We start from the raw sequence: 55,708 nt of genomic DNA, 5'->3' as shown, positions 1-55,708 counted from the left end.
GATGGACTTCCGCTCCAGCATCTCCTCGTGGCGGGGTGCCAGGGTGCGCTCGGCGAACGTACGGACCACCTCGCGGAAGCTTTCGTGGTCCTTGTCGAAGAGGGTGCGTTTCACGGGGTCTCAGATCCTTCGCTGGTGGTCGCGCCAGAACGGGGCGCGGACGTCCTTCTTGAGGACCTTGCCGTTGGGGCTGCGCGGGAGTTGGGTGACGAACTCGACCCGTTTGGGCGTTTTGATGCCGCCGAGCCGGGGGCGGCAGTACGCGATGAGGTCCGCCTCGGTCAGCTCCTCGCCCTCGTTGAGTTCGACCACGGCGGTGACGGCCTCGCCCCAGTCCGGGTGCGGCGCCCCGACGACGGCGCAGTCCTGGACGGCCGGGTGCCGCCAGATGATCTGCTCGACCTCGCTCGGGTAGACGTTGAAGCCACCCGAGATGATCATGTCCTTCTTGCGGTCGGTGATGTGCAGGAAGCCCTCGTGGTCGAGGTGGCCGATGTCGCCGGTGTGCAGCCAGCCGTCGACGATGGTCTCGGCGGTCCTGACCGGGTCCTTGTAGTAGCCCTTCATGACGAGGTCGCCCCGCACACAGATCTCGCCCGGTTCGCCCGCGGGCAGGATCCGTCCGTCGCCGTCGAGGATCTCCACGCGGACCAGAGGCGCCGGACGGCCGGCCGCCGACAGCCGTGCGTCGTCAGCGATCCGGCCGTCGGTGAAGTGCTCCTCGGGGCGCAGGAAGGCGATTCCGGAAGGCGCCTCGGTCTGGCCGTACCCCTGGAACAGCACCGGGCCGAACACCTCGATCGCGCGGCGCAGCTTCTCCGTCGACATCGGTGCGGAGCCGTACATCAGGTACTTCAGCGAGGAGAAGTCCCGCTGTTCGATGCCGGGGATCTCCAACAGGCGGTAGATCACGGTGGGCGGCAGGAACAGCTCGGTGACGCGGTGCCGTTCGATGAGGTCCAGGAGCTTCAGCGGGTCGGGGCGGGACATCACGACGACCGTGCCGCCCCGCGCCGCGCAGGGCAGGGTGAGCAGGCCGGCAGTGTGGGTCATCGGGGCGGCGACGAGGTTCACGACGGGTTCGTCCGCCGGGTAGGGGGCGGCCAGCATCTGGTGGACGACGCTGACGCCGAGGCCCCGGTGGGTGTTCATGACGCCTTTCGGGGCGCCGGTGGTGCCGCCGGTCGGCATGATGCCCGCCACCGCGTCGGGGGCGGGTGTGTGGCCGGGGAGTTCCGCGCGTGCGTCCGCGATGAACGCATCCAGCATGGTGACGTCCGCTGCGCCGGTGGACTCGCCTATGCAGACCACGGTGCGCAGTCCGGCCAGGTCGGGGCGCAGCTTCTCGACGAGCGGCACGAACTGCTCGTGGCAGAACAGCACTTCGCAGTCGAAGCCCGCCAGCAGGCGCCGTATCTCCTCGGCCGGATTGGCCGGGTTGACCGGCACCCAGGCCAGTCCCGCCCGCCACATCCCGAGCACGCAGGCCCAGGCGAGGGGGTCGTTCGCGGCGAGTACCGCGCCCTTCGTCTCGCGTGAAACGCCCGAGTTCGCAAGGGCGTTGGCGATGCGGCAGGACAGCTCGCCGATCTCCCGGTAGGTGAAGGTCCGGTCCTCCGCGACGAAGGCGACGGCCTCGGGGGCGGACCGCCAGCCGCGGTCGAAGAAGTCAGTGATCGCCACGGCCGTCTCCTCGCTGTCGGGCGGCACCGAGCCGGCCGTCCTGGTGCAGGAGGCTCGCAAGATGTCCGAACTTCATGGTCAGCAGGTGGTTCTCGCCGTCCTCGATGCGTGCGGCGCGTGCGTCGCGGAACAGCTTCTCGGCGGGATACTCCCGGGTGAGGCCGTTGCCGCCCATGAGCTGCACCGCCTCGTCGGCGACCTGGAAGGCCAGGTCGGTGCAGAGGGACTTGGACTGGGCGGTGTAGTACGGATGCCTGGCCGGCGAGAGCGCTGTGTACTCGGTCGCGCGGCGGGACACCGCCCGCATGGCCTCCACCTGGCTGCCCATCCGGCCCAGCCGGTACTGGACCAGCTGGTGCTCGGCGAGCAGTGCCCCGCCCTGCCGGCGCTCGTGGGTGTAGGCGAGCGCCGTCTCGAAGGCGGCCCGGGCCAGGCCGGTCATCAGCTGGCCCATGGCGACCCCGGCCGAGGACCAGGTCGCGGCGTGGCCGCGCCAGTAGGCGTCCTCGGTGGACAGGGCGTGGCGCAGCGGCACCTTGACGTCGTCGAAGAAGATCTCGCCCTGGGGCAGGGCGCGTTTACCGAGTTTCTCCAGTGGTTTTCCGCGGCTGACACCCGGCAGGTCCAGGGGGACGATCACCTCGATGCCGCGCGGATGACCCTCCTCGTCGTAGAAGCCCGCGCCGTAGTCGGCCGCGATGGAGGCGAGGCCGACCTGGGCCACCGGACCGTTGGACACCCAGGCCGAGCTCTGGCCGTTGATGACGATGTCGCCGCCCCGGACCCGGGCGGTCAGGTTGCCCTTGTTGCCGTGGGGTGCGCTCGGGTGCCGCTCCTGCGGGTACAGGCTCAGTCCGTCCGAGCCCCGGTCGGGCTGGGTGCCGATCCAGCAGCCGAGGCGGCCCGCGCACAGGTCGGCGAGTTCGGGGGTTCCGGCCCGCCGGGCCATCAGCGCCGGGAAACCGCCGACGCCGAGTGAGACCGCCAACCCCGCGTCGCCCCAGCCGAGTTCTTCGACGGCGACGGCCGCCATACGGGCCAGCAGCGCCGGCGGGACATCGTCCCCGGCCTCCGGTCCGTCGCCCAGGCCGGACTTGGCGGCGACGAGGTGTACCTCCCAGAACGGTGAGTCGGGGGCGATGACCTCCTCGGCCGTCATCCGGTCCAGGGCGCGCCCGGCCGGACGCAGGACCTCTGCGGCGAAGGCGTGCACCGCCTGCTGCAGCGCGCGCTCCTCGGCGGTCAACTGCGGCTCGAAGCCGCTGAGTTCGGTGCACGGCAGCCCGGGGCGGACGTCGGCCTTGTCGCCGCGCACGGTCATCGGGCCGCCTCCGCGATCGTCGCCGGCAGGTCCCGCTCGTGCTCGACGTCCTGGAGTTCCGCCAGCTTCCTCAGGTGCTCCTGGACTGCGGGGATGCCGAGCAGGGCGCGCATGGCCTCGTTCTCGACGGCGAAGCCGGCGAACTGGGCGTCCACGGCGCCGCCGAGGACCTTGGTCAGGACCTGGTTGACGGCGGCCACGGAACCCGCGGGGCGGGCGGCGACCCGCAGAGCCAGGTCGTCGACGTAGGCCCGGATGCCGTCGGCGGGCAGAACGCGGTTGACGATGCCGTACGCGGCGGCCTCATCGCCGCTGAAGTCCCTTGCGGAGAGCAGGACTTCGCGGGCGCGGGCCGGGCCGATGTGGAGGGCGAGGCGTGTGGTGCCGCCGCCGGTGGGGAGGAAGCCGCCGCTGGTCTCGGGGAAGCAGAACCTGCTCCGTGGGGTGGCGAACCGCATGTGGGTGGCGAGCAGGAACTCCAGTCCGCCTCCGCGCACGATGCCGTCGACGAGGCCGATCGTCACCTGGGGCAGCGCCTCCCACATGGTGGTGAGTGCCTGGACGACGTTGATGTCCGGGTACTTGCTCTGCGGCACGTCCGGGTCGTTCATCGAGCGGAACAGGTCGTCGAGGTCGAAGTGGGCGATGAAGAACTCGGGGTCGGCACTGCCGAGGACGACGACTCCCGTCTCCTGGTCGAAGACCAGCTTCCCGGCGAGGTCGAAGAGTTCGCCGACCATCTGGATCGTCATCAGGTTCAGCGGGCCGTTGTTGATGTCGACGTAGAGGATCCGGCCGTCGCGGCGCAGGGAGAGGGTCTGGTAACTCATGGAGGCTCCAAGGGGGTTGTTCAGGCGCCGAGCAGGGTGATGGCGGCGACGGCTTCCTCGCCCGCGTACATGCCGCCGCCGTTCTCGGCGAGGGCGACACGGGCGTGGGGAACCTGGCGGGAGCCGCACTCGCCCCTCAACTGCCGGACGAGTTCGTGGATCTGGGCCAGGCCGGAGGCACCCATGGGGTGGCCCTTGGACTCCAGGCCGCCGGAGGGGTTGACCGGGAGCCCGCCGCCGAGGGTCGTGGCACCGGAGGCGGCGAAGTCGCCGCCGCGCCCGATCGGGCAGAAGCCCATCAGCTCGGTCTGCAGCAGTTCGCCGAAGGCTGCGGCGTCGTGCACCTCGGCCACGGAGACGTCCTCGGGGCCGATCCCGGCCTCCTCGTACGCCTGTCGGGCGGCGAGGCGGCTGACCGAGGTCTCCCAGTCAGTGACCGGGCGTACGCTGCCGGTGGCGATGACGGAGGCCAGCAGCCGTACGGGCCGCGCGGTCGCGAGGCGGCGCAGGCCGGCCTCGTTGACGACGACCGTCGCGGCGGCGCCGTCGGTGAGCGGGGCACACATGGGGACGGTGAGGGGCTCGTTGACCGTGCGGGCGACGAGGATCTCCTCGGGCGTCATTGCCTTGCGGAAGTGCGCGAGGGGGTTGTCCACGGCGTGTACGTGGTTCTTCGCGGAGATCAGCGCCAGTTGTTCCTTCGTGGTGCCGAACTCACGCATGTGGGCGCGGGCGAGGGCCGCGTAGACGTCCATGAAACGGCTGCGCGGTGTCGTCCGCTCCGGTACCTCGCCGCCCAGCTCGCGCAGGACCGCGTCGACGCCGTCCGGGTCGTGGACGTCCACGCCGCCGTCGAACAGGCCGAGCATCTTCTTCTTGTCGTCGGTGTTGGTCTTCTCCACGCCGACCGCGAGCACCACGTCGGCGGCGCCGGAACGCACGTGCAGTGCGGCCTGGTGCAGCGCGGTGGCGCCAGTGGCGCAGGCGTTCTCCACGTTGACGACGGGAATCCGCTCGAAACCCATGCTCCGCAGCGCGATCTGGCCGCCGACCACGACCTGCCCCTCCAGCACGTCCTGGCAGGTGTTGCCGAAGTACGCGGCCTGTACGTCGCCGAGCACGGCACCCGCGTCCTTGAGCGCCTCGGCGACGGCGTCCCGGGCGAGGTCCTTGACCGAGGCGTCGCGGCGCACCCCGAACGCCGTCATGCCGACCCCGACGATCCAGACCCGCTCGTGGCGGCTCACGACCGGGACTCCTCGGTGACGCGGGCGAAGCCGTAGGACTCGATGGCGCCCATCAGCTCGCGGTGGCCCAGCAGCTCGGCGGGCGAGCGGAAGCCGGTGCCGTGGTAGGTGGTGCCGAGCAGGCGCATGGCCGCGTACGCCTGGATCAGGCCGGTCATCTGGTAGCCGGTGGTGCACTGGATGACGACGCGTGTGGTGACCGTGTTGCCACGGCCGACGCACCAGTCGAGGGACCGCTGGTGTTGCCGGTTCTCACGCGGCGGGCTGTCCGCGGTCATGCCGGACGCCATCTTGTCGAGTACGGGGTAGAGGGCCTCCTCGGGCAGCCACTGCAGGGAGACCTTGAACAGGCGTTCCAGGTCGACCACCCGCCGCCAGATGTCCTGGTTGCGCATCGCCACGAACATCCGGCAGTCCCGCACCCGGCGGTCGTCCCGGAAGAAGACGGGGAGCGCGGTGCCGCCCCAGTTGGTGCCGGTGAGGACGAGACCGGAGCCGGGTACGACGACGTCCTGCACGACGACGCCGTCGTACTTCTTCAGCCGTCCGTCTTCCAGGTAGTGCGCCTCGGCCCGGATCACGTCGAAGATCGACTGGGTGGAGCCGACGGTGGGGATGGCGTTGGCGTACGAGCCCAGTTCCAGGCTGTCGACGCCGGGGGTCTCCAGGCAGATGCGGGCGGCGATGTCATGGATGGCGTACTGGACGGACATGGCGCTGGAGGCGGCCCGGCCGTTCGCCGCGAACCGCGGACCCCACTCGTCGAGGAAGCGCAGCATGTGCGTCTGCTCACCGGCCGTGTCGAGGTAGTGGATCCCGGCGGCCAGGGCCGCTTCGATGACCGGCGGGGCGTAGCGCAGGAACGGGCCGACGGTGTTGCAGACGACCTGGCGGCCCTCGAAGAGCCGGGTGAGGGACTCGACCGAGCCGTCGGTCTCGGCGATCTCGTAGTCGGCGGTCTCGATGCCCGGGACCTTGTCCATCACCTCCTGCAGGCGCGCCTTGTTGCGGCCCGCGGCGACGAACGGGATGTCGTACTCGCGGAGGTACTCGGCGACCAGGCGGCCCGTGGATCCGCTGGCCCCGTAGATCACGACCGGACGACGATCGCTCACGGCTGCTCCCTTCCGTGGTGCGCCGGGAGACGTCCGGACGTCGTTCCCGACGTCGCGGCCCCGGCTTCTGTGACGGTGAGGAGAACCGTGCGTCACGGGCGGCGTCTCCGCTTGTCCCAGAGCGCAGCCGCGTTTGGCCATTTGCGCATCCACGGCTTCGCGGGAGATCACTTCCGCGATCCGCCGGCGCAGAGCGTTGCGCGAAACCGGCTCGTCCGGTTTCACTGGGCGGCGAGGAGGTGGTCCCGGATGACCGTCGCGGACACATGGTCGAGTCAGGGGCTGCCGGCGACCGCGGTGCGGGACGCCTGGAGCCAGAAGATGTCCGAGCTGCACGTGGCCTGGACGCTCTCCTTCCCCCGGCAGGAGCACTTCGACGCCGCGGTGCGCTACCGCAGGCTCGACGAGCTCACCGTGTCGGAGTTCCGGGGCGGCGGATACGCCGGGCGGCAGCGGGCCGACGCGGGCGCGGAGCCCCGGATCGGGGTGCTGCTCAACCTCAGCGGGCGACTGGTGTGCCGCCACGGCGACCGGGAGCTGCTGGTCGGTCCGGACGAACTGCTGCTGTGGGACAGCGAGATCGCCCACGGCTTCGACGCCGTCGACCCCCACCACGAGCTGTCCCTGCTCCTGCCCCGCGAACACGTTCCGCAGGGCCTGGCCGACGCGGCGGTTCGTGGCCACGGGGCCGTCTCCGTCGCCGCGGGGTCGGGTCTGACTGCGATAGCCGCCGACCAGCTGCGCGCCATCACCCGGGAGTTGGATCATGTCGGCGAAGCCGGGCTGGCGATCGCCGCGCAGAGCTTCTTCGACACCCTCGACACGGCGCTCACGCTCACGGCTCCCCGCGCTTCCTCCCCCACCGCGCGGGAGGCACTGCTGCTGCGGGCCCGCCGTTACATCGAGGACCACCTCGACGACCCCGGCCTGTGCGCCTCCTCCGTGGCCGAGGCGTTCGACGTCTCGGTCCGCACCCTGCATCTGGCGTTCGGCGACACAGGCAGCACGGTGGGGCGCTGGATCCGCGAGCGGCGCCTGAGGATCTGCTACCGGGAACTCGCCCGGGCCGGCGGCACCACGACGGTCACCGACGTGGCCTTCCGCTGGGGCTTCAACGACATGGCGCACTTCAGCCGCGCCTTCAAGCAGGCGTACGGCGTCACACCGAGCAGCGTCGCGGCCCGGCACCGGCGGGTGACCACCGGGGAGTGAGCACAGGCGGCGCGCCACACCGGGCGGACGCGCGCGTCAGGAGCCCCGACGGGCACGAGCCGGACGGTTTCCGACCGGGCCGAGATGCCGCGCCGCTCCCGGCCAGGGTCATGAGACGCCTCCGGTTCCCGCACGGACGACACGGTCTTCGGATCGTGGTCAGGACGCCGGCCCCGGCTTGCGGCTTCCGGCTTGAGTGGCCCCGCGGCCTTCCCAGAGGTCGCGCGAGACCAGGTTTCTCACCACCGTCTTCGCCGCCCGCACGGAACCAGGCCGGCCCCGAACGAGCCGAAGCGGCCGAGTGGACACTCGGCCGCTTCGGTGCGCGCCGCACAACCGGGGAGGAGGGAAGGCGACGCTGACTCGTCCGTTCGGATGTCGGCTACGCCGCGAGACGCCCCACGAGCTCCTTGGCCCTGGCGGCCGCCTGCTCAAGGGCTTCCGCCCGGGACTTCTCGCCGAGCGGGATGAGCTCCTCCATGCCGGGCATGATCTTGGCCAGCGTCAGATCGGCCACGATGAAGTGGGGCTCCACCTCCAGGGTCGCCGTCAGGACGGCCTCCAGGTAGTTGAGGACGTACTCGTAGGGCGCCCGGGGCGTGCCGGGTGCGTACGAGCCGCCGCGGCTGGTGACCACGGTGACAGGCGTGCCCTTGACCTTCGAGCTCTCGCCCCGGGCCGTGCGGCCCAGGAGGATCACGTGGTCCAGCCACGCCTTGAGGCTGGACGGGATCGAGAAGTTGTACATGGGCGCGCCGATCACGACCGCGTCCGCGCTCTCCAACTCCTCTATGAGCTGCTCCCGCAGGGCGAAGGCGGCGACCTGCTCGGGTGTGCGTTCCGCCGGGGCGGCCATGCCGGCCAGGTAGACGTCGGCCGTGATGTGCGGCACCGGGTCCGCGGCGAGGTCGCGGTAGATCACCGTGCCGGTGGGGTGCTGCTCCTCCCATGCGGCACGGAAGGCCTCCGTCACCACGCGGGACGTGGACGCCTGCCCGGGGTAGGCCGAGGAATCGATGTGCAGCAAGGTGGCCATGGCTTTTCTCCAAATGGGGGTAAGAGGTGCTGGAGTGGGCCGTCAGCGCCCGCGGACCGGCTGGTAAGCCGGCTGACCGGGGAGCGAGACGAGGAAGAGGTCGGCAGAATCCGCGGCCTTCACGGTCATCGCGGACGCGCCGCCGAGTGAGACGGTGTCGTCGGTCGTGGCACGGGTTCCGTTGACTGTGGCCTCGCCGTCGAGGACGTACACCAGGGTGAAGCGGTGCGCGCCGACGTCCAGCTGCGCCCGGGCCCCCTGTACCAGGGCGACACGACGAATCGAGAGCCCTTCGGTGAGCGCCCGTATCGGCCCGTCGCCGCCGACCTGGTCCGTGACGAGGACATCGCCGCTCGGTCGTGCCGTGAACTGCGCGGCCGGGTGGTCTGTGTAGGACGGTTCGATTCGCAGGGCGGTGTCGAATCCCGGGTCGAACCACATCTGGAACACCCGCGCGCCCTTGGTGGCGCCTTCGCGATGCCACAGACCGGAGCCCGACCGGATGATCTGGGCGTCTCCGCCCCGAAGGTCCAGCCAGCGGTCTGTCTTGGTGTCGAAGTGGCGGGTACGCCCTTCCAGGATGAACGAGATGATTTCGAATCCCTCGTGGGGGTGCAGCCCGAAGGTGAAGTCGCTCAGGAAGCGCGTGTGGGACCAGAAGAACAGTGCGGCGGACGGCTGCCCGTCAGCGGCGTGACCGCCCGCGACCACTCGGTTGGACAGTGCGTTGACCCCGAGCGCGGGTTTGGCGCGGTCCTGCCTCGGGAGCAAGGTCGCCCGGGTTGTTTCCATGGAACCAAAGCTAGAGCACACTTAGTTTCCATGTCAACAAATGCTAGAGTGACCATCATGGAACCGAGGTGGCTGGACGAGCGGGAGGAGCGGGCCTGGCGCGGCTTCCAGGACATGCGCATCAACATGACGGCGCTCCTGGCGAGGCGGCTCACCCGCAAGTGCGGCCTGAGCGAGGCCGACTACTCGGTCCTGCTCCACGTGTCGGAAGCGCCGGGGCGACGGATCCGGTCTCGGGACCTGTGCCGGATCCTGCAATGGGACCGGAGCCGTCTCTCTCGGCAGATCACCCGCATGGAGGGCCGCGGCACCATCGCGCGCGCCTCCTGCGACGACGCCCGCGGCTTCGACGTCGTGCTCACCGAGGCGGGACTCGCCGCCGTCCGGGTCGCGTCCCGTATCCAGCTCGAAGCCGTACGCCACTGTTTCGCGGACCTGCTCACCCCCGAACAGCTCGACATGTTGGGCGACATCACCGAGCTCGTGACCAAGCACCTGGCCACGGAACACGATGAGGTCCCTGCCGACTGAGGCCACGGGCCCTCTTCGGAACCGGCGAGCGGTCAGCAACGCGGCCGGGGCGTCGGCGCACCCTCGGCGCCGTATCCGCTGGTGACCTCGGAGACGACGGCGACGGCGGAACACCTCGGCCGGGATCAAGGACGACAGGCCCGCTTGCGCGTGCCGCTCCCGTGGCGGGGATCGACGCATATCGTCCAGGACTCCGCCCGCCCCGGCTCAGGCGGCGTCCGGGTGGGCCGAGACACCTGTCCGGGCAGCGATCAGCGGGCTTTCCTCGACCGCATCAGGATCGCGCACAGCAGCGCGGCGCCCGTGAAGAAGGCCGCCATGGTCAGGAACGCCGCGCTGTAGCCGTGTACGGCCGCCGCGTCACGGGAGCCGGCGTGGGAGCTGAGATATCCGGCGGCGGCCGTGCTGGCGACGGTCGACAGCAGGGCCGTACCGACGGAACCGCCGAGTTGCTGCATTACGGAGAACATGGCGGATCCCACTCCGACGTCGCCGGGGTCGAGGCCGACCAGCGCGTTGCTCATGGCGAGTGTGGTGTTGACTCCCTGGCCTATCCCGAAGAGGAACAGGGGACCCAGCACGGCGGTCCAGTACGACGAGGAGGCCTCGAGCCTGCTGAGCCACACCAGACTGGCCGCCGTGACAACGAGGCTGGTGAGAATGACCGCCTTCGGTCTGATGCGCGCCAGCCAGGCAGCGTTTCCGAGGACGTTAGACGAGACCATGACCCCGGTGATCATCGGCAGGATGCCCACGCCCGCCAGGATCGGGGACAGATGCAGGTTCTCCTGGAGGAAGAAGGTGATGAAGAAGGTGATGCCGAAGTTGCCCGTCGAGGAGGCGAAACGATTGACGTAGGCGGCGACGCGGTCACGGTCGCGCAGTACCCGCAGCGGCAGCAACGGCGCCGGCGCGACATGCTGCCGGAGCACGAAGCCCCCCAGGAGGACCGCACCGCCGAGCAACGCCCCCAGCACGACGGGCGAGGCCCAGCCACGGATCTCCGCCTGGGCGAACCCGAGAACGACGCCCAGGAGACCCGTGCACGCCAGAACGGTACCGATCAGGTCCATCCGAGGCCGGTCATTCTTCTGCGGCATCGGCAGCAGGACCCACGCGCCGAAGGCCGCCGCGACCGCGATCACTACGTTGACATACATCGTCCATCGCCAGTTGATGTACTCGGTGAGGACACCTCCCAGGACCAGACCGATCCCCCCTCCGGCGCTGACGATCGTGCCGATGATGGCGAACGCGCGTGTCCGTGACCTTCCGTCGGGGAACGTCGTGGTGATCAGGGAAAGCACGGCCGGGGCGAGCAGGGCACCCGCCGCCCCCTGCACGGCGCGTGCCACGATCAGCATGCCGAACCCGGTGGCCGCTCCGCCGGCGGCCGAGGCGGCGGCGAAGCCGATCAGGCCCGTCGTGAACGCCCTCTTGCGTCCCATCAGGTCGGTCAGACGTCCACCCAGCAGGAGCAGGCTCCCGAAGGCCAGCGCGTAGGCGGTGACGATCCACTGCCGACCGCCGCTACCGAACCCGAGGTCCGCCTGCGCCGAAGGCAGCGCGACGTTCACGATCGTGTTGTCGAGCACGACCATCAACTGCGCCGCCCCCAGCACCGCCAGGACCCACGCTCGATGGTCGGGCACTGGTGCCGACACCTCGGTCCCCGGTGGACTGCCCACGGTTTCGCCGTAGCCCGACACCTTTCCCACCGTATTCATGTGGCGCCTTCCGAGATGTGCGGACGGCGACGGCACGTACTGGCGCAGCCCACGAATGATCCAGTTCTTCCGTCGCCCGGGCACGGAGGACGCATGCTCCCCGCCCGTCGTCCCGCGCCGGCCCTCGGTCACTCGGACACCGACGGAGAGACGGACCGTCTCCCACGACACGCGGGTGCGCACGAGGCAACCCTGCGGTCACGGTGTGATGCATGGCTCAGGCAGGTGAGAACCCCGGCCCCGCCCCGGAAACCCATCAGCACCCGATCTGATCACGTCGATGCGACCACCGCGGTTCTCGCGGATACACGAAACGCCCTTGGTCCACCCCGTGGACACAGCGTGAAGGTGAAGCATTCCCGGGAGCAGGCGTGAACCCCGGGAGACAGCCCCCTGCCCCCTCATCGGTCTGCGGCGTGACCCTCATCGACGAACCTGCCGGACAGCGTGTCGCTCCCGTGGTGGCCGGCTGGCTGCGGCCCATCCCGGACGGAATGCACACACTTTTTGTTGACATAGAACCAAAGGTAGACCAGGTTCGTTTCCATGTCAACAAATCCGGAACGACGAGTGCCGAGACGGAGGATCGCGCACCCACCCTCGGGCTTTCCCCCGAGCGCCGGCTGGCGCTCCTTCCGTCCGTCGCCAAGAACGAAGGCGCCACCGTCCACAAAGCGGCCTGGGCAGGATGGACGGATGATCGACTTCGACGACGAGGCCCGGAACCACGACGCGTCCCATAGCGGTGAACCGAGAGCCCTGGCCGCGGCAGATGAGGTGTCGTGCGTGGCGACGCCGTGCAGCTGCCCTTCGCGTCGGACGGGGTGGACGCCGTCGTGATCGTGTGGTTGCTGCATCTGCTACCGGACCCCGCACCAATGCTGGCCGAGGCGGCAGGAGTGGGCGGGCCCTGCCGGCGGATTTCCCGCTCTGGCGGACCGTCTGGGGATTCAGGGCCCGCTGGGCGGCCCGCGAGGTCATCGGCCGGATCCCGGACGCCCTCGCCGCAAGGATCCGACGGGAGATGGGTAAAGGCCCCGAGCAGTCGCAAAGATCATCGATTCGCAGTCAGTCAAAAGCAGCCTCGACCGTCGGGAAGGACTCCGCCGCCGCGAAGGAAAAAGTAGCCGCACGACCCCCGTGTCCGACGCGACCGTGTCCAGCGAGGTGTGGTCGCGGACCATCGCGGCGAGAGCGACGAAGATCGCGGCCTGGAGGGTGAGGACCTCAGCGGTGGACCAGCCCAGGTGCGTCGTCGCGGCCGCGAGGAGAGCGGCAGCGGTGTACGCCGTGGCCGCGGCTGGGCACCGGCCGCGTACAAACGTGCGCTTCACCGCCTTGCCGGCGTCTGTACGCCCTCGCCCGCGTCCTGGTCCGCCGTGCGCGCCGTATCCCGTCCGGCCCTCTGCCTAAGGGGCTGCGGCTGACCACAAAGGGCGCCACCGCCGCCCTCTGGGGTGAGCGGATCGTCGGCCCACTGCGTTCGCCCCGCCCACCGTCGTCTCGGGCCCTCTGCGGCGGGGGCTCCATGTCGGGTTGCCCAAGATCGTCCTCAACCCGCATGCCCTCCGTCGGCGCCCCGGTCTGCGCGGGGCGGCGTTCGCCCGCTGTCGCAGGGTCATCGAGATCCGGGACGGAGGTCCGGCACTGCGGCCCCGGGAAGGAGGAACCGCGCCACCCCTGCGGCCGTCGACCGTGCGGCCGTTCTGGAAGCCCACGGTGATCGCCGCTGCACTGGAGGACAAGCGGGCCGGCCGGTCTCAGGGTCGCATCCGGGAGCAGAGCCTTCCGGCACCGACGGGCTGTCTCGCGTCTGGGCCGTCCAGGCCGTCCGAACACCCTGAACCATCCGGACCCTCCCGGCCCCCAAGCCCTCCCATCCGCCCGGTCCGCAGTGCGGCCGGCGTATGACCGACCATGGCGACGGCCGGCGTCGGCGTGCGAGGGCAAGGGCTCCTGCCGCCTCACCGCCCGCTCGGCGCCAGTGCCGCGTTCGGCAAGTCGTGGCCGCCCCGGAAGTAGAGCAGCGGTCCGTCCTGCCGTTCCACGCTCAGTTCCTGCACCCGGCCCACGACGATGTCGTGGTCGCCGCCGTCGTAGACCGTCTCGATGGTGCAGCCCAGCCAGGCCAGGACGCCGTCCAGCACGACGGTCCCACCGCGCGTACGACGAGAGCCGACCGCGTTGAACTTGGCGCCGGTCGTGCTGCCGAACGCCTCGCACACCGCGCGCTGGTCCTCGGCGAGGACGTTGACCCCGAAGCGGCCGGAGCCGCGGATACGCGGCCAGCTGGTCGAGCCGTGCCCGGGGCAGAACAGGACCAGGGGCGGGTCGAGGGAGAGCGAGGAGAAGGCCTGGCAGGCCAGCCCGACCGGCTCGTCGCCGTCGAGTCCGGTGATCACGGTGACGCCGGTGGCGAACTGGCCCAGGGCGGTTCGGAACGTCCGCGCGTTCACGCTCGGGCGCATCGGAACTCCTTCGGTGAGTGGTGAGGGGTTCGGCTCAGTCGTAGACGACCTCGACGTGGTCGGACAGGGGTACCGCCTGGCAGGCCAGGACGTAGCCCTCGGCGAGGTCCTCCTCCTCCAGCACGGCGTTGCGCAGCATCTTCACCTCTCCCTCGACGACCCGGCAGGCACAGGCGCTGCACGCGCCCTCCCGGCAGGAGAACGGTGCGTCGAGGTCGCGGGCGCGCAGGAGGTCGAGCAGCGTCGTCCGGGCGGGCCACGGCAGGGTCCGTCGCTCGCCGTCGAGCCGGACGGTCACGGTGGCGGCGCCCGCCTCGTCGTCGGCAGGTGTTGCCGGCGCCCTGATCAGGCCTGCGAACGGGTCGGCCGCGAGAGAGCGGTACTCCTCGGTGAGCACCCTGGACCGGGGCATCCCCAGCCGCTCCAGCGCTTCTGCCGCCGCTCGCATGTAGGGCCCCGGCCCGCAGAGCAGGGCGGCGTCGGCGCCCGCCCAGGGCCGGGACAGCGCGGCCAGCCGGGCGGGGTCGGGCAGGCCGTGGAGCGTCTCCAGCCAGTGGACCACCCGGATCCGGTCCGGGTGTTCCTCGGTCAGGCGGCGCAGTTCGGCGGCGAAGATCACCGACCGTTCGTCGCGGTTGGCGTACACCAGCACGGCCGTACCGTCTTCGCGGGCCCGTGCCCGCAGGATCGACATCACCGGAGTGATGCCGCTGCCCGCCGCGAAGAGCAGCAGGTCGCGCCGGTCCGGCGCGGGAGTGAACCGGCCGGCCGGGGCGAGGGTGTCGACGGTGTCGCCGCGGCGGAGCCGGTCGCAGATCCAGTTCGAGGCGACGCCACCGGGCACCCGTTTGACCGTGACGGTCGGGCGGGCGTCGCCGGGGGCGCTGGACAGCGAATAGCAGCGGGCCACCCAGCCGTCCGGTGCCGGTATCCGCAGGGTGAGGAACTGCCCCGGACGGTAACGGAGTTCGTCCCCTTCCAGCACCTCGAAGGAGACGGAGACCGCTTCGTCCGTCTCCGGGGTCACCTCGGCGACACGCAGGGTGCGGAGCGGGGCGGTCACGGGTCGACCACTGTCAGCCGGCCCGTGCGTACGGCCTGTTCGATCGTCGCTCGCAGCCGGGTACAGGTGGGGATCACCGCCGTGCGCGGCGGTCCGTCCCCTGCGCGCACCTCCGCGAACTCGGCACAGCCTTCGGCTCCGTCGGGCCACTGCACGGAGGTCTGCGCCAAGCTGCTCTTGCGCACCAGCACCGTGGTGGCACAGCTTTCGCAGGACAGGACCTGCACCTGGGAGGTCCGCACCGGGTCCGCCAGCGGGACCCGCGCGTCGGCGCTCACGCGGGCCGGAGCGGCACGCCGCCCTGGCGCTTGAGGTTCTCCTCGACCTGGCCGGTCCAGAACTCCACGGCACGTTCGGTGTCGAGTTCGAACTCGAAACGGTTGGTCATCTCCGGGGTGACGTCCTCCACGTCGACGTAGAACTGCTCGTACCAGCGCCGGAGCTGGTAGACCGGGCCGTCCTCCTCGCACAGCAGCGGGTTGTCGATCCGGGTCTTGTTCTGCCAGATGGCGACGTCCTGGAGGAAGCCGGCCTCGACGCCCTTCGCGGTCGCCTGGGCGATCTGCTGCGCCACCTCGTCCGGCTGGCCGGGCTGTTTCTTGACGATGCAGCCCCACTGCAGCACGAAACTGGTCGGGCTCACCGGGTAGTGGCAGTTGATGAGGACGGTCTCGGTCTCGATGAGACCGTTGGAGCCGTACAGCCAGTCGATCATGTACGACGGTCCGAAGTAGGTCGCCTCGGAGCGGCTGACGCGCTTCTGCTCGCCCTCCGCCTTGGAGTAGGTGGTGCCGAGGTTGACGTCGTCGCGGGCGGTGGAGTTCATGTACTGGGTGGCCAGGTGGCCCTCGAACACGTTCTTGAAGTACACGGGGAACGAGTAGTGCACGTAGAAGAAGTGGGCCATGTCGACCACGTTGTCCACGATCTCACGGCAGTTGGAGCCCTCGATCAGGAGCGAGTTCCAGGTCCAGTCCGACCACTCGTCGGTGAAGGCCCCGTCGACGCGCGGGATGTCCATTTCGGGCGGTGGCGGGTTGCCCTGCGGGTCGTGGTACACGAAGAGCTGTTTGTTCTGCTCCAGGACCGGCCAGGACTTGGTGCGGGCGCGTACCGGGACGCGTTTGGAGTACGGGATGCTCGCGCAGCGGCCGTTGCCGGACCAGCGCCAGTCGTGGAAGGGGCAGGCGATCTCGTCGCCCTTGACCGTTCCCTGGGTCAGGTCGCCGCCCATGTGCGGGCAGTAGCCGTTGAGGACGCGCAGTTCGCCGCCGCTGTCGGCGAAGACCACGAGCTTGGTGCCGAACGCCTGGACCGCGTGCGGCCTGCCGTCCCGGAAGCTGTCGGCGAGGCCCAGGCAGTGCCAGCCCCGCGCGTACCGGACGGGCGGCGCTCCCACCTCGATGACGCGGACCTGCTCGCCCGACTCGGCTGTTGTCATCGGTCCTCCATGATGTGCGCGGCGACGGCGCTCGGCGCGGCGGCGCACACCTCGTCGGCTGTGCGGCGCCGCCTTCGATCGTCATCGTGCGAACCGGACCCGCACCCCCAAAGGCCCGCTCCCGCTGACCGGGATGGAGGGGGGAGACACCCACGGGCGACGCTCGTGGTGCGAGCACTCCGGACGCCGGGAGAAGGGGACGGCCGGCTCGTGCACACGGCGGTCCCGTTCAGCGGGAGACGCATGCGGGGACCGTTCCCGCCCGGGCCTAGCGTCGGGCCGACCGGGCGACGGTGCCGCGGGGAGCCGTATCCGCGGGGCCGGTTCGCGGCGAGGATCGGGAGGTTGGGATGGCGCACGAGGTGGTCCACCGGGTCGAGGAGGCCGCGACGCTGCTGGCGGCGACGGCCGAGCAGACGGAGAGCCTGGGACGGCTGTCGGACGAGAGTGTCAAACTGATCCGTCAGGCGGGCGTGATGCGGCTGTTGCAGCCGACGGACTTCGGCGGCTACGCGGCTCATCCGAGGGACTTCGCCGAGGCGGTCATGGCGGTCGCCCGGCACTGTGGTTCCACCGGCTGGGTGTGCGGCGTCGGCGGCGTCCATCCGTGGGAGATGGCCGTGATGGACCGTCGGCTGCAGGCGGAGGTGTGGGGCGAGGACCCGGACACCTGGATCGCCTCGCCGTATGCGGCCCAGGGCATCGCCACACCGGTCGACGGCGGGTACACGCTGAGGGGCCACTGGAACTTCTCCTCCGGGACCGACCACTGCGACTGGGTGTTCCTGGGCGCGCTGGTCGGCGGCCCGGACGGCAAGCCGCAGCAGCCGATGAAGATGCTGCACGTGGTCCTGCCCCGATCCGACTACACGATCGTGCCGGACTCCTGGGACGTGATCGGCCTGTGCGGCACGGGCAGCAAGGACGTCGTCGTGGACGGCGCCTTCGTGCCCGCCTACCGGACCATCGAGATGGCGGACGTCGCGGAGGGCCAGACGGCGGCGGAACGGGCGGGTCGTTCCGAGACGGTGTACCGGCTGCCGTTCTGGGCGATGTTCCCGCTGGGCATCACGGCGGCGGTGGTGGGCATCGCCGAGGGCGCGCTCGCGGCACATCTCGACTACCAGCGCGACCGAGTCACGGCGATGGGCACGAAGATCAAGGACGATCCGTACGTGCTGTCCGCGATCGCGGAGGCGGCCGCCGAGATCGGCGCGTCCCGCACCCAGCTCCTCGACGGGATCAGCCGGTTGTACGACCGGGCCGAGGCCGGGCAGCCGGTCACCTTCGAGGACCGGGCGGTCGTACGTCGCAACCAGATCCGGTGTGCCTGGCGCGCTGTCGGCGCGGTCGACGAGATCTTCGCCCGCTCCGGGGGGAACGCGGTACGCCGGCACAACGTCATGCAGCGCTTCTGGCGCGACGCGCACGTCGGCCTCCAGCACGCCATCCACACCCCCGGGGCGATCTACCACTCCGCCGCGCTCACCTCCCTGGGCGTCGAGCCGGAGGGGGCACTGCGGGCCCTCATCTGAGTACGCGCCGCACCGCACCACGAAGAGACGTCAGGCAGACAGAGAAGAAGAGGGAAACTTCATGGGCGACATCAGCTCGCTGGGCTACGTCCGGGTCCGGACCGCCGACATGGCACCGTGGCGGGCCTTCGCCTTCGAGACGGCGGGGTTCGCCGAGGGAAGCGGTCCGGAGACCGACGCGCTGTACCTGCGTGCGGACGAACGCGGCGGCCGGATCGTGATCCTGCCCGGCGGCGAGGACCGGGTCGAGGCGGTGGGCTGGGAGGTGCGTGACCATCTCGCGCTCGGCCGGGTCCAGGCCGCCGTGGAGACAGCGGGCATCGCCGCCAAGCCGCTGTCGCAGCAGGAGTGCGACCTGCGCCGGGTGGAGGCGGCCATCGCCTTCGAGGCGCCCGGCGGAACGCCCGTGGAGATCTTCCACGGGCCCGCCCTGGACCACGGCCCCCTCGCCACCCCGTACGGCAACCGCTTCGTGACCGGCAAGCTGGGAGCGGGCCATGTCGTGGTCCCCGTGGGCGATCTGGACGGCGCCTACCGCTTCTACACCGAGACGCTGGACTTCCTGCCGCGCGGCGCGTTCCGGCTGCCCGCCCCGCCCGAGTTCGGGCCGGTCAGGCTGCGCTTCCTCGGGGTCAACGCCCGCCACCACAGCCTCGCCCTGCTCCCCTCACCGGAGCTGAAGGCGCCGGCGCTGGTGCACATCATGGTCGAGTGCGAGACCCTCGATGAGGTCGGGCGGGCTCTCGACCGGGTCCTGAAGGCCGGCTACCACGTGTCGTCCACACTGGGCCGGCACACCAACGACAAGATGGTCTCCTTCTACGTGCGCACCCCCGGCGGCTGGGACCTGGAGATCGGCTGCGAGGGCCTGCTCGTCGACGAGGACTCCTACACCGCCGAGGAGATCACGGCGGACAGTTACTGGGGGCACAGCTGGGACTTCGGCGCCTGACGCCCGGTCGCGTCCACGGCACACCACGGCCCGGGAGGCCGCCGCCTCCCGGGCGGTTCCGTTGAACGGGACCTCGCCTCGCCCGCACCGGGTCCGGACTCGGAGGATCGAGCGGCACGAGGTCGACACCAGCACGGAGGTCCCGCATGACCACGACTCCCACGACTCCCGAACCCCGTCCCTCCACCGGCCGGGACTCCGCACAGCGCGGCGCCGGCGCGTGGGACGAGGAGGTCGACCTGCTCGTGGTCGGCAGTGGCGCGGCCGGTATGGTCGGGGCCATCGCCGCGCACGACGCCGGGCTGACGGCCCTCGTGGTGGAGAAGGCCGACGTGTTCGGTGGTTCGACCGCGCTGTCCGGTGGCGGTATCTGGATCCCCGACAACCCGACGCTGCGGGCGGCCGGCCGGGGGGACTCGCGTACCGAGGTGCGGCGGTACCTCCAGGCGGTGGTCGGCGACCGTGTCCCGGCAGACCGGCTCGACGTCTACGCGCGGCGCGGACCCGAGGTCCTGGAGATGCTGCACCGCGTCAGCCGCCACATGGAGTTCAGCTGGTGCCCCGGCTACTCGGACTACCACCCGGAGGAGCCGGGCGGACGGCCCCTGGGCCGGACCATCGAACCCCGCCCGATCGACGGACGGTTGCTCGGCGAGGACGAACCGCATCTCAAGGGCCTGGACGTGCCCGCACCGATGGGCCTGTGGCTCACGGGTTACGAGGCACGGGTGCTGATGATGCTCCAACGTGACTGGAGGTCCTGGCGGATGCTCCCGGTGGCCGGCTGGCGTGTGGTGTCCAACGTCTTCCGCCGCCGCCGGATGAAGACGCTCGGCGCGGCGCTGATCGCCCGGCTGCGTCTGACCATGAAGGACCTCGGCATCCCGCTGTGGCTGCGGGCGCCGGTGACACGTCTCGTCCTGGAGGACGGGCGGGTGACCGGTGCCGTGGTCGGGCGGGACGGCGGCGAGCTGCGGGTGCGCGCCCGGCACGGCGTGCTGCTCGCCACCGGCGGCTTCGACCACGACATGGAGATGCGCAAGGCGCACCTGCCCGAAGCGGGTCGCCCGGACTACAGCATGGGCGCGCCCACGAACACCGGCGACGGCCATCGTCTCGGCGAACAGGTGGAGGCCGATACCGACCTGATGGACGACGCGTGGTGGATGCCGGGCGTTGCCCTGCCGGAGGGGGGCGTCTTCCCGCTGGTCTCCGAGCGCTGCATCCCGCCGATGGTCATCGTGAACGCCGAGGGCCGCCGGTTCGCCAACGAGTCGGCTCCGTACGTGAACTTCGTGCACGCCCAGCTCGACGGCGGCCACATCCCGGCGTACGAGATCTTCGACGCGAAGGCGCGCCGCCGCTACCAGTTCGCGGGTGTGCTGCCCGGCAAGGACTTCCCGCCGGAGTGGTACCACACCGGTCTGGCCGCCAAGGCGGAGAGTCTGACCGCGCTGGCCGACGCGGTCGGGGTGCCTGCGGACGCGCTGCAGCAGACCGTGGAGCGTTTCAACACCTTCGCCCGGGAGGGGAAGGACCGCGACTTCGGCCGGGGCGACAGCTCGTACGACCACTACTACGGCGACCCGACCCTGCCCAACCCGGTCCTCGACACCATCGACTCCGGGCCCTACTACGCCATCCGGATCGAGGCCGGTGACCTGGGCACGAAGGGCGGTCTGGTCACCGACCCGGCGGGGCGGGTGCTGCGGAAGGACGGAGGAGCGGTGGAGGGGCTTTACGCCTCCGGCAACGTGTCCGCCTCGGTGATGGGAAACGACTACGCGGGCGCGGGGGCGACGATCGGGCCCGCCATGGTGTTCGCCCACCTCGCGGTGGAGCACGCGGCCGGGCGGGCGCCGCAGTCGGCAGCGGCGGACTGAGCGAAGCTGTTCCGGCGCCGACGGGTGTTCATCCCGTCGGCGCCTCTTCTGCCAGCAGCCGCCGTGCCGCCAGGGTGATCTGCTGTCGGCCTTCGCCGGGAGTGGTCCGTCCGCTGAGGCAGGACACAAGTACGCCCCACCAGCTGTACACCAGCATCCGGACGGCTGTGTCCAGCTGGGGGCCGGGCTCCTCCACGCCGAGCGTACGCAGGGTCGCCCGGTAGATGTGGGCCTCGGCCATCGGCGCGTGCGGCTCCGACGGGTCGCAGTAGTCGACAGTGGTCGCCCGCACCATCGACCCGCACAGCAGCGGCTGTTCGACGAGGCGACGGGTGAGGGCCGCGAGCCGCTCACCCACCTTCCCCACACCGTCCCCGCTCTCGGTGGACCACTCCTCCGCGACGAAGCGTGCGACCCGGTCGTTGAACAACGCGGTGAACAGCCGTGCCTTGGACGGGAAGTAGCGGTACAGGGTGCCGAGCGCCACGTCGGCGACGCGGGCGATCTCCTGCATCTGCACCTGCTCGTACGCCGTCCCGGCCCCGAGCTCGGCGGCGGCGGCCAGCATCCGGTCCCAGCGCTCGTTCTGACGCTCGGACGAGGGCGCTGCCGCTGCCTTGCGCACCTCGGCGACTCGTGGCATCGGTCCCCCTGTCTGTCGGTTCTGCGGGCGCGGCGATCGGCCTGTTCCAGGATAGGGGCCGCTCCGTCGGCGTCCCGAAGCGTGCGGTGGTCTCAGGCCTCGTCGCCGGGTCGGGTGAGGAAGGCGAGTACGGCGCTCTCCCAGGCGGCCTGCTGCTCGATCATCACCCAGTGACCGCACCGGGGCAGGACATGCAGCTCCGCGCTCGGCATGGTGCGCATGGGCAGCAGGGCCATGTCCAGCGGGCTGACCCGGTCGTCACGGCCCCAGGTGATGAGTGTGGGGGCGGTGACCTTGTGCAGCATGGCCCAGTACGGCGGCCGGTCGCTCGCCTCCGAGGCCGCGAAGCCCGCCGCGATCGCCTTGCGCCCGTACATCCGCCGGGCCGCCGCGAGGGTGTCCGGGTCGGTGGCCTGTGTCCAGCGCTCCTCCACCATCTGGTCGGTGACGACAGCCGGGTCGTACACCATCGAGTGCATCCAGCGCACCAGGGCTTCCCGGGTCGGGTTCTCGGTGAAGTCCACCAGCAGGTTGATGCCCTCGCCCGGTGCGGGGCCGAACAGGTTGCGGCCGATGCCGCCGACGGTCACGATGCGCCGGAACAGGCCGGGCCGGGCGATCGCCAGGTTCACCGCGACGATACCGCCCATGGAGTTGCCCACCACGTCGACCCGGTCCAGGCCGAGTCCGCCGAGGAAGCGCGACACGGCCTTCGGCGCGGCCGCCATCGGGTGCTCGTCGGTCGGATCGCTCACCCCGAACCCCGGGAACTCCAGGACGAGGCAGCGGAAGTGCTCGGCGAACGCGGCCAGGTTGCCCCGGTAGTTGCGCCAACCGGTCACCCCGGGGCCGGAGCCGTGCAGCAGCAGCAGGGGCGGGCCGTCGCCGACCTCGTGATAGCGCAACACCCCTTCTTCCGTCGGGAGTTCACGCAAGGTCTCGGCATAGTCGGGTGTTCGGTCCGTCACCTCGGTCATGGTCCTCGCCACCTCCGGCGTCGGCTTCGCTGTCGTCAGGGACGCTAACCAGGCGCCCGGTGAGCAGCAGCACACACATCCCGGCCAGCGGGACCCGCACCGGTCGTGGCCCCGCTCGGCCGCCGGCCGCCCCGACCGGGGAGAAGGGGCTGCGGCCCGGTCCGGGTGCGGCGGCCTGGCAGGTGCCGGCCCGGTCGGATCCGCGCCGGGAAACCGCTACCCCACAGTGGCGACGGACCGCCCGTCCGAAGCGCGAAGGGCGGACTGTGGGCCGGACCGGGAGCGGCGGGCCGGCAGGGCCGCGGACGGCATCCGGGGCAGGCCGGCGAGTTCGTCCACGATGTGGCGGGCAGCGGCGAGCGCGAGCGGCGCGAACCGTTCGAGCGGCGCGTCGGCCTCGCCGACAACGGAGAGAGCGCCCAGGGGCCCGGCGGCGCCGCGCAGGGCGACGCCCACACAGCCGACGCTGCCGAAACACTCTCCCCGCTCGTAGGCGAGGCCGTGCCGGTCCCGGACACGGCTGAGTTCCTGGTGCAGCCGGTCCCGGCTGGTGATGCTGCTGCCCGTGCGGGCCGGGACGCCTTCGGCGTACTCGTATTCGATCTGGTCCGGTGTCAGCCAAGCGAGCATGGCCTTGCCGAGCGCCGTGCAGTGGGCCGGAGCGCGTCCGCCGACCCGGGACGGCACGTCGACGGCGGACCGGCCTCCGACCTTGTCCAGGTAGTAGATCTCGGTGTCCTCCAGGACCGCGAGGTGCACCACCATCCCTGTGCGGACGGCGAGTTGATGGAGCGCGGGAGCCGCGGCGGCGCGCAGCGCGCTGTGGCCGGTGTCCCGGCCACCGAGACCGAGGGCCCGGGGGCCGAGCCGGTAGCCCGTCGTCATGTGCTCCAGCCAGCCCACGCCCACGAGTTGGTCGAGGATCCGGTGCGAGGTGGAACGCGGCAGGCCCGTGCGGCCGGCGACGTCCTCCAGACTCAGATGGGCGTACGGACGGTCGAAGAGATCCATGATCAGCGTGATCCGCTCGACCATCGAAGGGGGCAGCGCCTCCCGCTCAAGGGTGGACCCGGCAATCCCGCTCAGCGCTGAGTTCATGCCAGCACCTCTCGCCGAAACTAGAATGAAATCTAATTTTGACGCTAGCAGTGGCCTGCCCGGGTGGGAAGATGTCCGACGGACAGTATTCTGCGGGAATCCAGCGGGACTGGAAACGACGCGGGGCGGGAGGTCCCCCACCTGTCCCGCCCCGCGCCGCCTTGTTCCCGGCCTCGCCCTCTACTCCCCCGGCGGCGCCGCAGCGGCCAGGTCGAGCGCGATGTCCACGATCATGTCCTCCTGACCGCCGACCAGCCCCCGCCGCCCGACCTCCACAAGGATGTCCCGGGCGTCCAGGCCGTAGCGTGCGGCTGCGGTCTCGGCATGGCGCAGGAAGCTGGAGTACGCGCCCGCGTAGCCGAGGGTGAGTGTCTCCCGGTCCACACGGACGGGACGGTCCTGCAGCGGCCTTACGACGTCGTCGGCGGCATCCTGCAGGGCGTACAGGTCGCAGTCGTGCTTCCAGCCGCTCAGGTTCGCCACGGCGACGAAGGCCTCGATGGGGCAGTTGCCCGCTCCCGCGCCCTGGCCGGCCAGCGAGGCGTCGACGCGGATCGCCCCCTCCTCCACCGCCACCACGGAGTTGGCGACGGAGAGGGAGAGGTTCTCGTGGGCGTGGATGCCGATCTGGGTCCGCTCGTCCAGTACGTCGCGGTAGGCACGGACTCGGTCGCGGACGCCCTGCATGGTGAGGCGCCCGCCGGAGTCGGTGACGTACACGCAGTGGGCGCCGTAGGACTCCATCAAGGCTGCCTGGCGGGCCAGTTCGGCGGGCGGCGCCATGTGGGCCATCATCAGGAAGCCGGACACGTCCATGCCCAGCTCGCGGGCCGTGGCGATGTGCTGGGCCGACACGTCGGCCTCCGTGCAGTGGGTGGCGATCCGTACCGAGCGCACGCCGAGCGCGTAGGCCCGCCTGAGTTCGGCGATGGTGCCGATGCCGGGCAGCAGCAGGGAGGTGAGGACCGCGCGGTCGAGCGCGTCCGCGGCCGCCTCGATCCACTCCCAGTCGCTGTGGCTGCCGGGCCCGTAGTTGAGGCTGCCGCCGGCCAGTCCGTCGCCGTGGGCGACCTCGATGGCGTCCACGCCGGCCGCGTCCAGGGCGCGCACGATGCGGGTGACGTCGGAGGGCCGGATGCGGTGCCGGATGGCGTGCATGCCGTCCCGCAGGGTGACGTCCTGCACGTAGAGACGGGGCGGGGTGGTGCCGGTCATCGGGAGGTCACCTCAGTCAGGACGCGCTCGGCGAAGCGCTCGCCGACTCGGAGGGCGGCGGAGGTCATGATGTCGAGATTGCCGGCGTAGGCGGGCAGGTAGTGGGCGGCACCCTCGACTTCCAGGAAGACGGTGACCTTGGTGGTCACGTCGGGTGCGCCCGGCGGCAGCAGGGTATGCACCGGCTCGTCCGGCGGTACGGGGGTGAACTGGACGTCCTGCTTGAGCCGGTAGCCCGGCACGTACTCGGCGACGGTCGCCACCATGGCGGCGACCGAGTCGGCGACCGCCCGCTCGTCCACGTCACCGGTCAGGCAGTAGACGGTGTCCCGCATGATCAGGGGCGGTTCGGCCGGGTTGAGCACGATGACCGCCTTGCCACGCAGGGCGCCCCCGACGGAGGCGATGGCCGCGGAGGTCGTCTCCGTGAACTCGTCGATGTTGGCGCGGGTCCCGGGGCCCGCCGAGCGGGACGCGATCGACGCGACGATCTCGGCGTAGGCCACCGGGGTGACCCGGCTGACCGCGTGCACGATCGGAATGGTGGCCTGGCCGCCGCAGGTCACCATGTTGAGGTTCGTCGCGGACTTCTCCACGTGCTCGTCCAGGTTGACCGGCGGGACGACGTAGGGTCCGACGGCGGCGGGGGTGAGGTCCACCAGGATCTTGCCGTACGGGGCGAGGCGCTTCGCGTTCTCCACGTGGGCCTTGGCCGAGGTGGCGTCGAAGACGATGGCGATGTCCTCGAAGCCCTCCATCGCGATCAGGCCCTCCACCCCCTCCGCGGTCGTGGGCACCTTCAGCCGGGCGGCACGGGCGAGGCCGTCCGACTCCGGGTCGATGCCCACCAGGGCGGCCATCTCCAGGCTGTTCGACAGTCGCATCACTTTGATCATCAGATCGGTGCCGATGTTGCCCGACCCGATGACGGCGACCTTCGTCTTCTTCACCTCAACCTCACTTCGTGCCGGTGAACGTGGCGGATACGGAACCGAGCGCGGAGATCTCGGCATGTACGACGGCTCCGGGACCGACCGGCACCAGGGGACCGAGCGCCCCCGAGAGCACGACCTGCCCGGCGCGCAGCGGCTCCCCGAACTCGAGGGCGGTGCGCGCGAGCCAGAGCAGGGCCTGGAGCGGGTCGCCCAGACAGGCGGCTCCGTCGCCCGTCGACGCCTCACGCCCGTCGAGGGTCATCGTCATGGAGACCTCACGCGGCTCGAAGCCGTCGAGGGTCACCTGCTCGGGGCCCAGGACGAAGAGGCCGGAGGAGGCATTGTCGGCGACGGTGTCCGTGATCGCGATGTCCCAGTCGGCGATCCGGCTGTCCACGATCTCCAGGGCGGCACGGGCATGGTCGACGGCACCGCGCACCCGCTTCAGGTCCAGGTCCGGCCCGTCCAGGTCCTCACCGAGGACGAACGCGATCTCGGCCTCGACCCGGGGCTGCAGCAGCCGCTCGCTGGGCACGGTGGCGGCCCGCTCGGACATGTCCATGTTGTCGAAGAGAATCCCGAAGTCCGGCCGGTCCACGCCCACCTGCCGCTGCACGGCGGCCGAGGTCAACCCGATCTTGCGGCCCACCACGCGTGCGCCGAGGTCCAGCTTCCGCCGCGCCAGCCGCTGCTGCACCTCGTAGGCGGCCGCGATGTCCGTCGCTCCGAGCAGGTCCCGGACCGGAGCGCACGGGCTGCGCTCCGTCCCGGCGCGGAACAGCCGCGCGGCCGCCGCGTCCACCGCGGCGGCCCTGTCCACTGCCGTCCCTTCATGGGTTTGCTCTGCCATCCGTGCACTTCCTCACTGTGTCGGGAACCGCCCCCGATGTGGGACGTCGAGCTCCGCGGCCGACACTAATCACGGCGCGACGCGGCGAGCCACGCATAGTTCCGCTCAGTGGACTCCTGGCACGAATCGGGGGTGGGGGCCGGCGGTCGGCCCAGCGAGCAGGCGAATTCCGCGGCGCAGCCAGCACGTCACGAATGGCAGGACGTCCGGGCCGGACCGCCTGCGCCCCATGTCCACAGCAGGACTCGGGCCGGCGCCCGCTGGTCATGACGACGCCCCCTGCCTCCCCCTCGGCAGGGCCGCGATGTACGGGGTGTCCGCCCCGATCGGGCCCAGCTCACGCGCGCCACCGGGCGCCGGTCCGAGGGGTGCGGACCGTCCCGTCAGCGGCTGGGTGAAGAAGGCCTCGTTGTCGGCGACCGCCCAGCGCTGCGCGTCGGGTACGTCGTCCTCGATGTAGATGGCCTCCACCGGGCAGAGCGGCTCGCAGGCCCCGCAGTCGATGCACTCGGCCGGGTTGATGTACAGCTTGCGGTCGCCCTCGTAGATGCAGTCGACGGGGCAGACGGACGTGCAGGTCCGGTCCTTGACGTCGACGCAGGCGTCGCCGATCAGGAAGGCCATGGCAGTTCCTCTGGTTCCACTGGTACGGGGTGGTCCGTGCGGCCGAGCCGCAGCAGCGTCGGCCAGTCGGCGATCTTCGTGCGGTCCCGGCCTCTGGTCGCGCCCAGGTCCTGCTCGGCGGAGTCGATGCGGGCCCACCCGGACAGGCCGACCGGGCGGATTCCTCGCCCGATCAACAGCCCCTCCAGATCTGGTAGCTGACGTCCCGACAACCGGTCCAGGTCCTCCAGGAGCAGCGCCACGGTCTCGGCGGAGTCGAGTTTGTTGGTGCCGATGACACCGCTGGGCCCGCGTTTGAGCCAGCCGGTGACGTACTCCCCCGGGCACGGCATTCCCTCCGTGTCGAGCACGCGTCCCCGGTCGTTGGGCACGACACCGCGGGTCGGGTCGAAGGGCACCGTGTCCAGCGGGAGGCCCCGGTAGCCGACCGCGCGGAGCACGGCGCCGACGGGGAAGGTGGTGAAGTCACCCGTGCCCTGCGGCGCGCCGTCGGGTCCGTCGTGGGTGCGTTCCGTCAGGAGCCCTGTCACCCGGTGCTCACCCAGCACCCGGTGCGGGCGGGTGAAGAAGCGCAGCGCGATGCGGCGCGGTGCGCCGAGCGGCGGGCGGGCCGCGAGGTCCGCCAGGGCGCGGAGGTTGGCCTGGGCGGTCCGGTCCGGATCCGCGCTCCCGGGCACGGTGAGCTGCCCCGGGTCGACGATGACGTCCACCCCGTCCAGTCCGCCCAGCTCCCGCAGCTCCTTGGGGGTGAAACGGGCATGCCGCGGTCCGCGCCTGGCGAGCACCACCACCTCGCGCACCGCGCTGTCGCGCAGCGCGGCGAGCACCTGTTCCGGCATGTCCGTGCGTTCCAGGTCCGCGACCGGCCGGGCGAGGACGCGCGCCACGTCGAGCGCGACGTTTCCGGCGCCGATCACGGCCACCCGCTCCGTGTCGAGCGACAGCGGCGGACGCGCGTCCGGGTGACCGCTGTACCAGGACACGAAAGCGGTCGCGGAACAGCTCCCGGGAAGGTCCTCGCCGGGGATCCCGAGGCGGCGGTCGCCTGCGGCACCGGCCGCGTAGACTACCGCGTCGTAGCGGGCGAGCAGCTCGTGCCGTGTGAGGTCCGTCCCCAGTTCGACCCCGCCGTGGAAGGCGACCCGTGGATCGTCCAGCACCTTGCGGAGCGAGCCGGTGATCGACTTGATCCGGGGATGGTCGGGGGCGACGCCGTAGCGCACCAGGCCGTACGGGGCCGGCAGTCGGTCCAGTACGTCGACGCGTACGTCGTGACGGCTCTGGCGGATCAGCTCCTCGGCCGCGTAGAGCCCGGCGGGTCCGGCGCCGACGACCGCCACGCGTCGCGCCGGGCGTTGGGGGGACAGGCGGCTCACCAGGCCACGGGGAGGCTGCTGACGCCGCCGGTCAGGGTCTCGGTGACCTCGACTGCCTCGCCCGTCAGCCGCAGGCCCGGCAGCCGGCGGAAGACGGTGGACAGGGCCACCTGCATCTCCATCCGTGCCAGTGGCGCCCCCAGGCAGTGGTGCAGGCCGTGGCTGAGTGTCAGGTGCGGGTTGGGCTTGCGGGTGATGTCGAAGGCGTCCGGAGCGTCGAAGGCGTTCTCGTCGTGGTTGGCCGCCGTGATGTCCACGAGCACGCACTCACCCTTGCGGATCAGCTGACCGTCGATCTCCACGTCCTCGCTCGCCAGGTGCGGCGGCAGGCCCCCGCCGCCGCCGACGGGCTGTCCCTGCACGAATCCTCCGTGGCGGAGGGTCTCCTCGACCAGGGTGGGCGTGATGCTGTCGATGTCCGTCAGCAGCAGCTTTAGGTGGTCGGGGTTGTGCAGCATGGTGGTGGTACCGAGCGTGATGAAGTTGGCGGTGTTGTCGAAGCCTCCGACCAGGACCAGCATCGCGATGGGCAGGATCTCGTCGTCGGTGAGCGAGTCGTCCTTCTGCTCGGCCACGGCTAGCATGCTGAGCAGGTCCTCCCGCGGCTCGGCGCGCCGCCGCGCGATGAGCTCGGCGAGGTATCCGTACAGTTCGATGCTGTTCTGCATGGTCTGCTCCTCCGTCATCCCGGAGACCGCGAGCAGGGCGTGGGACCAGCCGATGAACCTGTCCCGGTCCTCCTCCGGGACGCCGATCAGCTCGCACAGCACCCGGATGGGGAACGGGATGGCGAACTCCTTGGCGAAGTCGCCCTCCTGGCGTCCGTCGGCGGTCATACGGTCGAGCAGAGCGTCGGCCATCTCCTGCGAACGCAGGCGGAGTTGCTCGACCCGGCGGGCGGTGAACGCACGGGCGACCAGACGGCGCAGCCGGGTGTGCTCCGGCGGGTCGGACCACTGGAAGGTGCCCAGCAGGAACGGCGGGAACTGGACGAAGTACGGTACCTCCCGCTCACGGAAGGGCTGGCGGACGAAGCGGCGGTCCTCCAGCATCTGCTTGGCGGCGGCGTGCCGGTGGATCACCCACACATCACCGCCGTAGGGCATGGTCACCCTGGTCATCGGCCGGTCCGCGCGCACCTTGCGGAAGGCCTCCAGGGCCTCCTCGGGCGGCAGCGGCGGGAACGGGAAGGGCGCGGTCTCACTGGTCATCGCGTGTCTCCTTCGACACAGGCGGATGCGGACGGGTGTACGAGAAGGGCGGAGCCGGCTCAGTCGACGAGTTGGCCGACCCCGTCCCGGACGAGGACGGCCGCGCCGGGACACAGGACGACCGCGTCCCGCAACTCCTCGGCCGGCTCCACGCGTTCGGCGCGGGGACGGGACCTGCCGTTCTCGACGGCGAAGTGCCGCGGGGCGATCGAGGCGCAGACGCCGGAGCCGATGCATGCCTCCCCGTCCACTTCCACGGTCCAGGTGTGGTCGGCCATGGGATTGCCTCCTTGATCTGTGGGTGCGGGCCGTGGGACGGGGCGCGTGCCGGGTCCGACGTGGCGTCAGGGCTGGGTCTGGGGCAGCATCAGGTCGACGGGCTGCGCGCCGTCGGTGCCGAGGATCTCCTCGATCCGTTCGGCGACCGACTCCGGGGTGAGCTCCGGGTCGACGATGCCCGTGGTGTTGACCATGACCATGCGGTTCACCAGCCCGCCCGCGACGTTGAAGACCTCGCCGGTGACGGCACAGCTGTCGTGCGCCAGGTAGGCCGCGACCGGTGAGACCAGCTCGGGCGGCATGCTGGTCATCATGTAGTCGAGCATCCCCTCCGGGAGGGTGTCGCCGGTAAGTTCGACCATGCGGGTGCCGGCGCCGGGAGCCACCGCGTTCACCTTGATCCCGGCGGCGTGGCCTGCGACGGCGAGGTTGCGGGTCAGGCCGTAGACGGCGCCCTTCGCGGAGCCGTAGTGGACCATGTCGGGCACACCGAGCAGGGAGGCCGAGACGGTGTTGACGATACGTCCGTTCCCCGAGGCCACGAGGTGCGGCCAGGCGGCGCGGGAGACGAGGAGGCTCCCGAGGTAGTGCACGTCCAGGTACTTCTGGTAGGTCTCGGGGGAGGTCTCGCCGAAGGGGGCGGGCCGGAAGATGCCGGCGTTGTTGATCACGGCGTCGAGTCGGCCGAAGGCGTCGAGCGCGGCCTGCACGATCGCGGCGGCGCCCTCCTCCGTGGCCACGGACTCCGTCGAGGCCACGGCGGTGCCGCCGGCCTCGACGATCTCCTTGACCACCTCCTCGGCGGGTGCGGCGGAAGGATTCGCGCCGTCGGTGTCGCCGCCGAGGTCGCAGACGACCACGGACGCGCCGCGGGCAGCGAGCAGCTGGGCGTGCGCGCGGCCGATGCCGCGTCCTGCGCCGGTGACGACGACCGCGCGTCCGGTGAAGTCGAGTGGTGCCATGTCAGTACCTCGTCGTTCTCGTCATTGAGCCGGGGTGGTCGACAGCCGGGGTGGGTGCCCGGAGGAGTGGGAGAGGCCGCGGGCGCCGTCGGACGACGGCCCCGGGGGGCGGAGTCCGTGACGCCGGAGGCGGGCGCCAGCCGGTGACAGGCATGGCCCGCTGGTTCCGGACGACAGGCCCCGCTCGGGTGAAGTGGATGACCGGTCAGCGGATCCCGCGGTGGATGCGCGCGGGCGTGGTCCCCCCGGTTCCGTAGGACCGGTCGGGTCAGGGACGGGTGGTACCACCGGGCACGTCGACCCGGGCAGTCCAGATCGAACCGCGACCCTCGGTGCGGGACTTCTCGCGGTCGAAGACCTCCACGCCACAGGTGATGAACAGGGTCCTGCGGTCGGCGCCCCCGAGTGCGCAGGCGACACCCATGCCCGCCTGTTCGGCCGGAAGGTCGACGGAGGCCACGGCCGGACCGCCTTCGAGGACGCGCAGCACACCGCTGATCGGAGACGCCCCCCAGACCGCGCCCTTCTCGTCGACGCACATCCCGTCCATCATGATCTGGCCGTCGAAGAACGTGCGGCGGGCCCCGAGCGAGCCGTCGTCCTTGATCTCCAGCGCGGTCAGCCGCAGGCCGTCGACCTCGGCGGTGATCAGCGTCCGGCCGTCGGCCGTGATACCCATGCCGTTGGCACCGTCGAAGACGCCTCCCTCCTCGGCGACGCGCGGGGTGCCGTCCGGCTCCACGACCAGCAGCGGGGCCTTGGCCGCGCTCTCGCCGGCGAAGAGGTTGTAGCCGAGCTGGGTGATGTAGGCCCGACCCCGCGCGTCCACCACCATGTCGTTGATCGGGCTGACCGCCAGACCGCGCAGGTCGGCGTAGACCTCCGTGGTGCTGCCGTCGTGGACCAGGACGACCTGCTCCCACATGGAGTTGACGAGGAGCCGGCCGTCCGGCAGGAATCCGGTGCCGACGCAGACGACCTCCTCGTCGACCAGGCTCTTGCGGTCGTTCAGGTCGAGGTAGACATCGGCCTCCCCGTCCTCGGTGACGGTGACGACACGGTGGTTGTACATGTCGGAGAAGTAGAAGCGCCCGTCGTGCCAGCGCGGGCACTCCGTCCAGCTGTAGCCGGTGGTCAGCTGCCGGGCCTCGTAGATCTGGGTCATACATACCTCCGTGAGGTTCCGCGGGCTCGCCCCCGGACAGGGTCGACGCCGTCGGGTGCATGGGGGACTGTGGTCGACCAGTGCGTTGGTCGGGACGTCGGTGGCACAGGCAGCGGGCGACCGTCTGGGACGGCGTACGGCTCTCCCGGAGTCGCGCGCACCGAACGGGATCCGGGCTTCCGCCGGAGCGGCGCTCGCCCGGGACTGCGGTCAGGGCACAGAAACGCTCCCTCGTCCAGGGGATGAAGGCCGCATCCGCACACCGGGCGCGTGCCGGCACCGGCCTGGCGGCGCGACGACGGAACGGTTCGACGACGTGCGGGCGGACATGGCAGGCCCCGATCGCGGCCACGGGGAGCGCCGTCATTTACTGTCTTGTGGACAGTAAACCCGCCCCGCACCAAGGGCAAGGGATCGTTCGCGATCGATCCGCGCGAGGCGCGGCCACGGCAGGGGACGGCGTGGGGAGCGCTGTACCACCACGCGGCGCGATGAGATCATGACGGCGACAGCTGCCCGGGGGCGAGGATCGGCACCCGGGCCGGCAGGAGGGACGAGTACCCATGGCGCGAGCGACACCGGGCGACGCCGTGACCACATCGGAGGTGGCCGGACTGACCGCGCTTCACGACTCCTTCGCCAACATCCTGGGCCGCTGGGCCGCGGCCGGGATCCAGGAGGTCATCATCGAGCGCGCGGGGGCGGGCATCGATCCGGCGTCGATGACGGTGCTCAACGTCCTGATGCGCGCGGGTGGTTCGGCCCGCCCCTCCCACGTGGCGCAGCAGACCGGAACCGGCGCCTCGAACGTGAGCAAGGTGCTGGCCCGCATGGAGAGCCGCGGGCTCGTCGAGCGGGCGACCGACGAGGGCGACCAGCGCGCCGTGAGCATCACCGTGACCGTGGCCGGCCGTCGCGTCCACCAAGCCGTCGTGGACACGTCGATCGCCATGCTGGGCGAGCTGCTGCACGACTGGTCGCACGACGACATCGAGCTGTTCGGCGCACTGCTCAACCGCTACGCCACAGCTCTCCAGAACACCGTCTTCGGCTGAGGACCGTGGGCCGCCACAGCGGACGATCTCGATGCGGCGCCCACGAGCGGCGAGCGGCGTACCCTCCACCGGACCGTCACGTCGGGAACCGTTATGGAGAGAACCGTCTCCATCCCGTCTCTTACGCTCGCACGGACCGAGAGCGCCGTTCTGTGGCGTAGCTTTGCCCCTGTTCACCCGTGGACCCGGCCTCCGGTCCGGTCCAGCGACTCGCCCACGATCTGCTGCGTGAGTTGCGTCGGCCGCAGGCGGTCCCACCTACCGGAGCATGGCCCGTGATGCCGGTGGTGGACCAGCCCGGGGCCGACGGACGCCGAGGCTCGGGGGCGGCTGCTTGCGGTGTCGGCGCTGTATGGCGAAGACGCGACAGCTCACGCAGGGGAGACGCACCCTGCCGGGAGAAGCTCCACACCGTGTGAGAGGCCACCGTCGCACCACGCCTCACGCCGTCAGCGGCGCAGGAGCCGTCCGTGGCGGAAACACGAGGGCTCCTCAGCGCCAACCACGGTTCAGTGCGGCCGGATCGGTCGTCCCCCGCTGCACCTTCGCGTCGTGGGCTCGGGGAAGCCGGCGTTGGTGACGTAGATCCGGTTTCCGCGTACCGCGACGGAGGTCGGTGAGGCAAGGCCGTCCGAGACGGTCAGGACGGTCTCGGTGGCCCGGCCGGGACGGACGACCACGACCTGGCCGAGGCGGTTCAGCGCGGCGAACACCAAGTCCGATCGGTCGTTGAGGAAGTTGAAGTCGTCGACGCTGGTGAGGCCGTCGGCCACGGTGTGGATGCGACCCGGGGCACCGGAACTGGCGACCGGGATCCGCAGCAGGGTGCCCCGCGCGGTGTTGGAGACTCAGACCGCCCCCCGGTGGAACCGGAGCCCGTTGACGCCGAACGGGTTGAACGGGTTGGACGGATCGGCCGCGAGGGCGGGGTCGGTCAGCCAGGCGGTCGCCTCGCCGCCGGCGGCCGGGACGGCCCAGACGGTGCCCTTGCTGCTGTCGGCCACGTACAGGGTGCGTCCGGTGGGGTCGAGGGCCAGGCCGTTGGGGAGTCAGTCGACGGGCAGGGCGGCGATACGGCCGGGGGTGCCGCCCGGGGGCAGCTTCCACACGCCGGCCCGGGAGGCGTCGGAGGAGTACACGTTGTAGTAGACGGTGCCGTCGCGGCCGCGTGCGAGGCCGGTGAACGCGTCGCCCCGCTGCCCCTCCACGATCACCCTGGTCCGCCCGGATGGACCGATCCGCAGCAGTGACGGACGCTCGCCCGCCGCGCTGCTCCCGCCCAGCGTGGAGACGGTCAGCGAGCTGTCGGGGTTGACGGTGACGTTCTCCGGGGAGTCACCGGCGGCGAAGTCAAGTGCGGCGAGGGTCCTCACGCCGGTGACGACCGGCCGCGGGGACTCCTGCCGTGGCGCCGCCGACGCGTACGGCGCCGAGACCAGGAGGGCTGCCGCAGCGATCACCGCCGCGGGTCCGCATCGCTTTTTCAGGAGGGTTGTCACGGGTACTGCTGTGGGGATTTCCATACGGTTCATCGCGCTTTTCTGAATCGGCGCAGCTGAGGCTGCGCGGAAAATCGGGCATGGTTTGCACCAAATGACACCAGGACCCGGCACGGGTCCACTCCCGGGCCGGCGAACCGCCCGGCGTCCGCTCCTGGCGGGCGGAGGACGCGCCGGGCAAGGCATGATGTTCCAACTTGAACCACTTGAACCTTAGGGGGAAGTTCCAATTTGAACAAGTTATGATAGGGTAAAAGTATGGATCACTCGCGGCCGCTGGACCAACGCGAAGAGCGGGCCTGGCACACGCTGGTCAGCGCCACCACGCTGCTCAACCGGGTGCTCGATCAGCAGTTGCGCACCGATGCCGGGTTGTCCCATGTGCAGTACGCCATCCTGGCCCACCTCGGCTACGCACCCGGCGGGTCGATGCGCATGGTGGCGCTCGCCGAAGCGTTGAAGGTCACCAAGAGCGGTCTGACCTACCAGATCGTGCAACTGGAGAAGGGCGGCTTGGTCGTTCGCGGGGCCTGCCGCACGGACGACCGCGGAGTGGTCGCCACCCTCACTCCGCGCGGTAGGGAGTTGATGGACCGGGCGGCGCCCGGTCACATCAGGCTGGTCCGCGAGCTGGTCATCGACGCCCTCACTGCGGAGCAACTGGACGCCCTGGCGGCAGGCTTCGCGGAGATCCTGCGCCGGATCGTCGACACCAGGATGTAAGCGGCACCCGACGTTCGGCCACCGGGGCGGCTGTCGTCACCGATAGCGTGGCAGCCTTCTGGCGCCGACCGCCGGGTGCGGCTCCGAGCCGCACGCCCGACGGCCCAGCACCCCGCCGAGGAGAAACCCAGGCGCACGGGTCGGCGTCACCTCCGGGACGGACCGGGCTCCGTCGCGGCAGGCGGCCCTCCACCCGTGGCCGACGACTGCACCCCAGAGACCGCCAGGTGGCTCCACCGATCCACTGCACACCTTTGCGCAATGGATCTCCCTTACCTCCGGCCGGAGTCATAGGGGCAGCACCACGAATGCGCGCATGCCGTCGCCGCGTTCGACGATCGCCAGGACCAGCGCGAGCACGGTGAGGCAGTGTTCCACGAGATTGCCGGTGCAGCCTCCGTCGGCCCGGACCAGTTCCAGCCGGTGGTGCGCGTCGGTGACCTGCCCGAGCAGCACGTGGGCGGCGGCGCGGTCGCCGGTGTCAGCGGCGGTGACCATCACGCCCAGCAGCAGGCCGAGCGTGTCGACCACGACGTGCCGCTTGCGGCCGTTGATGAGCTTGCCGCCGTCGAAGCCTTGGCTGTCAGCCCCGAAGACGGCGTCCGCCCTGACCGACTGCGAGTCGATCACACCGGCCGTCGTCGCCGCGTCGTGCCCCAGCGTTTCGCGGACTGTCCGCGCAGGCGGTCGCGGAACTCCTTGACCAGGCCGTGATCGCGCCGCCGCCGGAAGAGCACATACTCCCGGTCCCTGGGCGGGAACTCCACAGGCGTGGCGCGCCACTTGACGCCGCTGTCCACGAGATACCGGATCGCATCGTGTACCGCCCGGTGGCAGTATGCCTCTGGTCCGCTCCACCGGCACGAACACGCACAACTTGCGGCGACAGGGTCTCCTGAACCTCGTTCGGCCTCGCAACCCCGAACTGCCAAGAGGCCCTGTGCTCATGCCCGCAGCCAGACTCGATCACCAGATCGGGACTCCGGTTCGACGCTCGCACCTCAAGCTCGGAACGACATCAACTGCTGACCCGACACGGCGTTGAGCCATCGACCTTGCCTGCGGAAGGACTGCGGAATTCAAGCCGCGAACGGCCGGACACGACGCCACACAGTTGATCTTCGAATTCCTCGCACCGATGACATACGGCATCTGGAGGTATGCGATGGCGGGTGTCAGCGGGGGTTCTTCGGAGGATAGTCGCCCGGTCCGGTGCGAGCGGCCCAGAAGGCGAGTGCCTGGTCGAACCAGCCGTTGGCCGGTGTGCCGACGCCGAGCCCGAAGCCGTGGCCGCCCGTGTCGAATCGCCGGTAGTCCACGGTCACGCCGAGGCCCCGCAGCTTGTCGACCAGCGCGTCCACCCCCGCGATCGGGGCTATGACGTCGTCGGCGGCGTGGATGACGAAGGAGTCGGGAAAGGACGGCCCGACGAAGTCGCTGTACCGCGGGGTCATGTAGGCGCTGATGATGGCCGCCGGGTCGCGGAAGCCATGAGCCTGCGCACCGTACTGGTTGTCGGAGCCCCAGGCGCCGGCGATGGAGGCGCCGGCCGAGCTGCCCCAGAGCGCGTAGTCGTCCATGCGGTAGTTCTTGTGGAGCAGCTTCGACCGGGTGAATCTCAACGCCTGTGCCAGGTCGTCCGTTCCGTCCGCCATCGCCTTCAACTCCCCTTCGCGGCCCGGCAGGCGGCCGTCGGGACTGACACGGTACTTCAGGACCGCGACGTTGTACCCGGCCTCGTGGAGCCGCTTGGCGTGGGGGAACGCCTCCTGGATCGAAGCCACCGAGGTGAACCCTCCGCCCGCGAGAACGACCGCGAGTGGTGCGTTGGGTTTTCCGGGAATGAAGAACACACCGGCCGTTCCCTTCGAGGGATCGGCCGCGATAGCGGCGTCGGAGTATATCTGGTGGAACAGCCGGCTGCCCTTGTTCCGCTGGTCGATGAGGAAGTTGACGCCGTCCACCATCGTCGGCACGTCCCAGCCGTACGGCGACAGGTACGGCGCCACCTGGGCGAGGGGCAGGTCCTTGACAGCCTCCCACGTCGGTCCGGCTTCCCACGGACCGATGTACCGGCCGAAGCCGACGAACGCGGGATGTTCGGCGAGCTGACCGAACGTTTCAGCGCCGGTGATGTGCGCGAAACAGGCCTTCTTGCACGCCGGGGTCCCCGATGTGCCCGTGGGCGCCGCAGAGGCCGCGCCGGCGGCTACCGGCACCGTCAGCACCGCGAGGGCGACCGCGCCCGACGCAAGCCTGCGCCAGTGTCGAAGCGCCCCGACCTTCGCGGGTCTGCGCCCGTCAGCATCCAGGTGGTAAGGCATGGACAGTCCTCCTTGGGGACACGCCGTTGTCGGCCAGGCATGAAGTTCGAGCGGTCCGGTGTCGGCCCCGCCCAGGACCGTCCCTCACGCGGAACGTCGTCGAAGACCGATGGCGAGCATCGCGTACGACGCCCAACTCATGGCCGCATCAGCGATTGAAACGGTTCAGAAACTTGGCGAAATCTAGATGAAAAAACCTACCGGCACAAGGTTTTCGGCAGATGACCGCTTATACAACAGCTTCAGTGGACGGGCGACGAGGCAGGCGCGGCGCCATCCTCCACCGCGGCATCCTGGACTGACTGCCCGCCCATGCCCGCCCCGGCGACACCCCGGGCTCAACCTCATTCACGACCTGCGCGAACAGGGGATCGGCGCACGCACCCTGGTCGCCCCGAGCCGGATCGACACCCGCGACACCGGCACGGCGCGATCGTCGTACTCATGCTCGCGCCCTACGCCCGGATGGAACGCGCCTTCGTCCGAGAGCGCGCCACCCATGCCCGCTCAGTGGCCGCAAGGACCGGACGCAGACAGGGACGGCCCGCAGGATGGCCGAAAACCAGGTCCGCCGGGCGAAGGTCGCACTGGACCCCAGAGAGTCCCTCGCCAACATCGCGGAGGCCAGGCGCCGGATGGAGACGCGCAGGGACCAACAAGCCAGACACATGGCGTGAGCCGGGCGTCGCGGAGCTGCGGCCCCGATACCGCAGACCCACGGTCGAGGACATCGTCCACGGCGCGGTGACCTCGTCGGGTCCGGCCGCCGCGGTCACGACCCTGGGCCTGCGGCAGCCGGCATCCGCCTCGCGCGCACGCGGACGATGCCGTCGATCAGGGAACCGGACTCCGTGGTGCGGTCCTCGTCGACCGCGCCGAGCATGGGCGCGCCTTCCCAACCGACGGGTGGCACCTCGGTGCGCTCAGTGACCATCAGGCGTCGTCCCTTCGGTGCAGCCGCGGACCGGAGGGGCGCGTGCGGCGGGGGCCACCCAGTGGCGCCTCCCCTAAAACCAAATTACACTTGGCTTTCAAGGAGTCCCTGGGCACACCGGATCACGTGCTCCCCCGACGGCACCACGCCCTGCGGCCACAAGGCGCACATGCCGTCGGCCGAGCCGCGGGGTCCGTACTGTCAGGATGCCCTGCCGTCGGATTCGAGGGTGGTTTCCCCGGAGACGTCCCCGACGGACGCCGACGAACGGAGGTGCTCGCGCAACCACTCCTCGGTGTTGCTGACGTGCAGGAGCGCCGCGGCCTGGCTGAGGGCGTAGTCCCGCGCCGAAAGGGCCGCGTAGATCGCCTCGTGCTCCGCGAGGGTCCTCCCCGCGGCCTGGTCGTCGACGAGACCGCGCCAGATCCGGGCCCGCAGCGTACGTCCGGAGATCCCTTCCAGGAGCGTGAGCAGTGACTCGTTGCCCGTCGCGGTGACGACGGCACGGTGGAACGCGGCGTCGTGCGAATTCAGCCGCTCGACATCCTCACGGGCCTCCCGCATGGCGTCCAGGTGGCGTTTGACCTCGGCCAGGCCGTCGTCGGTGATCCGGGTGGCGGCGAGGGCCGTGGCGAGGGGCTCCAGCAGTCGCCGTACCTCCATCAGGTCGAGCAGGGCTCCTTTGTCGCTCTGCATCAGCTCGACCGCTCCCCCGAGCCCTTCCAGCAGCAGGCTCGGCTGAAGGCTGGTGACATAGGTGCCGTCGCCCCGTTTGACCTCCAGCACTCGCGCGACCGCGAGCGCCTTCACCGCTTCCCTGGCGAGGTTGCGGGACAGTCCGAGTTGGGCGGAAAGCTCCTGCTCGGGTGGCAGCTTGGAGCCCGGCGGCAACGCTCCGCTCCGGATCAGTTCCCGGATCTGCTCGATTGCCTTGTCCGTGAGAGACAACGCGAACTCCTTCCCTGAGCCGGCTCAAGCGGGGACATCCGGGCTGATCAGTTCCTGGGCCCGAAGATCATCCCAGAGACCCGTGGAAACGTGTCGTCCGTGAAGCTCGACGTTGCGCACGACCTGATCCGGATTCCGCATGCCGAGGGTGACATTGATGATAGTGGGGTGGGTGAACGGGAAGGCCAGCGCGGCTGCGGGGAGACTCGTCCCGTGCCGTTCACAGATCTCCGCGATGCGTTGCGCGCGAGTGACAAGGTGGGCGGGGGCGTCCTGGTAGTCGTACTTCATACCCTCGGTGGGACGGTCACGGGCGAGGAGTCCTGAGTTGAAGACGCCTACCGCCACGACGCCCTTGCCGTGGTCGTGTGCGGCTGGCAGGACATCGTCGAGGGCGGACTGGTCGAGGAGGGTGTAGCGGCCGGCGAGCATCACCACGTCGGCGGCGGTCTCCCGCAGGAAGCGGGCGAGCATGGCCGACTGGTTCATGCCGGCTCCGATCGCGCCGATCACGCCCTGGTCACGCAGGTCGGCGAGGGCGGGCATGGCCTCGTCGGCGGCCTGGGGCCAGTGGTCGTCGGGGTCGTGGAGATACACGACGTCCAGGCGGTCGAGGCCGGTCCGCTCCAGCGTGGCCTCGACGGACCGGAGGACGCCGTCCCGGCTGAAGTCCCACTGTCGGCGCAGGTCGTCGCGGACGACGAACCCCTGGCTGTCGACGCCTCGCGGGGCCTCGTTGGGCACCAGCAGACGACCGACCTTCGAGGAGACGACGTACTCTGCTCGCGGCCGGTCCCGCAGGGCCGCGCCCAGTCGCCGCTCCGACAGGCCCAGGCCGTAGTGGGGCGCGGTGTCGAAGTAGCGGATGCCGGCCTCCCAGGCCGCGTCCACCGCGCCGGCCGCGTCCTCGGCGGGGGTCACCCGGAACAGGTTGCCGATGACGGAGGCGCCGAAACCGAGCTCGGTGAGCTCGACCGTGGTGTTCGTGATCTTCCTGCGCTGCAAAGGGGTCCTCCAGGAGCGGACGGTTCGGTGCCGGGCTTCAGCGACGGACGGCGGCGGAGCCTCCGGCCAGCAGGGCCTCCACCTCGGCGAGCGAGGCCATGGAGACGTCGCCGGGTGTGGTCATGGTGAGGGCGCCGTGGGCGGTGCCGTAGGCGAGGGCTCGCTCCAGGCTCTCGCCGCCCAGCAGACCGTGGATCAGCCCCGCGGCGAAGCCGTCACCGGAGCCGATCCGGTCCAGGACGTGCAGGCCGGGCATCAGGGGACCGGTGAGGAAACCGGTCTCGGGCGACCACGCCGCCGAGGACCAGTCGTTGACCCCCGCCGAGGGCACTTCGCGCAGAGTCGTCGCCAACACCCTTGCCCCTGGCAGGAGTGCGGCGACCTCGGCGAGGGCGTCCGGAAGTTCGTCGGCACCGACGCGTACCGCACCCGGGTGGCTTCCGGCCAGCCCCAGGGCGCCCACCACCACATCGGCGTGCCGGGCGAGTCGCAGGTCCACCTCGCGGGCCGCAGCGGCGCCACCGCGGCCTTCCCAGAGGCTGGGTCGGTAGTTGGGGTCGTAGGAGACCGTCGCGCCGTGGCGTCGAGCCGCTGCCATCGCCTCGTCCGAGACGTCCACGGTGGTGTCCGACAGCCCGGCGAAGATACCCCCGGTGTGGAACCAGCGCACGCCGGAGGAGAAGACGGCGTCCCAGTCGACGTGGCCCTTCCGGAGCTGGGAGACAGCCGTGTGCGCGCGGTCGCTCACGCCGAGCGCGCCGCGGATGCCGTAGCCGCGTTCGACGAAGTTGAGGCCGTTGCGGGCGGTGCGGCCGATACCGTCCGAGGGAACCCAGCGGATCAGCGAGGTGTCGACGCCGCCCTGGAGGATCAGGTCCTCGGCGAGCCTGCCCACCGCGTTGTCGGCCAGGGCGGTCACGACGGCCGTCCGCCAGCCGAAGCAGCGGCGCAGACTGCGGACCACGTTGTACTCGCCGCCTCCCTCCCAGACCTGGAAGGAGCGCGCGGTGCGGATCCGGCCCTCCCCCGGATCGAAGCGGAGCATCACCTCGCCGAGGGCCACGACGTCGGTCATCGCGTGCTCCTCTCCACCGCCTGCGCGGTCAGTCGCCGGATCTCCGCGTGGTCGCCGCACTCCAGGAGGGCGCCGGGAGCCATCCAACTGCCGCCCACGGCAAGCACCGAGGGCTCGGCAAGATACTCGCTCAGACGATCGGGACCGATGCCGCCGGTCGGCACGAAACGTGCCTGCGGAAACGGCGCGGCGAGGGCTCGGACGGTGTCCAGGCCGCCCAACTGCTCGGCGGGGAACAGCTTCACCGTGCCCAGCCCGGCCCGCAGGGCCCGCATCAGCTCGGTGGCCGTCGCGATGCCCGGCACGACGGGGACTCCCAACTCAAGGCACTTCGCCACGACTTCGTCGTCCCAACCGGGCGATACGACGAACCGGGCACCGGCGGCGACAGCGCGTTCCACCTGCTCGGCGGTGAGAACGGTGCCGGCACCGACGACGAGGCCGCCGTGCGCTGCCATCGCCTTCACCACCTGCTCGGCGGCAGCGGTGCGGAAGGTGACCTCGGCGCACTGGGCCCCGCCCGCCACGAGCGCGGCGGCCAGCGGAGCGGCCATCTCCTCGGAGGGCACGGTCAGCACCGGCAGGATCCTGGCGCCGGCCAACGCGGACGTGAGATCGGTGGTCATCGGCCGAGCCATCCGCCGTCGACGGGGAGGGTGGTGCCGTGGACGTAGGCGGCGGCGTCGGAGGCGAGGAAGACGGTGGCGCCGGCGAGGTCGTCCGCATCGCCCCAGCGGCCGGCGGGGATGCGATCGAGGATCGCCTTGCTGCGGGCCGGGTCCTCGCGCAGGGCGCGGGTGTTGTCGGTGGCGATGTAGCCCGGCGCGATCGCGTTGACGTTCACCCCGTGCGGCGCCCACTCGTTGGCCAGCGCCTTCGTCAGCCCCGTGACGCCGTGCTTGGCGGCGGTGTAGCCGGGCACCGTGATCCCGCCCTGGTAGCTGAGCAGCGATGCGGTGAAGATGATCTTCCCTTGGCCGCGGGCCACCATCGACGCGCCGACCGCGCGAGTCAGCGCGAACTGCGCGTTGAGGTTGACCTGGAGCACCAACTCCCACTCCACGTCGGTGTGTTCGGCAGCCGGAGCGCGGCGGATCGTGCCCGCGTTGTTCACCAGGATGTCCACCGGCCGCTCCCGCGAGGCGAGGTCCGCACCCAGGGCCCGCACCGCATCCGGGTCGGCGAAGTCGGTACGGATCGCCTCGAAGCCGCGCCCCGCGGCCTCCACGTCCTTCTGGACGTCGCTGCCGGAGGACTCCAGGTACGCGCTCACCCCGATGACGTCCGCGCCCGCCTCCGCGAGCGCGCGGGCCATGGCCCGGCCGATACCACGCCGCGCCCCGGTCACCACCGCGAGCTTCCCGGTCAGATCGAAGAGGGTCATGCTCGGGCTCCCCGGAAATCGTTGCTGCAGTCGACAAGGATCTTCATCACGTCTCCGCCGCCCTCCAGCGCCTCGAACGCCGCCGGCGCCTCGGCCAGCGGCACCACCTTGCTGATCAGCCGGCCGGCCGGGACCGTGCCGTCCGCGACCAGAGCCACCGCCCTCTCGAAGTCGGAGCGGTCGTACAACCGCGCCCCGACCAGGGTCAGTTCACGCCAGAAGAACCGGTGCAGGTTCACCTCCCGCGGCCGGGCGTGGATCGCGACCAGACACAGCCTGCCCCGCACGCCCAGCACGTCGACCGCACACTCCACCCCGGCCTGCGCACCCGACACCTCGAAAGCGACATCCGCACCCGCCTCACCGGTCCACTCCCGGACCAGTTCGGGCACGTCGACCGCGACCGGATCCCACGTCTGAAGGCCCAGCTCCTCCGCGAGCAGCCGCCGGTGCGCGCTCAGCTCCACCACCCGCACGTCGGCACCCGCGCCCCGCGCGACCAGCGCGATCAGCACACCGACCGGACCACCGCCGACCACGACGACCTTCTCACCCTCCCGCACCTGCGCGCGGCCCACATCGTGCACGGCGACGGCCGTGGGTTCGACGAGCGCCGCCCGGTCCAGAGGCAGATCTCCCGGCAGCCGCACCAGGGTGGACGCCGGCACCGTCCAGCGATGCTGCATCGCACCCGGCGAATCGATCCCGATGAAGTCCAGGTGCTGACAGATGTGCTGGTGCCCTGCCCGGCAGGCGGGACAGGAATCGTCCCAGCGCAACGGCATCACCGTCACCGGGTCGCCCGGCCGCCAGCCCTCCACACCCTCCCCGACCGCCACGACCCGGCCCGCCATCTCATGCCCCAGTACCGCCGGCGCACCCACCCGGGCGTCCATGTCACCGTGGAAGATATGCAGATCCGTCCCGCAGATCCCCACGTAAGCCGGAGCCAGCACCACCTCCCCCCGACCCGGCGGCGCCTCCTCCACCGCCGCCGTGTCCAGCACACGAGCGGAGACGTAACGAACAGCGAGAGTCATCGTGAAGTCAGGGTCCCTTCCGCGCGGACGCCGATGGTCAGCAGCAGGTTGGCGTAGGTACGGGTGTCGGCGGTGACGATCGCCAGCGCCAGGTCGGGCGAGCGGGCCGCGTCGTAGAACTCGAAGCGGCCGAGCGTCTCGACCGGTACGGGCGCGAGCCGGGAGCGGTACCCGGCGATCGCGGGCGGCTCGGGTTCGCCCTCCGGTGGCACCATCACATGGGCCGCCTCGACGGGCAGCGCACGCAGCAGGACGTCGAGGACGCCGGTGACGTCGAGCAGACCGGGGGCGAGGTTGAGGTGCACAGTCCTGGCACGCTCGCCGGTAGCGGTGCTCGCCGGGTAGTGACCGTCGGCGAGCAGGACACGGGCGCCGTGACCGGCTCCGGCGAGGGCTTCGAGGATACCGGGGTGCAGAAGTTCGGTCAGGAGCATGCGGCCGTCCCCTCGGTCCGGTGTGCGGGAAGGTGGTAGAAGGAGGCGGCCGTACCGGCGAGCACCGCCTCGGTCTCGCTTCCGGAGCAGTCGTGGAGAAGTTCCTCGACCGTCTCCGCCCAGCGGTTCCAGCCGCCGGCAAGGTTGCAGACCGGCCAGTCCGAGCCGAACATCAGCCGGCCCGGGCCGAAGGCCGAGAGCAGTACGTCCCACGCCGGACGGATGTCGTCGAGCGTCCACTTGTCGTGGTCCGCCTCGGTGACCAGACCCGAGACCTTGCACCGCACCTGCGGGTGGCCGGCCAGTTCTCCCACCTGCCGTGCCCAGTCCTTCAGTTCACCGGTGACGAGGTCCGGCTTTCCGGCGTGGTCCAGGACCAGCTCCAGTCCGGGGAACCGCTCGGCCAGGCGGATCACCTGCGGGAACTGGTGGCTGCGGATCAGCACGTCGTAACCGAGGCCGCGTTCCTGGACCGCACGCAACCCCCGCTCCACGGAAGGCTGTTGCAGCCACGTAAGGTCCGGCTCGCCCTGCACGAGGTGGCGCAGGGCCCGCAGGTGACCGCCGCCAGGCCCGTCCCTCAGCTCGTCGAGTACGTCTCCGACGGTCGGGGAGGTCAGGTCCGCCCAGCCGACGACGGCGGCGACGAGCGGGTCCTCGTCGGCCAGGGCGAGCAGTTCACGGGTCTCGGGCAACGATGTCACACACTGGACGACCACCGTGCCCGTCAGCCGGCGGCCCGCGATTGGCCGGGTGGCCGCCGCACGCAGGTCGGCGGAGCCGAACGAGCGGCGGATCGGCTCGTGTTGAGGCTCGTCGAGCCAGGGCTGGGGGCGGCGGTCGAGGTCCCACAGATGGTGGTGGGCGTCGACCAGGGGCAGCGGCTCAGACACGGGCGGACCAGACCGGGCCGTCGGGGTAGGTGTACTCCTTGAGGGACGCCTGGTGCATCTGGGCGCTCAGGCCCGGCAGTTCGGGTGCCAGGTAGTTGCCGTGGGCGATGCGGACGGGATCGACGAAGTGCTCGTGGAGATGGTCGACGTACTCGATGACCCGGTCCTCGGTGGTGCCGGTGACCGCGATGTAGTCGAACATCGACAGGTGCTGGACCATCTCGCACAGGCCGACGCCGCCGGCGTGCGGGCAGACGGGGACGCCGAACTTGGCGGCGAGCAGCAGGATGGCGATGTTCTCGTTGACGCCGCCGACCCTGGCGGAGTCGATCTGCACGATGTCCACCGCGCCGGCCTGCAACAGTTGCTTGAAGACGACCCGGTTGGCGATGTGCTCGCCGGTCGCGACCTTGATGGGCGCGAGGGCCTTGCGGACCTCCGCGTGGCCGAGGATGTCGTCCGGGGAGGTGGGCTCCTCGATCCAGTACGGGTCGTAGGGGGCCAGCGCGCGCATCCAGTCGATGGCGGGCTGGACGTCCCATCTCTGGTTGGCGTCCACGGCGATGCGGATGTCCGCGCCGACGGTCTCGCGGGCGGTGCGCATGCGCCGTATGTCGTCCTCCAGATCGGCGCCGACCTTCAGCTTGATCTGGGTGAAGCCGTCGGCGACGGCCTCGCGGGCGAGGCGGGACAGCTTCTCGTCGGAGTAGCCGAGCCAGCCGGGGGTCGTGGTGTAGGCGGGGTAGCCGTGTTCCAGCAGGTGGGCGATGCGCTCCTCGCGGCCGGGTTCGGCGCGGCGCAGGATTCCCAGGGCGTCCTCGGGGGTGAGGGCGTCGGACAGCCAGCGGAAGTCGACCTGGGCGACCAGTTCCTCGGGCGTCATCTCGGCGAGGAACCGCCACACGGGCTTGCCGACCCGCTTGGCCGCCAGGTCCCAGGCGGCGTTGACGACGGCTCCGGTCGCCATGTGGATGGCGCCCTTCTCCGGTCCCAGCCAGCGCAGCTGGGGATCGTGGACGAGGGAGCGGGCGAAGGCGCCGAGGTCGGCGCAGACCTCCTCCACCGACAGGCCCACGACGTGCGGGGCGAGGGTGGCGATGGCGGCGGCCTGCGCGTCGTTGCCGCGGCCGGTGGTGAACGCCAGGGCGTGGCCCTCGAGTCCGTCGCCGGCGTCGGTGCGCAGGACGACGTAGGCGGCCGAGTAGTCGGGCTCGGGATTCATCGCGTCGGACCCGTCCAGGTGCTCGGACGTCGGGAAGCGCACGTCGAGCACGTCCAGGGCGGTGATGCGGGCGGATGCGGGCACGGCAGGCGTCATGGCGGGAACTCCTGTGAGGGTCGGTCGGGCGCTCGGCGCTCTGCGACGGGATGTACGGGACTGCGATCGGCGCTGTGGCTCCGTCGCGGTCGGTTCAGTCCTGGACCTTGCCGCCCGTGATACGGGAGATGCAGAGGGCGACCAGGATGATCAGGCCGTTGAGGGCCCCGATCCACTGGGCGGGGACGCCCGCCAGGGTGAGCACGTTCTGAATCATGAAGAGGAGCAAGATGCCGGTGAAGGCGCCGAACATGGTGCCCTTGCCGCCGTTGAGGCTGATTCCTCCGATGACGGCGGCGGCGAAGACGGTGAAGATGTAGCCGTTGCCCTGCGCGGAGGCGACGGAGGCCAGCCGTCCGGACAGCAGCAGTCCGGCGAGGGCGGCGAGCAGACTGCCGGTGATGATGACGATCGCGAGCACCCGGTCGGTGCGGATGCCGGCGGCCTTCGCGGCGTCGACGTTGCCGCCGATGGCGTAGAGGGAGCGGCCGAAGCTGGTCCAGCCGAGGACGACGATCGCGACGGCGAACAGCACCAGGCAGACCCAGATGGAGGCGGGCATGCCGAACCATTCCGCGGTGCCGAGGTAGAGCATCGACTCGGGCAGCTGGAAGAAGGTCTGCCCGCCCGAGATGCCGGTGAGGATGCCGCGCAGCACGATCAGCATGCCGAGGGTGACGATGAAGCCGTTGAGGCCGAACCGGATGATCAGCAGCGCGTTGACCACACCGATCAGTACGCCCACAGCGAGCGTCACGGGGATCGCCCAGGCACCGGGGAGCAGGCCGAGGCCGTGCCCCGCGCCGGTGGGCACCACCAGCCAGGCCGCCACGCCGGGCGCGAGGCCCATGGTGGACTCCAGGGACAGGTCCATCTTCTTGACGATCAGGATCATCGTCTGGGCGAGGACCAGCAGGGCGATCTCGGACATGGTCTGCAGGACGTTGATCAGGTTGTCCGTCTGCAGGAAGATCGGGTTGACGATCTGGCCGACGATCGCGATGACGACGATGGCGGGAACCAGGGCGAGGTCGCGCAGCCGGGCGAGGGGGATGCGTCCGCCGAGCAGTCCGCGCCGCTCGGGCCGTTCTCCTGTCTCAGGCGCGGGGGTCTCCGCGAGGGCGGTTTCAGGCATCGAGGTCCACTCCTTCCATCGCGGCGACGAGGTCGTGGTCGTGCCAGCCGCGGGCGATCTCTGTCGTCATCCGGCCCTGGAACATCACCAGAACCCGGTCGCACATGCGCAGGTCGTCGAGTTCGTCGGAGGCGATGAGCACTCCGGTGCCGGCGTCCGCGGTCTCCTCGACCTTGCCGAGGAGGAACTCCTTGGACCGCACGTCCACGCCTGCCGTCGGGTTGATCAGGACCAGCAGTCGGGGGTCGTCGGCGAGGGCGCGTGCCATGACCACCTTCTGCTGGTTGCCCCCGGACAGTGCGGAGACCGGGAGTTCCGGCCCGGGGGTCTTGATCGCCAGCTTCTCGATCATGTCCCCGGCGAGCCGGTCCCTGCGGGCCCGGCTCAGCAGACCGCGCTGCGCGATACGGCCGGGCACCGACAGAGTGGCGTTGTCCGCGATCGACATGTCGGGGACGAAGCCCTGGTGGTGCCGGTCCTGCGGGACGAACCCGGCACCGGCGGCGAGCGCGGCCGGGACGCTCCCCGGCCGGGGCCGGTTCCCGGCGATCTCCAGCTCGCCGGACCCGGCGGCCCGAAGCCCTACGACGGTCTCGGCGACCTCCGTACGGCCGCTGCCCGCGGCGCCGGCGAGCCCCACGATCTCACCGGCGGCCACGGTGAAGCTGATGTCCTCGAACACACCCTCGCTGCGCAGGGCACGCACGTCCAGGGCGGTCCGAGCGGCGGTGTCGGGACCGCCCGCCCGCTCCGGACGGTCGGACCCGGCGGCCTCACCGGTCATGGCGGCGACCAGTTCGGTCCGCGGCAGCTCGGCGACCGGGGCGGTCACGATGTGCCGGGCGTCGCGGAACACCGTCACCATGTCGCAGATCTCGTAGATCTCCTGGAGGTGGTGGCTGATGAACAGGAAGGTGACGCCCTGCCGTTGCAGGTCGCGGATCCGGTCGAAGAGCCGGTTGATGGCGGCGGCGTCGAGCTGGGCCGTCGGCTCGTCGAGGATGATGAACCGGGCCCCGAAGGACAGCGCACGGGCGATCTCGACGAACTGCCGCTGTTCCACGCTCAGATCGCCGGCCATGGTCTGCGGGGAGACGTTCACCGACCAGGTCGACAGCAGTTCCTGGGCCCGGCTGCGCATGCCCTGCCAGCTGATCAGGCGGTTGCGTCCGCGCTGGTGGCGGTTGAGGAAGAGGTTCTCGGCCACGGTCAGAGTGGGGATGATCGTCGACTTCTGGTAGACGCAGGCCACGCGCTGCCGCCAGGCGTCCCGGTCGGCGAGCCGGGGGGCCGGCTCGCCCCCGAAGGTGACCATGCCCTCGTCCGGGGCCTGCAGACCGGTCAGGACGGACACCAGGGTCGACTTTCCGGCTCCGTTGCGGCCGACCAGGGCGTGCGTCTCTCCCGGCCGGACGGTGATCCGGGCGTCACGCAGGGCCACCGTCGGACCGAATCGTTTGACAATGCCCGTCGCCTCGACGACGGGCGGGGCTGCGGGAGCCCGCCCGTCGTCAGCCGGGGCGGGCGCGGGGGTGACTGCTCGCTCCCCGTCGCTCATCTCAACCGCCTTGAAATTGTGAGCTGTTGGCTTTTCCGACGGACCATCAGTCGAGGTTGTTGCCCCACAGTGACTTGTCGTCGCTCTTCACGCTGGGCACTCCGCCGTAGGTGCCGCCGTCGGCGGTGACGAGCGGAGCGGAAAGCTGGTCCTCCAGCAGACCGTCACGGACCTGGATGATGGTGCTGTCGTGGTCGGTCTTGCCCGGCTTGAAGGTCTTCCCGTCGATCGCGGCCTTCAGGTAGTACAGGGCGTACTTGGCATAGAGGTCGGCCGGCTGGGAGACGGTGGCGTCGATCTTGCCCTCGGCTATGGACTTGAGCTCCTCGGGGATGCCGTCGTTGGAGACGACGTACACGTGCTTCTTGTCCGAGGGGTCCACCAGCAGGCCCTTCTGCTTGAGGACCTGGAGCGTTCCCGACAGGGCGAAGCTGGACTGCATGTAAATGCCCTTGATATCCGGGTTGGCGGTCAGGTCCGTCTGGAGCTTCTGCGCGGCGACGGCGCCGTCCCAGTTGGTGGCCTCACCGAACACCTTGATGTCCGGGTAGTTCTTCTTCATGCAGTCGTTGAACGCCTCGGTGCGGTCACGGCCGTTGATGGAGTCCAGGCCACCCTGGAGCATCACGACCTTGCCCTTGCCACCGAGCTTGGTGCCCAGGTACTGACACGCCTTCTCGCCGTAGGCCCGGTTGTCGGCCCGCACCACCATAAACACCTTGCCGCTGTCGGGGCGGGTGTCCACGGTGACGACGGGGATCTTCTTCGCCTCCAGCTGCGACAGTGTCGGCGCGATGGCGGCGGTGTCCTGCGGGGCCATCGCGATCCCCTTGACCCCCTGACTGATGAACGTCTGCGCGTTCGACGTCAGCTTCGCCACGTCATTCTGCGAGTTGGTGGTCTTCAGCGAGAGGCCGAGCTCCTTGGCGTACTCCGGCGTGTACTTGATGTACGAGTTCCAGAAGTCGGTGTCGGAGCGCGGGTAGTCGACACCCACCAGCGGCGTGTCGCTCTTCGCCGACGCGGAGTCGGAGCTGGTGCTGCAGGCACTGAGCAGGGCCAGAGCCGAGCAGGCCGATACCGCGGAGAAGAGAGCAGTTCTGAGTCTCGTCATTGTTCCTCGCACTGATCCGGTGGGCGATGAGCGACCCCGATAGATGGGATGTCTTTATAGACAGAGCTCGGCCACGGTGTCCAGACCCCGAACCGAGAAACCTCAAAGCAGCAGGTAACGAACGAGGCTGGATAGCTCATCACCCTCATGAAACTCAACATCGATCCCATCAATGCCTGCGATAAGTCAGCCAGGCCCGAGTGACGGAGACGCGTCTCGGCCCCCGACCGACGACCGCCCCTTCTCCCGCCCCACACCCGGAAGCGTCGCCGCGGGCACCCCGGCGGCCGGCCGGGGTGTCAGGTGAAGCGCGAGATATACATGTGATGTCTGTGAGTCGATATGACACTATTTATGCTGATTCAGTCGCCAACACCCCAGTTAACCAAGCCGATTCATCCCTGCACAAGGGTTGACCGGCCCGATACGCGGATGAGATTCATAGGTCACATCAGCCCCTCCGTCCTCCGAAGCACCGGGAGTGAAAGTGTCCGGAAGTCTGTCGCGCCGCCGACTCATGGGTGTCGCGGGTGCCGCCATGGCCGCGTCCGCGCTGCCCGTCGTACCCGGTCTCGATTCGCTGAGCCGAGCCGCCGCGGCCACCCCGCAGGACAAGCTGAGCAAGCTGGTCGACCTGCGTTTCGGCATGTTCAACCACTTCAACCTCGGCACCTTCACCGACGAGGAGTGGGCCGCCGCTCACCAGGACCCCGCACTGTTCGCCCCGACCGCCGTCGACTGCGCCCAGTGGGCCGCCGCGGCGGCGGCAGCGAAGATGAGTTACGGCATCCTGACCACCAAGCACCACGACGGCTTCGCCCTGTGGCCCACCGCCTACGACACCCAGAACGTCGCCCACAGCGGCTACCCGCACGACATCGTCGACCAGTACGTCACGGCGTTCCGCGCCAAGGGACTCAAGGTCGGCCTGTACTTCTCCATCTGGGACCGCACCCACACCGTCGAGGCCTACGACACCCGCCACGGCGTCGCCAGCAAGGAAGCCGTCCAGCCCGCCGACCTCACCTACATCCTCGGCCAGATCACCGAACTCCTCACCAACTACGGCACCATCGACATATTCGTCACCGACGGCTACGCCTGGCAGATGGGCCAACAGGCCATCTCCTACCAGCGCATCCGCGAACACGTGCTGTCCCTGCAACCCGACATCGTCATGATCGACCACGGGGCGCTGTCGGTGCCCTTCCTCGGCGACGCGATCTACTTCGAGGAGCCGCTCGGAGTCACCTCGCCCGCCGGGAACACCTACGCGTCACTTCAGGGGCAGACGATCAGTGACGGCTGGTTCTGGCACCCCAGCACCCCCACGACCGACCCGATGAGCAAGGCATCGATCCTCTCCCACCTCGCCGACCTCGAACCCAAATACACCTCCTTCATCCTCAACTGCCCGCCCAACCGCAACGGCGTCCTCGACACCAACATCGTCAACCGCCTCACCGAGGTCGGCGCCGCCTGGAACCCCAACACGGCCAGAGCCCCCCTGCCCACCCAGCCCCTGCGCGTCGAACACCCCGTCACCCCCGTCAACGCCTACGCCACCGGCTTCCACACCGGCGAAGGACCCCTCAACGCCATCGACGGACTCAGCGACAAGAGCTTCGAAACCTGCTGGTCCACCTGGAACCTGGCACTCCCCCAGACCATCACCATCGACCTCGGCGGCGTCTGGAGCGGTATTTCATCACTGGAGTACCTGCCCAAGCAGTGGAACCGCAACAACTCCACCGACGGCGACATCACCTCCTGCACCATCTCCACCAGCACCGACGGCACCACCTTCACCCAGGTCGCCACCCCCACCTGGAACGGCGACCGCACCCTCAAGCTCACCGAATGGACCGCCCGCGACGCCGGCTTCGTCCGCATCAAGGCCACCGCCGCCACCGGCGACTACGCCAACATCGGCAACCTCCGCATCGGCGGACGCACCACCACCCCCGCACTGCGCTCCGGCGTCCTGCCCGGGGACGGCACCGTCTACCGACTCGTCGCCCGCCACAGCGGCAAGGCCGCCGACGTCTCAGGCGCCGGCACCGCCAACGGCACCGCCGTCCTGCAATGGCCCTGGAAGAACACCACCAACCAGAAGTGGACCTTCACCAGCACCGGCGACGGCTACTACAAGATCCGCAGTGCCGCCAGCGGCAAGATCCTCGAGATCGGCGGCCTCTCCCGCGCAGAAGCCGCCACCGCCGGCATCTGGAGCGACGCCGACGCACCCCAGCAACACTGGGCCATCACCCCCACCGGCGACGGCTACTACTTCCTCACCAACCGCTTCAGCGGACTCGCCCTCGACGTCACCGACGGCTCCACCGCCGACGGAGCCAACCTCGACCAGCACACCTACACGGGCGCCACACGCCAGCACTGGCAGATCACCACGATCTGAGCGGAGCGACACGTCGCCCGGCGGCCGGAGACCTCCGCCGAGCCGCGCACGCGACAGAATGAGCCGCCAAGGAAGTGACAGGCCGGCAGGCAGGCGCGGGCGGGACGGGTGCGGCATCTGTACGTGAACCGATCGCGCCCGGGCAGCAAGTTCCGGCCACCGGTCACGGCACCGCCCGGTCCCTGGGCGTCCACCATGTCCAGCTCAGGTCGCGAGGAACCCCCATGCCCGACTCCCCAGCCCCGACGCCGTCTCCCGGCACCAGCCGCAGCACCTCGGCCACCATCCCGCCGAACATCCTGCGCTACCTCTCCCCGGTCGCCGCCAAGTACGGCGTGGATCTGCGGCCCTTGCTGGCGGACGTGGGGCTGGGCGAGGCCGTGATGGGCTCCGCGGCGCTTCGAGTCTCCTACCGGCAGTACCGTCATCCGCCGCGCGGTGGAACTCACCGGTGAACCTCATCTGGGTCTGCAGGTGGGGGCCGCGCAGCATCTGACCGCCTGGGGGCTGCTCGGCCTGGCGCTCCTGTCTGCGGGCACCCTGGAGGATGCCATCGAGACGGGTGTGCGGTTCCAGAACCTGTCCGGTGCCATGGTCGTCTGGACGGCCGGGCCGGAGGACGGGGGCTACGCGCTGCGGGCCGCGTTGCCCGACCCCGCTCTCGACCCGACGGTCGCGGTCTTCCTCGCCGAGGAGGCGTTCGCCAGCGTCGTCACGCTCGCCCGGCTGAGCGCGGGGGGCGAATTCGCCCCGGCAAGCGTCGAGTTCGTCTTCCCCGCCCCGCGCGACACCCGCCCCTTCACCGGATTGTTCCGCTGCCCGGGGCGGTTCGCCGCCGTGGAGAACCGTCTGGTGTTCCCCGCGTCGTGGTTCCGCCGCGCGATGTCGGGTCGTGACCCCGTCACCTACGCGTCAGCGATGGAACTGCTGGCGCAGCAGACGACGGCCCGCCACGATCAGCAGGAGCTCCTGGAGGTACTGGAGATCTCGATCGCGCACAGCCTCCCCGACGTGCCGTCCTTCGTCGAGCAGGCCCGTCGGCACGCCTCCAGCGAACGTACGTTGCGCCGTCGCCTGGCCGAGTGCGGCACGACGTACGAGGCCGTCGTCGACGGCGTGCGGCACGAGCGGGTCGAGCAGTTGCTGCGACTGCCTGAGCTGACACTGCGGGACATCGCCCGGCAGGCGGGATTCTCCGACGCGCGCGCCCGGCGCCGTGCGGTGCACCGCTGGCACGGGACGGCTCCGGCGCGGCTCCGCGAGGAGACCGGCGCACAGTGAGGGGCGCGCCGGTGGGTGAACCGGGCGCCCCTACCGGTCACCGGGTGCGGATCCAGACCGTCTTCTCCCTGGTCCACTGCGCGAAAGCGTCGACGGACTTCTCCGCGCCGCCGAACCCGGACTGCTTCCAGCCGCCGAAGGGAGTCGTGATGTCGCCCTCGCTGTAGGCGTTCACGGAGACCACACCCGCCTCGATGCCCCGCGCCAGTCGGAACGCGCCGTCGAGGTCGCGGGTCCACACCGAGGCCGCGAGCCCGTACTCGGAGGCGTTGGCCATCCGTACCGCCTCGTCCTGCGCGGTGAAGGTCTGGACGGTGACAACCGGTCCGAAGAGTTCCCTCGTGAGCAGGTCGCTGCCCTCCGGCGCGCGGCTGATCACGGTGGGCGGGTAGTAGGCGCCGTGCGCCGGCAGGCCGTGCGGCAGGCCGGCGGTGTGGATCTGGGCCCCGGCTGCGCGGGCCGCGTCCACCGCCGTCGCGACCCGGTCGAAGGCGGTCCGGTCGATGAGGGGACCCACCTGGGTGCCCGGGTGGGAGGGATCACCGATGACCAGGCCCTTCGCGGCAGTGGTGAACCTGTGCAGTACCTCGTCGGCGATGCTCCGGTGGACGAGGATCCGGGAGCCGGCCGTGCAGTTCTGCCCCATCGTCAGGAACGCGGCCTCTATCATGTAGTCGATGAGTTCGTCGCCGTAGTCGAGTGCGTCGGCCATGAGGATCTGCGGGCTCTTGCCGCCCATCTCCAGCGAGACCCGTTTGAAGTTGGTCTCCGCCGCGTCGGACAGGATCCGGCGGCCGGTCGCCGTGGAACCCGTGAACGACAGTGCGCGCTTGCCCCGCAGTTCCTCGCTGCTGCGGTAGGTGACGGTGTGGCGGACCTCGCCCGTGAAGTGGCCCGGCAACTCGGGGGCGTTGGGGTGCCACTGCGCACCCGTGCACACGACGACCTGGCCGTGCACGCTCCGCCTCCCGTCGGCCCGGGTGACCGTCCAGGTACCGTCGGCGTTCTTCGTCACGTCGCGGACTGCCGTACCGAACTCGATACGGTCCCTCAGCCCGTACGCCTCGGCGAACGACGTCAGGTAGGACAGGACCTGCCGATGCGGCGGGTAGTCCGCGAAGTGGTCCGGCATGGGGTAACCACCGAAACCGGAGAGCGTCCTGCTGGAGATGAAGTGGGCCGACTCGTACATCGGGCTGCCAGGATTGTCGATGTCCCAGAGCCCGCCGGGGCCGGTGTGCCGTTCGATGTGCGTGTACGGCAGATCCCGCTCGGCAAGCGCCCTGGCCACCGCGAGCCCCGCGGGGCCCGCTCCTATCACACACGTGTCGTACCGGATCTCGCTCACCAGCCCGCCTCCTTGCAGCGATATCCCGGGTGTTGTATGGAACCTACGCA

54 protein-coding genes and 3 pseudogenes (1 of these 57 only partly in view) are annotated in these 55,708 nt (G+C 70.4%); 12 read left to right on the top strand and 45 right to left on the bottom strand.

Annotation, left to right across the window (positions count from 1 at the left end):
* The 6 genes in view from ACIRF9_RS35480 to ACIRF9_RS35455 are tightly spaced (at most 20 nt apart) and all read right to left on the bottom strand, a layout consistent with a single transcriptional unit that may run on beyond the window.
* On the bottom strand, positions 1 to 114 hold the 5' end (the start) of the coding sequence (locus ACIRF9_RS35480) for an acyl-CoA dehydrogenase family protein (protein ID WP_403830788.1). Its footprint begins 1,032 nt before the window's first position; only the first 114 of its 1,146 coding nucleotides appear in the window; the start codon lies at positions 112 to 114; its stop codon lies beyond the left edge, outside the window.
* A gap of 6 nt (positions 115 to 120) precedes the next feature.
* Positions 121 to 1,683 (bottom strand): long-chain fatty acid--CoA ligase, encoded by a 1,563-nt coding sequence (locus tag ACIRF9_RS35475; RefSeq protein WP_403830785.1) that lies wholly within the window; start codon positions 1,681 to 1,683, stop codon positions 121 to 123.
* Complete coding sequence (locus ACIRF9_RS35470) at positions 1,670 to 3,004, bottom strand: acyl-CoA dehydrogenase family protein (RefSeq protein ID WP_403830783.1); 1,335 nt, start codon at positions 3,002 to 3,004, stop codon at positions 1,670 to 1,672. The genes ACIRF9_RS35475 and ACIRF9_RS35470 overlap by 14 nt, the downstream gene beginning before the upstream one ends.
* Positions 3,001 to 3,834 (bottom strand): enoyl-CoA hydratase/isomerase family protein, encoded by an 834-nt coding sequence (locus ACIRF9_RS35465; protein ID WP_403830782.1) that lies wholly within the window; start codon positions 3,832 to 3,834, stop codon positions 3,001 to 3,003. The genes ACIRF9_RS35470 and ACIRF9_RS35465 overlap by 4 nt, the downstream gene beginning before the upstream one ends.
* 20 nt (positions 3,835 to 3,854) lie before the next feature.
* Positions 3,855 to 5,081 carry a thiolase family protein gene (locus ACIRF9_RS35460; RefSeq protein WP_403830780.1) on the bottom strand — a complete coding sequence of 409 codons (1,227 nt, stop codon included), beginning with the start codon at positions 5,079 to 5,081 and terminating at the stop codon, positions 3,855 to 3,857.
* Complete coding sequence (locus ACIRF9_RS35455; RefSeq protein ID WP_403830778.1) at positions 5,078 to 6,196, bottom strand: saccharopine dehydrogenase family protein; 1,119 nt, start codon at positions 6,194 to 6,196, stop codon at positions 5,078 to 5,080. Before ACIRF9_RS35455 ends, ACIRF9_RS35460 begins: the two co-directional genes overlap by 4 nt.
* A 249-nt stretch (positions 6,197 to 6,445) precedes the next feature.
* Between ACIRF9_RS35455 and ACIRF9_RS35450 the strand changes: the two genes are divergently transcribed.
* On the top strand, positions 6,446 to 7,408 hold the full coding sequence (locus ACIRF9_RS35450) for a helix-turn-helix domain-containing protein (protein WP_403830776.1): 963 nt from the start codon (positions 6,446 to 6,448) through the stop codon (positions 7,406 to 7,408).
* A gap of 382 nt (positions 7,409 to 7,790) precedes the next feature.
* On the opposite strand, the gene ACIRF9_RS35445 is transcribed toward ACIRF9_RS35450, so the two are convergent.
* Together ACIRF9_RS35445 and ACIRF9_RS35440 are read right to left on the bottom strand one after the other, a co-directional pair.
* Positions 7,791 to 8,444, bottom strand: coding sequence for an FMN-dependent NADH-azoreductase (locus ACIRF9_RS35445; protein WP_403830773.1), 654 nt, complete (start codon positions 8,442 to 8,444; stop codon positions 7,791 to 7,793).
* Between the two features lie 42 nt (positions 8,445 to 8,486).
* A complete protein-coding gene (locus tag ACIRF9_RS35440; protein ID WP_403830770.1) occupies positions 8,487 to 9,236 on the bottom strand; it encodes a pirin family protein in 750 nt (249 codons plus the stop codon).
* Between the two features lie 57 nt (positions 9,237 to 9,293).
* Between ACIRF9_RS35440 and ACIRF9_RS35435 the strand changes: the two genes are divergently transcribed.
* A complete protein-coding gene (locus tag ACIRF9_RS35435; RefSeq protein WP_403830767.1) occupies positions 9,294 to 9,767 on the top strand; it encodes a MarR family winged helix-turn-helix transcriptional regulator in 474 nt (157 codons plus the stop codon).
* 251 nt (positions 9,768 to 10,018) lie between these two features.
* Here the strand turns inward: ACIRF9_RS35435 and ACIRF9_RS35430 are convergent, their stop codons facing one another.
* Positions 10,019 to 11,419 (bottom strand): MFS transporter, encoded by a 1,401-nt coding sequence (locus tag ACIRF9_RS35430; RefSeq protein ID WP_403830764.1) that lies wholly within the window; start codon positions 11,417 to 11,419, stop codon positions 10,019 to 10,021.
* A gap of 857 nt (positions 11,420 to 12,276) precedes the next feature.
* On the opposite strand from ACIRF9_RS35430, the pseudogene ACIRF9_RS35425 reads away from it, so the two are divergent.
* The 3 genes and pseudogenes from ACIRF9_RS35425 to ACIRF9_RS35415 all read left to right on the top strand — a co-directional run.
* Positions 12,277 to 12,339: pseudogene (locus ACIRF9_RS35425) on the top strand (hypothetical protein); the annotation flags it as partial.
* A gap of 47 nt (positions 12,340 to 12,386) precedes the next feature.
* Positions 12,387 to 12,599: pseudogene (locus tag ACIRF9_RS35420) on the top strand (IS5/IS1182 family transposase); the annotation flags it as partial.
* A 407-nt stretch (positions 12,600 to 13,006) separates the two neighbouring features.
* Positions 13,007 to 13,405: a DUF6545 domain-containing protein gene (locus tag ACIRF9_RS35415; protein ID WP_403830923.1), complete on the top strand. Its 399-nt coding sequence runs from the start codon at positions 13,007 to 13,009 to the stop codon at positions 13,403 to 13,405.
* A gap of 53 nt (positions 13,406 to 13,458) precedes the next feature.
* Here the strand turns inward: ACIRF9_RS35415 and ACIRF9_RS35410 are convergent, their stop codons facing one another.
* Genes ACIRF9_RS35410 through ACIRF9_RS35395 form a run of 4 tightly spaced genes read right to left on the bottom strand, consistent with a single transcriptional unit; the run spans position 13,459 to position 16,466 of the window.
* Positions 13,459 to 13,962 carry a flavin reductase family protein gene (locus tag ACIRF9_RS35410; protein WP_403830761.1) on the bottom strand — a complete coding sequence of 168 codons (504 nt, stop codon included), beginning with the start codon at positions 13,960 to 13,962 and terminating at the stop codon, positions 13,459 to 13,461.
* Between the two features lie 34 nt (positions 13,963 to 13,996).
* Positions 13,997 to 15,025: a 2Fe-2S iron-sulfur cluster-binding protein gene (locus ACIRF9_RS35405; RefSeq protein ID WP_403830759.1), complete on the bottom strand. Its 1,029-nt coding sequence runs from the start codon at positions 15,023 to 15,025 to the stop codon at positions 13,997 to 13,999.
* On the bottom strand, positions 15,022 to 15,303 hold the full coding sequence (locus ACIRF9_RS35400) for a hypothetical protein (protein WP_403830756.1): 282 nt from the start codon (positions 15,301 to 15,303) through the stop codon (positions 15,022 to 15,024). The genes ACIRF9_RS35405 and ACIRF9_RS35400 overlap by 4 nt, the downstream gene beginning before the upstream one ends.
* Entirely contained in the window at positions 15,300 to 16,466 is a 1,167-nt protein-coding gene (locus ACIRF9_RS35395; protein WP_403830753.1) for a Rieske 2Fe-2S domain-containing protein, read from the bottom strand. Before ACIRF9_RS35395 ends, ACIRF9_RS35400 begins: the two co-directional genes overlap by 4 nt.
* 350 nt (positions 16,467 to 16,816) lie before the next feature.
* Between ACIRF9_RS35395 and ACIRF9_RS35390 the strand changes: the two genes are divergently transcribed.
* The 3 genes from ACIRF9_RS35390 to ACIRF9_RS35380 all read left to right on the top strand — a co-directional run bounded on the left by ACIRF9_RS35390 (position 16,817) and on the right by ACIRF9_RS35380 (position 20,836).
* Positions 16,817 to 18,001 (top strand): acyl-CoA dehydrogenase family protein, encoded by a 1,185-nt coding sequence (locus tag ACIRF9_RS35390; protein ID WP_403830750.1) that lies wholly within the window; start codon positions 16,817 to 16,819, stop codon positions 17,999 to 18,001.
* A 61-nt stretch (positions 18,002 to 18,062) separates the two neighbouring features.
* Complete coding sequence (locus ACIRF9_RS35385; RefSeq protein ID WP_403830747.1) at positions 18,063 to 18,953, top strand: VOC family protein; 891 nt, start codon at positions 18,063 to 18,065, stop codon at positions 18,951 to 18,953.
* A gap of 146 nt (positions 18,954 to 19,099) precedes the next feature.
* Positions 19,100 to 20,836, top strand: coding sequence for an FAD-binding protein (locus tag ACIRF9_RS35380; protein WP_403830745.1), 1,737 nt, complete (start codon positions 19,100 to 19,102; stop codon positions 20,834 to 20,836).
* A 28-nt stretch (positions 20,837 to 20,864) separates the two neighbouring features.
* Here the strand turns inward: ACIRF9_RS35380 and ACIRF9_RS35375 are convergent, their stop codons facing one another.
* The 12 genes from ACIRF9_RS35375 to ACIRF9_RS35320 form a co-directional block, all read right to left on the bottom strand.
* Positions 20,865 to 21,479 (bottom strand): TetR/AcrR family transcriptional regulator, encoded by a 615-nt coding sequence (locus tag ACIRF9_RS35375; RefSeq protein ID WP_403830742.1) that lies wholly within the window; start codon positions 21,477 to 21,479, stop codon positions 20,865 to 20,867.
* Positions 21,480 to 21,571: 92 nt separating this feature from the next.
* A complete protein-coding gene (locus tag ACIRF9_RS35370; protein WP_403830739.1) occupies positions 21,572 to 22,456 on the bottom strand; it encodes an alpha/beta fold hydrolase in 885 nt (294 codons plus the stop codon).
* Positions 22,457 to 22,672: 216 nt separating this feature from the next.
* Complete coding sequence (locus ACIRF9_RS35365; protein ID WP_403830921.1) at positions 22,673 to 23,491, bottom strand: IclR family transcriptional regulator; 819 nt, start codon at positions 23,489 to 23,491, stop codon at positions 22,673 to 22,675.
* Between the two features lie 243 nt (positions 23,492 to 23,734).
* Positions 23,735 to 24,769, bottom strand: coding sequence for a 4-hydroxy-2-oxovalerate aldolase (dmpG, locus tag ACIRF9_RS35360; protein ID WP_403830736.1), 1,035 nt, complete (start codon positions 24,767 to 24,769; stop codon positions 23,735 to 23,737).
* Positions 24,766 to 25,719, bottom strand: a complete 954-nt coding sequence (locus ACIRF9_RS35355; RefSeq protein WP_403830733.1) for an acetaldehyde dehydrogenase (acetylating) — start codon at positions 25,717 to 25,719, stop codon at positions 24,766 to 24,768. The genes dmpG and ACIRF9_RS35355 overlap by 4 nt, the downstream gene beginning before the upstream one ends.
* A 7-nt stretch (positions 25,720 to 25,726) precedes the next feature.
* Positions 25,727 to 26,554, bottom strand: a complete 828-nt coding sequence (locus ACIRF9_RS35350) for a 2-keto-4-pentenoate hydratase (protein WP_403830730.1) — start codon at positions 26,552 to 26,554, stop codon at positions 25,727 to 25,729.
* A 264-nt stretch (positions 26,555 to 26,818) separates the two neighbouring features.
* The gene (gene fdxA / locus ACIRF9_RS35345) at positions 26,819 to 27,178 is read right to left on the bottom strand and encodes a ferredoxin (RefSeq protein WP_403830727.1); all 360 of its coding nucleotides are present in this window, start codon (positions 27,176 to 27,178) and stop codon (positions 26,819 to 26,821) included.
* Positions 27,166 to 28,554, bottom strand: coding sequence for an FAD-dependent oxidoreductase (locus ACIRF9_RS35340; RefSeq protein ID WP_403830724.1), 1,389 nt, complete (start codon positions 28,552 to 28,554; stop codon positions 27,166 to 27,168). The genes fdxA and ACIRF9_RS35340 overlap by 13 nt, the downstream gene beginning before the upstream one ends.
* Entirely contained in the window at positions 28,551 to 29,765 is a 1,215-nt protein-coding gene (locus ACIRF9_RS35335) for a cytochrome P450 (protein WP_403830721.1), read from the bottom strand. The genes ACIRF9_RS35340 and ACIRF9_RS35335 overlap by 4 nt, the downstream gene beginning before the upstream one ends.
* Before the next feature lie 59 nt (positions 29,766 to 29,824).
* Positions 29,825 to 30,043, bottom strand: a complete 219-nt coding sequence (locus tag ACIRF9_RS35330) for a ferredoxin (RefSeq protein WP_403830718.1) — start codon at positions 30,041 to 30,043, stop codon at positions 29,825 to 29,827.
* Positions 30,044 to 30,109: 66 nt separating this feature from the next.
* Positions 30,110 to 31,006, bottom strand: coding sequence for an SDR family NAD(P)-dependent oxidoreductase (locus ACIRF9_RS35325; protein ID WP_403830717.1), 897 nt, complete (start codon positions 31,004 to 31,006; stop codon positions 30,110 to 30,112).
* Positions 31,007 to 31,274: 268 nt separating this feature from the next.
* On the bottom strand, positions 31,275 to 32,171 hold the full coding sequence (locus ACIRF9_RS35320; RefSeq protein ID WP_403830714.1) for an SMP-30/gluconolactonase/LRE family protein: 897 nt from the start codon (positions 32,169 to 32,171) through the stop codon (positions 31,275 to 31,277).
* A 563-nt stretch (positions 32,172 to 32,734) separates the two neighbouring features.
* Here ACIRF9_RS35320 and ACIRF9_RS35315 point away from each other — a divergent pair.
* Positions 32,735 to 33,226, top strand: a complete 492-nt coding sequence (locus ACIRF9_RS35315) for a MarR family winged helix-turn-helix transcriptional regulator (protein WP_403830711.1) — start codon at positions 32,735 to 32,737, stop codon at positions 33,224 to 33,226.
* 509 nt (positions 33,227 to 33,735) lie between these two features.
* Here ACIRF9_RS35315 and ACIRF9_RS35310 read toward each other — a convergent pair.
* The 3 genes from ACIRF9_RS35310 to ACIRF9_RS35300 all read right to left on the bottom strand — a co-directional run bounded on the left by ACIRF9_RS35310 (position 33,736) and on the right by ACIRF9_RS35300 (position 34,686).
* Positions 33,736 to 33,999: a hypothetical protein gene (locus tag ACIRF9_RS35310; protein WP_403830708.1), complete on the bottom strand. Its 264-nt coding sequence runs from the start codon at positions 33,997 to 33,999 to the stop codon at positions 33,736 to 33,738.
* A gap of 75 nt (positions 34,000 to 34,074) precedes the next feature.
* Positions 34,075 to 34,230 carry a hypothetical protein gene (locus tag ACIRF9_RS35305; RefSeq protein WP_403830706.1) on the bottom strand — a complete coding sequence of 52 codons (156 nt, stop codon included), beginning with the start codon at positions 34,228 to 34,230 and terminating at the stop codon, positions 34,075 to 34,077.
* Between the two features lie 45 nt (positions 34,231 to 34,275).
* Positions 34,276 to 34,686 carry a hypothetical protein gene (locus ACIRF9_RS35300; RefSeq protein ID WP_403830704.1) on the bottom strand — a complete coding sequence of 137 codons (411 nt, stop codon included), beginning with the start codon at positions 34,684 to 34,686 and terminating at the stop codon, positions 34,276 to 34,278.
* Positions 34,687 to 34,983: 297 nt separating this feature from the next.
* Here ACIRF9_RS35300 and ACIRF9_RS35295 point away from each other — a divergent pair, with 297 nt between their 5' ends.
* Entirely contained in the window at positions 34,984 to 35,448 is a 465-nt protein-coding gene (locus tag ACIRF9_RS35295) for a MarR family winged helix-turn-helix transcriptional regulator (protein ID WP_403830701.1), read from the top strand.
* Between the two features lie 288 nt (positions 35,449 to 35,736).
* Here the strand turns inward: ACIRF9_RS35295 and ACIRF9_RS35290 are convergent, their stop codons facing one another.
* The 16 genes from ACIRF9_RS35290 to ACIRF9_RS35215 form a co-directional block, all read right to left on the bottom strand.
* Positions 35,737 to 36,078, bottom strand: a complete 342-nt coding sequence (locus ACIRF9_RS35290) for a transposase (RefSeq protein WP_403830699.1) — start codon at positions 36,076 to 36,078, stop codon at positions 35,737 to 35,739.
* Positions 36,075 to 36,248: a hypothetical protein gene (locus ACIRF9_RS35285; RefSeq protein ID WP_403830697.1), complete on the bottom strand. Its 174-nt coding sequence runs from the start codon at positions 36,246 to 36,248 to the stop codon at positions 36,075 to 36,077. The genes ACIRF9_RS35290 and ACIRF9_RS35285 overlap by 4 nt, the downstream gene beginning before the upstream one ends.
* Before the next feature lie 375 nt (positions 36,249 to 36,623).
* A complete protein-coding gene (locus ACIRF9_RS35280) occupies positions 36,624 to 37,772 on the bottom strand; it encodes an alpha/beta hydrolase (RefSeq protein ID WP_403830695.1) in 1,149 nt (382 codons plus the stop codon).
* Positions 37,773 to 38,544: 772 nt separating this feature from the next.
* Positions 38,545 to 38,706 carry a hypothetical protein gene (locus tag ACIRF9_RS35275; RefSeq protein WP_403830693.1) on the bottom strand — a complete coding sequence of 54 codons (162 nt, stop codon included), beginning with the start codon at positions 38,704 to 38,706 and terminating at the stop codon, positions 38,545 to 38,547.
* Between the two features lie 201 nt (positions 38,707 to 38,907).
* Positions 38,908 to 39,654, bottom strand: a complete 747-nt coding sequence (locus ACIRF9_RS35270; protein ID WP_403830690.1) for a FadR/GntR family transcriptional regulator — start codon at positions 39,652 to 39,654, stop codon at positions 38,908 to 38,910.
* A 24-nt stretch (positions 39,655 to 39,678) separates the two neighbouring features.
* A complete protein-coding gene (locus tag ACIRF9_RS35265; RefSeq protein ID WP_403830687.1) occupies positions 39,679 to 40,659 on the bottom strand; it encodes an aldo/keto reductase in 981 nt (326 codons plus the stop codon).
* A 37-nt stretch (positions 40,660 to 40,696) separates the two neighbouring features.
* A complete protein-coding gene (locus ACIRF9_RS35260; RefSeq protein WP_403830684.1) occupies positions 40,697 to 41,734 on the bottom strand; it encodes a PfkB family carbohydrate kinase in 1,038 nt (345 codons plus the stop codon).
* Positions 41,731 to 42,360 (bottom strand): bifunctional 4-hydroxy-2-oxoglutarate aldolase/2-dehydro-3-deoxy-phosphogluconate aldolase, encoded by a 630-nt coding sequence (eda, locus tag ACIRF9_RS35255; RefSeq protein ID WP_403830682.1) that lies wholly within the window; start codon positions 42,358 to 42,360, stop codon positions 41,731 to 41,733. Before eda ends, ACIRF9_RS35260 begins: the two co-directional genes overlap by 4 nt.
* Positions 42,357 to 43,118, bottom strand: coding sequence for an SDR family oxidoreductase (locus ACIRF9_RS35250; RefSeq protein ID WP_403830680.1), 762 nt, complete (start codon positions 43,116 to 43,118; stop codon positions 42,357 to 42,359). The genes eda and ACIRF9_RS35250 overlap by 4 nt, the downstream gene beginning before the upstream one ends.
* A complete protein-coding gene (locus ACIRF9_RS35245; RefSeq protein ID WP_403830678.1) occupies positions 43,115 to 44,158 on the bottom strand; it encodes a zinc-binding dehydrogenase in 1,044 nt (347 codons plus the stop codon). Before ACIRF9_RS35245 ends, ACIRF9_RS35250 begins: the two co-directional genes overlap by 4 nt.
* Complete coding sequence (locus ACIRF9_RS35240) at positions 44,155 to 44,592, bottom strand: RbsD/FucU domain-containing protein (protein ID WP_403830676.1); 438 nt, start codon at positions 44,590 to 44,592, stop codon at positions 44,155 to 44,157. The genes ACIRF9_RS35245 and ACIRF9_RS35240 overlap by 4 nt, the downstream gene beginning before the upstream one ends.
* Positions 44,583 to 45,485, bottom strand: coding sequence for an amidohydrolase family protein (locus tag ACIRF9_RS35235; RefSeq protein WP_403830673.1), 903 nt, complete (start codon positions 45,483 to 45,485; stop codon positions 44,583 to 44,585). The genes ACIRF9_RS35240 and ACIRF9_RS35235 overlap by 10 nt, the downstream gene beginning before the upstream one ends.
* Entirely contained in the window at positions 45,478 to 46,803 is a 1,326-nt protein-coding gene (locus ACIRF9_RS35230) for an L-fuconate dehydratase (protein ID WP_403830671.1), read from the bottom strand. The genes ACIRF9_RS35235 and ACIRF9_RS35230 overlap by 8 nt, the downstream gene beginning before the upstream one ends.
* Positions 46,804 to 46,897: 94 nt before the next feature.
* On the bottom strand, positions 46,898 to 47,938 hold the full coding sequence (locus tag ACIRF9_RS35225; RefSeq protein WP_403830669.1) for an ABC transporter permease: 1,041 nt from the start codon (positions 47,936 to 47,938) through the stop codon (positions 46,898 to 46,900).
* Complete coding sequence (locus ACIRF9_RS35220; protein WP_403830666.1) at positions 47,931 to 49,496, bottom strand: sugar ABC transporter ATP-binding protein; 1,566 nt, start codon at positions 49,494 to 49,496, stop codon at positions 47,931 to 47,933. Before ACIRF9_RS35220 ends, ACIRF9_RS35225 begins: the two co-directional genes overlap by 8 nt.
* 46 nt (positions 49,497 to 49,542) lie before the next feature.
* A complete protein-coding gene (locus ACIRF9_RS35215; protein WP_403830664.1) occupies positions 49,543 to 50,610 on the bottom strand; it encodes a sugar ABC transporter substrate-binding protein in 1,068 nt (355 codons plus the stop codon).
* Between the two features lie 538 nt (positions 50,611 to 51,148).
* Between ACIRF9_RS35215 and ACIRF9_RS35210 the strand changes: the two genes are divergently transcribed.
* Together ACIRF9_RS35210 and ACIRF9_RS35205 are read left to right on the top strand one after the other, a co-directional pair.
* Positions 51,149 to 53,029: an RICIN domain-containing protein gene (locus tag ACIRF9_RS35210; protein ID WP_403830919.1), complete on the top strand. Its 1,881-nt coding sequence runs from the start codon at positions 51,149 to 51,151 to the stop codon at positions 53,027 to 53,029.
* A 224-nt stretch (positions 53,030 to 53,253) separates the two neighbouring features.
* Positions 53,254 to 54,310: pseudogene (locus ACIRF9_RS35205) on the top strand (AraC family transcriptional regulator ligand-binding domain-containing protein).
* A 37-nt stretch (positions 54,311 to 54,347) separates the two neighbouring features.
* Here ACIRF9_RS35205 and ACIRF9_RS35200 read toward each other — a convergent pair.
* On the bottom strand, positions 54,348 to 55,658 hold the full coding sequence (locus ACIRF9_RS35200) for an aldehyde dehydrogenase family protein (RefSeq protein WP_403830660.1): 1,311 nt from the start codon (positions 55,656 to 55,658) through the stop codon (positions 54,348 to 54,350).
* Positions 55,659 to 55,708 lie beyond the last annotated feature (50 nt).

The organism is Streptomyces sp. NPDC096132 (assembly GCF_044763345.1).
Classification (GTDB): domain Bacteria; phylum Actinomycetota; class Actinomycetes; order Streptomycetales; family Streptomycetaceae; genus Streptomyces.
This window is presented reverse-complemented; position numbering and strand designations above follow the sequence as displayed.

Excerpts from the sequence above, each read along its gene's own strand:
- ACIRF9_RS35470 (WP_403830783.1), bottom strand. The coding sequence starts at position 3,004 with ATGACCGTGCGCGGCGACAAGGCCGACGTCCGCCCCGGGCTGCCGTGC.
- ACIRF9_RS35465 (WP_403830782.1), bottom strand. The coding sequence starts at position 3,834 with ATGAGTTACCAGACCCTCTCCCTGCGCCGCGACGGCCGGATCCTCTAC.
- ACIRF9_RS35450 (WP_403830776.1), top strand. The coding sequence starts at position 6,446 with ATGACCGTCGCGGACACATGGTCGAGTCAGGGGCTGCCGGCGACCGCG.
- ACIRF9_RS35445 (WP_403830773.1), bottom strand. The coding sequence starts at position 8,444 with ATGGCCACCTTGCTGCACATCGATTCCTCGGCCTACCCCGGGCAGGCG.
- ACIRF9_RS35440 (WP_403830770.1), bottom strand. The coding sequence starts at position 9,236 with ATGGAAACAACCCGGGCGACCTTGCTCCCGAGGCAGGACCGCGCCAAA.
- ACIRF9_RS35435 (WP_403830767.1), top strand. The coding sequence starts at position 9,294 with ATGGAACCGAGGTGGCTGGACGAGCGGGAGGAGCGGGCCTGGCGCGGC.
- ACIRF9_RS35410 (WP_403830761.1), bottom strand. The coding sequence starts at position 13,962 with ATGCGCCCGAGCGTGAACGCGCGGACGTTCCGAACCGCCCTGGGCCAG.
- ACIRF9_RS35395 (WP_403830753.1), bottom strand. The coding sequence starts at position 16,466 with ATGACAACAGCCGAGTCGGGCGAGCAGGTCCGCGTCATCGAGGTGGGA.
- ACIRF9_RS35390 (WP_403830750.1), top strand. The coding sequence starts at position 16,817 with ATGGCGCACGAGGTGGTCCACCGGGTCGAGGAGGCCGCGACGCTGCTG.
- ACIRF9_RS35385 (WP_403830747.1), top strand. The coding sequence starts at position 18,063 with ATGGGCGACATCAGCTCGCTGGGCTACGTCCGGGTCCGGACCGCCGAC.
- ACIRF9_RS35380 (WP_403830745.1), top strand. The coding sequence starts at position 19,100 with ATGACCACGACTCCCACGACTCCCGAACCCCGTCCCTCCACCGGCCGG.
- ACIRF9_RS35375 (WP_403830742.1), bottom strand. The coding sequence starts at position 21,479 with ATGCCACGAGTCGCCGAGGTGCGCAAGGCAGCGGCAGCGCCCTCGTCC.
- ACIRF9_RS35370 (WP_403830739.1), bottom strand. The coding sequence starts at position 22,456 with ATGACCGAGGTGACGGACCGAACACCCGACTATGCCGAGACCTTGCGT.
- ACIRF9_RS35365 (WP_403830921.1), bottom strand. The coding sequence starts at position 23,491 with ATGGTCGAGCGGATCACGCTGATCATGGATCTCTTCGACCGTCCGTAC.
- dmpG (WP_403830736.1), bottom strand. The coding sequence starts at position 24,769 with ATGACCGGCACCACCCCGCCCCGTCTCTACGTGCAGGACGTCACCCTG.
- ACIRF9_RS35350 (WP_403830730.1), bottom strand. The coding sequence starts at position 26,554 with ATGGCAGAGCAAACCCATGAAGGGACGGCAGTGGACAGGGCCGCCGCG.
- fdxA (WP_403830727.1), bottom strand. The coding sequence starts at position 27,178 with ATGGCCTTCCTGATCGGCGACGCCTGCGTCGACGTCAAGGACCGGACC.
- ACIRF9_RS35335 (WP_403830721.1), bottom strand. The coding sequence starts at position 29,765 with ATGACCAGTGAGACCGCGCCCTTCCCGTTCCCGCCGCTGCCGCCCGAG.
- ACIRF9_RS35330 (WP_403830718.1), bottom strand. The coding sequence starts at position 30,043 with ATGGCCGACCACACCTGGACCGTGGAAGTGGACGGGGAGGCATGCATC.
- ACIRF9_RS35325 (WP_403830717.1), bottom strand. The coding sequence starts at position 31,006 with ATGGCACCACTCGACTTCACCGGACGCGCGGTCGTCGTCACCGGCGCA.
- ACIRF9_RS35320 (WP_403830714.1), bottom strand. The coding sequence starts at position 32,171 with ATGACCCAGATCTACGAGGCCCGGCAGCTGACCACCGGCTACAGCTGG.
- ACIRF9_RS35315 (WP_403830711.1), top strand. The coding sequence starts at position 32,735 with ATGGCGCGAGCGACACCGGGCGACGCCGTGACCACATCGGAGGTGGCC.
- ACIRF9_RS35295 (WP_403830701.1), top strand. The coding sequence starts at position 34,984 with ATGGATCACTCGCGGCCGCTGGACCAACGCGAAGAGCGGGCCTGGCAC.
- ACIRF9_RS35280 (WP_403830695.1), bottom strand. The coding sequence starts at position 37,772 with ATGCCTTACCACCTGGATGCTGACGGGCGCAGACCCGCGAAGGTCGGG.
- ACIRF9_RS35275 (WP_403830693.1), bottom strand. The coding sequence starts at position 38,706 with ATGGTCACTGAGCGCACCGAGGTGCCACCCGTCGGTTGGGAAGGCGCG.
- ACIRF9_RS35260 (WP_403830684.1), bottom strand. The coding sequence starts at position 41,734 with ATGACCGACGTCGTGGCCCTCGGCGAGGTGATGCTCCGCTTCGATCCG.
- eda (WP_403830682.1), bottom strand. The coding sequence starts at position 42,360 with ATGACCACCGATCTCACGTCCGCGTTGGCCGGCGCCAGGATCCTGCCG.
- ACIRF9_RS35250 (WP_403830680.1), bottom strand. The coding sequence starts at position 43,118 with ATGACCCTCTTCGATCTGACCGGGAAGCTCGCGGTGGTGACCGGGGCG.
- ACIRF9_RS35245 (WP_403830678.1), bottom strand. The coding sequence starts at position 44,158 with ATGACTCTCGCTGTTCGTTACGTCTCCGCTCGTGTGCTGGACACGGCG.
- ACIRF9_RS35240 (WP_403830676.1), bottom strand. The coding sequence starts at position 44,592 with ATGCTCCTGACCGAACTTCTGCACCCCGGTATCCTCGAAGCCCTCGCC.
- ACIRF9_RS35230 (WP_403830671.1), bottom strand. The coding sequence starts at position 46,803 with ATGACGCCTGCCGTGCCCGCATCCGCCCGCATCACCGCCCTGGACGTG.
- ACIRF9_RS35225 (WP_403830669.1), bottom strand. The coding sequence starts at position 47,938 with ATGCCTGAAACCGCCCTCGCGGAGACCCCCGCGCCTGAGACAGGAGAA.
- ACIRF9_RS35220 (WP_403830666.1), bottom strand. The coding sequence starts at position 49,496 with ATGAGCGACGGGGAGCGAGCAGTCACCCCCGCGCCCGCCCCGGCTGAC.
- ACIRF9_RS35215 (WP_403830664.1), bottom strand. The coding sequence starts at position 50,610 with ATGACGAGACTCAGAACTGCTCTCTTCTCCGCGGTATCGGCCTGCTCG.
- ACIRF9_RS35210 (WP_403830919.1), top strand. The coding sequence starts at position 51,149 with ATGGCCGCGTCCGCGCTGCCCGTCGTACCCGGTCTCGATTCGCTGAGC.